Raw genomic sequence first — 50,775 nt, 5'->3', positions numbered from 1 at the left:
GTTCAGAAGTTCCCATGGAGCAAGTTCCAAGTCAGCAAACTCCTGTAGATCAAGTACCTGGTTCAGAAGTGCCTATGGAGCAAGTTCCAAGTCAGCAAACTCCTGTAGATCAAGTGCCTGGTTCAGAAGTTCCCATGGAGCAAGTTCCAAGTCAGCAAACTCCTGTAGATCAAGTGCCTGGTTCAGAAGTTCCCATGGAGCAAGTTCCAAGTCAGCACTCTCCTGTAGGTCAAGCACCTGGTTCAGAAGTGCCTATCGAGCAAGCTCCAAGTCAGCAAACTCCTATAGAATAGTTGTTAGAAATACCTGTGGAGCTGATGCGGCTGTATGAGATCCTCAGGTGGTGTTGCAAAGGTTCGTAGGAGGTGAAGAGGGGACTAAGTGTAAAATATCAGTGGAATAAATATCATGATTTTGAATCTACTTTTATTTTAACAAGACGATCCACTGAGTATTTAGGCAAGCTTTAATTTATTTTGAGATAAATAGCTATTTGTAGAATATACAAAGAATGGTGTTTATGCATTTCAATACAAAGATAGATAGCGTGAAAAACAAGTTTTTATGTTGTTTGAGATAAAGCTTAAGAAGAAGTAACGTTTTAGTTTTAAAGGATTTATGTTAAAGAGAGCATTGAAGTTATTTATTATAATAACCTGCAATTGAAATCAGCAATTGAGAGAATAATCAGAAAACGTAATGAAAACCGTTGCAATGACAGTTATTGGTGCTGGTTCTTTTGGTACTGCATTAGCGGTTGCTCTTGCACGTAATGGTCATAATATTTTACTTTGGGGGTATAATTCTCAACATATCAAAGAATTACAGGAAAAACGTTGTAATCAAGTATATTTACCTGATATTCGATTTCCTGAAAATTTATTCCTCGAAACTTCGCTTGAAGCGGCAATAACAGCAAGCCATAATATATTAATTGCTGTTCCAAGCCATGTATTTCATCAAGTTTTGTATAATATTCAGCCTTATTTGGATCAGTATTCACGGGTTATTTGGGCAACGAAGGGTTTAGAACATGGTACAGGACGTTTTTTACAAGAAGTTGCTCGTGAGATTTTGGGCGAAAAAATTCCTTTAGCTGTTTTTTCTGGGCCAACTTTTGCTAAAGAATTGGCTATTGGTTGGCCTACTGCAATGACGATAGCAGCTTCTGATAATGCATTTGGTAAAGAATTGCAGCAATTTTTTCATTGTGATAAAAGTCTTAGAGTTTATAAAAGTTCAGACATGATTGGTGTTCAATTAGGGGGAGCTGTCAAAAATGTTATTGCTATTGGTGCAGGCATATCAGATGGCATGGGATTTGGGGCAAATGCGCGAATAGCTCTGATCACACGAGGATTAACTGAAATCAGTCGTTTAGGGGAGGCAATGGGTGCTGAGCTTTCCACATTTATGGGAATGACAGGCTTAGGTGATTTGGTTTTGACATGTACTGATAATCAATCGCGTAATCGCCGTTTTGGAATACTTCTTGGTCAAGGAATAGAGATAAAAGAAGTGGAAAAACAAATTGGTCAGGTTGTAGAAGGATACTTAAATACTAAGGAAGTTCATACGTTAGCACAACGTATTGGAGTGGAAATGCCAATTGTAGAACAAATTTATCAAATTCTCTATTGTGGTAAAAACATAACTGAAGCGGCCAACACATTACTAAGCCGTGCTCTCAAGGATGAAACGCGTTAATATTCTGTGTTTTTAAATGATTCCAGTCGTAAAAAATAGAAGTATTCTATGATAGGAATATAAAATAGATTGTGTTGATGGTTGTATAAGACAATCATATTCTAACAAATTATAAATCCATAGAATTTGATTTTTTATAAAATATGGTTGAAATATAAAAATTTGGGCTGTTGTTTAGATCATTTCTTTGAAAATAAATTATTATTTCCACATGACACATATTTGTATAATGTTAATTAAAAAGATATTTTTATTTTTTCTTAAACACATCTCACAATAATACTTGCAAACAAAATAATAGAAGATTTCATTGGGGAGGATCAGCTTTTTGTTTATAGAAGGTATAAGCTAAAAATATCATTGCTATTATCCAATTTCCTATATTATTTTCCGCGTGTGATAGCTTTTATATGCTAGATAGGGAGAGGGGTATTCCATATCTCTATTTGTGTAATTTCTGGAAAAAGATGGCAACCTAATTTGGTAAGAATATAAAAGTGGAAACTATCTTGTGGGCTTTACACTCATCTTTTCATTCAGCTGTACGACTTTCAAAAGCATCTAAAGCAATATCTTTTAAATAACAGAGATTACCTCATGCTTTTATTTTTCTCATTTTTTTATGGGGCATGCCCCTCACAAAAACAAAACACTATGACTGTGGTTTATTCACGTCCTTTTTAAAAAAGGCATCGCCCATGCAACCCCATTCCAAAATGGTACTACAGTATAATTAGAATCCCTATGAAATATACAAAACCCATTATGTCTCCCGTCTTTACGTTTGTGAAGGAGAAGGCCAAACGCATACACTTTTCCAGCCCTCACAATGTTGAGGTAGCTTTTGGTATTTGAGACGTTTTAATAGAAGATATTTACGTCTTTTCTTTTTCTACATATCAAGGCTGTTTTTTATATGCAAAAACGATGTTTTGATTCAAATGTGAAGGTCTGAAATTGAAAGAATATTATTGTATTTGTGGCTGTCTTTTAAACTGAAAAATAATGTGGTCATAAAAATAAGATTGAGTTGTTTATATTGGAGTAGAATCTTAAATATCGTGAGATTTTCTCATTTCAAATCTCTCTATATTGAATCAATGAAAATTATTCTCTTGCACGTTAAAAGCGGGAAAAGTCGTGTGGCTAAAACGATTAAGAAATGACTAAAAACACCTTTTATGAACCGTTTCAAGTTCTAAAATATTGCTACATTGGGGAAAGTAAATATAACGGTGGAGTTTTTTTCTTCACAAGCGTAAAGATATGGGCACAGTGGCTTTATGGTTACTCACGTTGCAAAATGGGCTTGGGAGCGAGATGTTTTAAAAAAACACGTGAATTAGCAACAAAAGTGCCTTGGGCTTAGGGCATTCTGTTTTGCATGAGAGGCATGACCCCAAAGAGACATGTGATAAACAAAGGCATGAGGGAAGGCGTAATCTTCATTATTTAAAAGATATTGCTTTAGATGCTTTTGAAAAAGTCGTACAGCTGAATGAAAGGATGACGGTAAAGCCCACAAGATAGTTTCCACCTTTATATTCTTACCCAATTAGGTTATCATCTTTTTTCAGAGATAAATTAAACAAAGATACCCAATAAATTTTCTCCCATTTGGCATAGAAAAGCTGCAACAGTAGAGAAAGTACTAAACCGCCTTAATATTTGTCCTAAATATGCTGGGGCTTTTGGATGGGATATTGATTTACAAGCCGTGGAAAAAGTACGGGCTTTGTTAGGAAAATAACATGATAAAACACAAAACTTTCCAGCAGAATGGGTTGGAGAGGTAAACCGGCTTTTTATAAAACATTTTGCAAAACAATAACATAATATACTTTTTGTTTGCTTATTTTTATGGGGGCATACGCATCCTTTGCATTATATTCATAAAGACCAGATTGAAAGAAATATATAAATTATCCTTGGCTCGAAAATATGAAAGGAAAACAAATACTCAACAAAATTTTGTCTCCCTTTTCAACAGAGGCATGAAAAATCTTGAAACAAACCGTTTGCTATCTCGTAATGATTTCTTTTTTCTGCAACCGGTCATGTTCCCTTGGTGAAAGTTGTATGTCATCATATATGCAACAGATTAGATTTGAAGGCCGTCTCCATGAGGGTTCAGTAGAAAAAGAATTCGATACGCGACTAAAACGCTCTACAGATGATTGATTTTATTTTTTAAGTCGGATGTTTTTTATCCTTCTTGTGTATCGTCATTTTTTTTCAGTTCTTCAAGAATTGGCATAGACATGACGTTATAGCCTGAATCAACATAATGGATTTCACCTGTAACGCCTGATGACAAGTCTGAGAGCAGATAAAGAGCAGATTTTCCAATTTCATGAATATCCACGGTACGACGTAATGGAGCATTACGGCGTTGATGTGAAAATATTGCACGTGCTGCTGCAATACCATTACCTGCTAGGGTCCTAACAGGACCAGCTGAAATTGCATTAACACGGATATTTTGCGGGCCAAAATCTGCCGCTAAATAACGGACCATAGCTTCTAAAGCAGCTTTAGCAACCCCCATGATATTATAATTAGGGACAACTTGCTGTGAAGCGCCATAGGTAAGGGTTAAAAGTGCTCCTCCATGAGGCATAAGCTTTCCCGCGCGCTGAGCAATTTCAGTAAAGGAATAAGCTGAAATAACCATTGTACGTTGAAAGTTTTCACGCGTTGTAACATCAACGTAACGTCCTTTGAGCTGATTTTTATCTGAAAACCCAATGGCATGGACAATAAAATCAATCGCTTTCCATTCTTTTTCAAGTTTCTCAAAGACGTAGTCAACGTTTTCAATTTTTTCAACATCACACTCTAGAACTAATTTGCAGCCAAGCTTATTTGCTAGGGGCTGAACACGTTTTCCAAAAGCTTCTCCTTGATAAGTTAAAGCTAATTCAGCTCCTGCTTGTGCGAGTTGGCAGGCAATGCCCCAAGCAATTGAATGGTCATTGGCAATTCCCATAATAAGGCCACGTTTGCCCTCCATCAAACCTTTCATATTATTCTCCGTAAGACCGTATTTTTTTCAATTACTAAGAACTTTTATTTATCCATAGCGTTGAAAAACAAGTGTTGCATTGGTACCGCCAAAACCAAAAGTATTTGACAATACGGTATTCAGTTGTTGATGATCACGTCGTTCACGAACGATTGGCATATCAGCAAAAGCTGGATCAAGTTCTTCAATATGGGCACTTTCACAAATAAAATTATGATTCATCATTAACAATGTATAGATCGCTTCGTGAACACCTGCGGCTCCTAAGGAATGCCCTGTTAGAGATTTGGTAGCAGAAATGGGTGGGCATTGATCACCTGCTCCAAAAATACGGCGGATAGCTTCTATTTCAGGAGGGTCACCAACAGGGGTTGCTGTAGCATGGGGATTGATATAATCAATTTTATGATTGACTGTTGCAAGGGCCATGCGCATGCACCGTTCTGCTCCCTCTCCTGATGGAGAAACCATGTCATGCCCATCGGATGTTACACCATATCCAACGATTTCTCCGTAGATTTTTGCTCCGCGTGCTTTAGCAAGTTCTAGGTCTTCAAGGACTAAAACACCCGCACCCCCAGCAATAACAAATCCATCACGATTGACATCATAGGCACGTGAAGCTTTGTGAGGAATATCATTATATCTGCTAGACATAGCGCCCATAGCATCGAATAAAACAGAGAGTGTCCAATCCAAATCTTCGCAGCCACCGGCAAAAATGCGCTTCTGTTTACCATATTGGATCATTTCATAAGCATTCCCAATACAATGATTGGAGGTAGCACAAGCTGAAGAGATTGAATAGTTCACCCCTTTTATTTTAAAGAAAGTTGCTAATGTTGCAGATGCTGTAGAACTCATCGCTTTAGGGACAACAAAAGGCCCAACACGTTTTGGACCTTTTTGGCGTGTAATATCAGCGGCTTCTACGATTGATTGCGTTGAAGCACCTCCAGAACCCATAATAATACCTGTGTGTTCGTTTGATACTTCATGAGACTCTAGACCAGCATCAGCAATTGCTTGATCCATGGCGATATGATTCCAAGCTGTTCCACGTCCATGAAAGCGTAGGGCGCGTCGATCGACCAATTCTTCTATATTAATATCAGGTTTACCGTAAACTCTGCTACGAAAGCCTAACTCAGCATATTGAGGTGCGTAAGAAATTCCAGATTTTGCCTCACGTAAACTGGTTAAAACGGCCCCTGGATTATTTCCAATCGCTGAGACAATTCCCATTCCAGTTACAACAACTCGACGCATTCATACCTCCTTATTCCATACAGAATAGTAAAAAATTCTTCCTGATGAAAATAACATTCAAGCTTCTTTGAATAAAGCAACGCGCAAATCATTCGCTTTATAAATAGTCTCTCCATCTGCTTTTAGACACCCATCAGCTATTCCTAAGACTAAATTCCCACGTCGGATACGCTTAAAATCTATCTCATATTCAAGAAGTTTAGTTTGTGGCGTTACCATACCTGATAGTTTCACCTCACCTGTCGATATTGCTCTTCCTTTCCCTGGTTCTCCTAACCAACCAAGAAAAAAACCTGTTAATTGCCACATACCATCCAATCCCAGACACCCCGGCATGACGGGATCACCTATAAAGTGACAATTAAAGAACCACAGGTCTTCTGTAATGTCAAATTCAGCACGAACCATTCCTTTATCGTATTTACCACCAGTTTCACTGATTTGAGTGATTCGATGAATCATTAACATCGGCGGTGCTGGCAATTGCGCATTACCCCTCCCAAACATTTCGCCGCGAGCGCAGCTTAGAAGCTCTTCATAAGTGTAGCGAGACTTTTGTTCAGCCATTGTTACTCCATTTATCTGCATATATTTTTATTTCTGCGCTTTTTCCCAACCTACTTTTAGAGCAAATTTTAAAGAGAGGGAAATGATTTTATATCATTTTTAATGACAAAGGCCTTTTTTTATGTATCCTACGTAAATAATCATAAAAAAATGGAATACAAGATAACACCATACTATTCTCGTTTTTGTATTTTGATTTTATTGGAGTAGGAACATATTTTTTGGTTTATAATATGGCCATGAGCGCAGATAGTTTAGATCTGAATGAGGAGCAACAGCTCAGAAAAGAGTCTAGAGAGGATGTGCAGTGTTATTCCATTTCTATGTTAGAAAAACGTTTGCGTCAAAATGGTTTGCGTCCAACGCGTCAGCGGTTAGGGCTTGCACATATGATTTTTTCTCAAGGAAATCGTCATATTACTGCAGAAGAGCTTTATGAGGAGGTTGTAAGGGCAGGTGTGCCTGTATCTTTAGCAACGGTTTATAATACACTTCATCAATTTACAGAAGTGGGGTTGTTGCGGATTATTGCTGTGGAAGGTTCGAAAACTTGGTTTGATACCAACACTTCTGATCACTACCATTTTTATATAGAAGGCGAAAATCGTATTCTTGATATTCCATGCGATTTGGAAGAAGCTCTTATTATTAAAAATTTACCTACACCACCAAAAGATATGGAAATTTCACATGTTGATTTGATCGTGCGGTTGAAACCAAAAAATCAATCTCGTAATAGGGAGTGAGGGTGTTTAATGAGAAATAAAGATTAAACTTGATGCGTTTAAGCATTCATTATCTTTTTATTTTTTCATCAGGATAAATTCCCCATAAGTGAGATTGATGAAGCCAACCATGGACATTATGAAGAGTGATTTCACACCATTGTCCATCGCATTGGTGGATATTACCGATGACATTAGGCTCTACTTCTGCCACAAATTCTGCGTTGTCGTTGGGTGTTTTTCGGAGCATTAGTCTTTTTGTTTTATCTTTTTGCCATGGAAGAGTTATAGCAGTTCGCTTTCCTGATAAAAGCGATTGATACACCCACCCTTCATCGCCTTCTGCATCACGAATTTTGCGCCATTGATCATATTCTTGAATTATTTCAATAGGTAATCCCTTCTTTTTATAAGTAAAACTGATAGAATAGTTGCTTCCTGGTCCGACGCGTACATTAACACGGGTAGGCTTAATCGAAGCAAATCGAGGAAGGGGTAAACCACTAGGCCCTAAATTTTGATTAAATGTTTGTGCGTGCAACACATGAACTGAACCCAATACAATGACTTTTGCTATTAAAATATAGGATGCGAGCCTTGAAACGCGAAACCAATGAGAATTTTGCACACTTAACTCCTTTATTTTATCATAATACTGGAAATCTAACATCTGGAAGATAAGACTGGAAACGGATAAAAAGTATGGCATATTGCTCGTTAAAGAGATCTAAACGATAAAAAAATTGTTACAAAAACAGCAAAATAAGGAAAATAAAGGTTTGAATTTCTGAGTGCCTATCTTGTTTGTGAGGGTGTGGTTGTAAATAAATATTGGATTTTTATGGAGCCGTATGCGTGATAAAAGAGTAAAGCATATTGGGATCAGAACAGTTTTTGTACAGTAGATCAGGGCTAAAGTGTGGTATTTCTTTTCGGGATTTATTTCTCAAAATAGAAATATAAGAATACATCTTTATGAGCAAAAAACTGTTCAGTAAAGGGGGGATATGGGGTGTGAAAAGAAGTTTTGAATGGACAAAATAATGCGATGCATGAAACATTTAAGCGTAAAAATATAAGCAACATTATAGAGCAGATTGATATGTGAAAGACTCATTTTAACAAGACAATTTTACGCGTTTACGTGATAATCCATTTTATGAAATCTTTTATGCAATGATAACGCTTATCCGTGTGGCAGATAAGTTGATATCGTCATTTTACGGGTCAGCTTCCAATGTTATGTAATTCTTCATTATTTATAGCGCTCATAAGAAGCCTTTTTATTTTTTTCTTAAATAGCTTTTAATTTATTAGCATACTAACGCTGTCTGTGATGTACAAGAAAATAAATTTGATTGATTGAATAGGAGAAGGATATGATGAAAGACTTTACTGTAAAACAGAGCGCTATTTGGTTGCCAATTAACGGGCTTGTTTTAAAGAAACATCTCTCAAAGCGCATCCAAACCCATTTTACAGCATCGCCCATGAGGTAAATAAATCTATTGAGCCCTCCATCTTTACGTTTGTAAAGGAATAAGCTAACACCATCACACACTTATGCCAGCTCGTGTATGTTGTGACAAACTTGGCACTTAAGATAATTCATAAGGAGCATTTTTACTCCTTTCTTATACAAATTTTATCCAAATGCTAATCCCGTTTTTGTAACGTGCAGGCGAATGATTTCAAATGATGCAAGAGAGACAGATTTAAGAGAATCTTACGGTATTACCGGGTTCTAATTCAATATGAATAACGATAAATTATCATTATAAATCAATGTACTGTTGTGTTCAGAGCTATTACTTAATATGAATAACGATTACGTATGATGATAGATCAATGCGTTATAAATTTTTGGTTGTTATTTAAATTGTAAAATTATTTTCATAACAAATAGTAATATAAGGCAGATTCACACATATTAAAATACAGTGTTTTCTCTGTTTATTATCAATTTTTTCTTACTCAGTATAAAAAAGTTGAGTGAAATATTCAATTCAGTGGAGAGGCTGCTCGATACATCTATGAGGGAATTATATATGTGATTAGTAAGAAAAATTTATCAAGAAAAACTAATCTGTAATGCAGAGGTTAAAATTCTTCATTCTTTAGCAGGATAGAATCAAAAGATATAAAGACTTATATTGTTTCATTACGTAAGTGAAGAAAGTTATGTATTTTCATATTCTTACACACCCAATCGCATATCGCGGTAGTCATTTGTGTTTTGCAATCTGCTCTAAAATCTTCAAAAAATGCAGAATATTTAAGGACAAAAAAGAAAACCATCATGAGATCTATATATAAAAAACAGTTCTTTGAAAGATAACAAGAAGGAGAAAAATGATAGCGAAAAGTGATAATAAAACGTCTTACATTCGACTCACATTTCACATAGAAACAAATTGCTTAAATATTTCCAGTGTCGCTTGTTATCTATTTTTGAAAACCATAAGAGTGAAGTAAGCCCCATTTCTATGATAAAAAGTTTTATCACTTTCAGATCATTTATTCGTTTATACAGCTAAAACACGAGATAACATTGGACGCAAAACACCAAATACAAACATTCTACTACATTGCTATGAAGATAAAACTTTTCTGTAGCTTATTGTTTACTGCTTATGCGATTCTATGATGCATCAGATGCATATCACTTCACTGCAACAGTCCGTCCGTTACTCACAAAGCCCTCTCTTTGCGCACGCTTACGAGCAAGCTTACGTGTACGACGAATAGCCTCAGCTTTTTCACGAGCACGTTTTTCAGATGGCTTTTCATAATAACTACGCATTTTCATTTCACGGAAGATACCTTCACGCTGCATCTTTTTTTTCAACGCGCGGAGCGCTTGGTCAACATTATTATCACGAACGAGTACTTGCACTATTTATCCTGCTCTTTTCAGTGTCAAAAATGATAGGAAAAACCTACGTCCTTTTAAAGGCATACCCAAAAGGACAGAAATTTATATCATATAAATAAGACATTTGTCTATATCGCTTTTTCAAATTCTATCCTTTTTATAATAAAACGCATTTCATAATGAATGATAGAGCTTACGATTATAAACTTATGAAAGCCCTTGTATTTGATCATTTTCGTCAAGATAAATTTTTTCAGCGGTAGGATAATGCGGTAAACCGGGCATGGTCATAACGTCTCCACAAATGACAACAATAAAGCCGGCTCCGGCACAGAGACGAACTTCTCGCACAGGAATTTCAAAATCAACAGGAGCACCATATTGCTTGGGATCAGCAGAAAAAGAATAAGGTGTTTTTGCCATACAAATAGGGTAGGTGCCAAACCCTTCTTTTTCCCAAGATTTAAGTTGTTTAAGAATAGGAGTTGAGATGATAGCGCCACGCCCACCATATAGCTTTGTTATAATACAATTAATTTTTTGAACGAGGGGAATATCATCTTGATAGAGAACTTTAAAATGGGAATCTTGCTTTTCAATTAAGGAAACGAGTTCTTTCGCAAGTTCTATAGCGCCTTTTCCACCTTGTTCCCAATGCTTACAAATAAGTGCTTTGTGTCCAGTTGTTGCAACTATTTTTTGTAATGTTCTTATTTCGGCATCGCTATCGCTGTCAAAATGATTAATCGCGACAACACAAGGGATGCCGTAGAGCTCCATATTTTTGATATGCCGTAAAAGATTAGCTGCTCCCTTTTCTAAAGCGGTGATATTTTCTTCTGTCAGGTTATTTTTATCCACACCACCATTCATTTTTAATGCACGAATCGTTGCGACAATGACTGTAGCACTTGGTACAATACCTGCTTGTCGACATTTGATGTTGAAAAACTTTTCTGCTCCAAGATCGGCTCCAAATCCTGCTTCTGTGACCACATAATCAGTGAGTTTTAAAGCGGTTTTTGTTGCTATAACTGAGTTGCAACCATGAGCAATATTGGCAAAAGGTCCTCCGTGAACGAGAACAGGATTATTTTCAATGGTTTGTACAAGGTTGGGTTGTATGGCGTCTTTGAGAAGAACAGCCATTGCACCTTCCGCATTAAGATCAGCAACGGTGATGGGTGTTTTATCATAACGATAAGCAACAATAATTTTTTTGAGTCTTTGTGTAAGATTTTCTAAATTGTCAGAGAGACAAAGAAGTGCCATAATTTCTGATGCAACAGTGATATCAAAACCTGTTTGACGTGGAAAACCATTTGTTACGCCTCCCAATGAAATAACGATATCGCGCAATGCACGGTCATTCATATCAAGAACGCGTTTCCAAACGATGCGCCGTGGATCAATGTTTAGAGTGTTTCCCCAATAAAGATGATTATCGATCATTGCGGCAAGAAGATTATGAGCTGCTGTAATAGCATGAAAATCACCGGTAAAATGTAAATTAAGGTCATCCATTGGGACGACTTGCGCGTAACCACCACCAGCCGCACCACCTTTGACACCAAAACAGGGACCTAAAGACGGTTCTCTCAAAGTGGCTATAGTTTTTTTTCCAATGAGATTAAGAGCATCACTCAGTCCAACTGTTGTTGTTGTTTTTCCTTCTCCAGCAGGTGTAGGATTAATAGCCGTGACAAGGATAAGTTTACCATCTGGATTTTTATTAAGTGATTTTATGTAGGCAGAAGAAATTTTAGCTTTATCATGACCATAGGGAATGAGATTTTCATGTGAGATACCAATTTTTTGTGCAATTTCAGTAATATGCTTCTTTTTAGCAGTGCGAGCAATTTCAATATCTGTTTTATGCATGGAAAAATTCTCTAAAATAAGCTTTTATTAACGTTTGGGATCTGTACTCTATGGATTAATAAGAAGAATCCATAAAGACCAGAAACTATAAGATATCATAGAGATCAATGATATGGCACGCAAGAGATAAGCTAAAGGACTGCGAGAGGATTCTTATCGTTTTTGGGGAAAAAGAATCTCGATTTTTTAAGTTTCGATAAGTTTTTAGTTGATCAGCAATATCACTCTCAATATCAGCAAATGATGAACATCAGAAGAAAGTTTTTGGGTAATTAATTAAAGGACTTTTGATGCAGCGCTATTGATGTGAGTTTTATATCTCATATTTGTTGTTTTGAAGAGCATACTGAAAAAGTTTTAGAGAGCGGTAAACAGCAATTTTGGGTGGCATACTTAAAATCCCTCTGAAGATAGGGGAACAACAATGAAATATTCAGAAATATCCATCAATGGAAAAAAGAAATAAGCACGTAAAAAATTATCTAATTGACTAAAGGGTATAAACTTGAAGAGATCAAAAATAGGTGTATAGATTGAGAAAAGAAAACAACACACATCACGCATACAATCACTACGATTATTTCTAAAAAAGCACTTTGGAGCTGAATTAAAGGCCGCATAACAAATACCATTCTATCAAAATGGCTAAAGAAACGCCTCATAATAGAATGGAACAAAAAACATCAAAGATGAGAAAAAATGAATCACATAAAAGAAATTCAAGAGGTTTGAATTTACGAGTAAGATATTGAATTTGATAGATGGCGCACCCGAAGAGATTCGAACTCCTGACCCCCAGATTCGTAGTCTGGTGCTCTATCCAGCTGAGCTACGGGTGCACACGCTTTGTTTTTCTACCTTATCTAAGATACAAGGGTTCCTAATCGTTTCACCAAAGAAATGCAAGTGAAACTTGGGTTGTCATAAAAAAAATCTCTTTTTTTATGAGATATTTTAAAAATGATATAATAATATTACGGTTTAAATTGATTTTAATATGAGCATTTTCTTGTTGTGACCGTACAAAGCGATATGAACGATAGTTAACTTGACGTTTTAGTCTATGAAAGATAGTCAAGCAGAGATGAGGTATGTTTTTGCGGTGGGGGGTCAAGTATACACCTGCTGTTTGGTTTTTCTGTAAAACGCCGATATTACTGTTGAAAACTATTTCAGATAAACATGACACAGCAAGGGTGGATGTATGACGTTATTAAAAAAGATTTTTCCATTGGTGTTTTTAATTGTCGTTTTAATGGTTACTTATTGGGCTGGAAAACGGAGTGTAGATCACCCCATTTCTACGGTGGATAAAACAAGGGTATCGTATAAAGCTTCAAAGGGAAAAATGGAAAGGCCACCGACAAATGTTGTCGTTGATTTTGTAAAAATTCAAGATTTTTATGAACAACTTAACGTTCTAGGGAGTGGACAAGCTCTCGCAGAAGTTGAACTTACCCCTTTTTCTCCAGGTGTTATTGATAAGCTTTTTGTGTCAGCTGGTACAAAAGTACAAGTGGGGGATATGATTGCAAAGCTTGATTCTAAAAAGGAGGAAATAGCAGCCGCAAAAGCAAAAGTACAACGTGATAATAATGCATTAACGCTTTCACGCATTCTTAAATTACGTGCCAGCAATACTGCAACAGAAGTTCAAGAAATTACAGAACGCTTGGAATTGGATAATGCAAATTTAGTTTTACGTAACGCTGAATTAGATCTTGATCGGCGAACAATTCGTGCACCGATCTCTGGAGTTGTTGGTATTTTGCCCATTGATGCGGGGAATAACGTGACCCTTAATACTGTAATAGGCCGTATTGAGAATAGAGAACGTATTTTGGTCGATATATGGGCCCCTGAACGATATGTATCACAGATCCATAAGGGAGATAAGGTTACAGCAACATTAACGGCGCAGCCAGATAAATCATTTGTTGGTTATATTTATGCAATTGATAATGTCGTTGATCCAGAAAGTCGCACACTTCATGCTCAGGTTGAAATCAATAATGAAAAAGATACGCTCATGTCTGGTATGTCCTTTTCTGTTTCTTTGCAATTCCATGGTGGCTCTTTCCCTGTTGTTAATCCTCTTGCGATTCAATGGAACAGTAAAGGGTCATTCGTTTGGCGTGTGAGAGAAGGAAAAGTAGAGTCTATACCCGTATCGATTATTCAGCATAAAGCAGATCAAGTTTTTGTGAAAGCTCCTCTAGAAAATGGTGATCAAGTTGTTATTCAAGGGGTGCAAATGCTTTATCCAGGAAGTACAGTAATTATCGATGATCCAAAGTCCCATCAACAGCAAGTATCCGCAGTTTATGGAATGGATATATAATGAGCCAAGAATTGAGCACAAAACAGCCAATGTCGCAGGTGGAGCAAGGGGGGCTCATTGCCTTATTTATTCGCAGACCGGTTTTTACTTTTGTTTTAAATGCTATGATCATCATTGCAGGATTTGCAGCATGGTTGAATGTTGATGTAAGAGAATTACCCGATGTTGATACGCCAGTAACAACAATTGTAACGGTGTTTTCTGGTGCGTCAGCGGAAACAATTGATCGTGAAGTGACAAAAGTTATAGAAGATGCTGTTTCTCGTGTCTCAGGTGTTAAGACGATTTCTTCAACATCTTCTTTTGGACTCTCTCGTGTGCAAATTAATTTTAATGTCGGTGTTGATTTGAATATAGCGGCATCTGATCTTCGTGATGCTCTGTCTCGCATTACTTATTCTTTACCCAAAAATGCAGATTCTCCTTTGATTATTAAAGCAGATTCGAATGCTGCTGCCATGATGTATTTGGTTGTGACATCACCAACAATGAGTATTGATGATTTAACAACAGTTGTAGACGATCAGATTGTTGATGCAATTTCTGCTGTTGATGGTGTTGGTGATGTACAGATCGATAGTGCTCGTAAAAAGATTTTTCAGATTGATATAGATCAAGCAAAACTTGCAAGTTATGGATTAACTGTCGCAGATATTTCACGTGTTCTTGCTGATATGACAACGGATGTGCCGGTAGGGTCATTACGCAATTCTAAGCAAAGTTTAGTTGTCCGTGCTACAGCACGTTTAACAACACCAGAATCTTTTGAACAAGTTGTTTTAAAGCCTCATGTGCATCTTGGTGATGTTGCACATGTGACTTTATCACCGGATATAGAAACGGTTATTCTTCGTATCAACGGAAAGGCAGGGATTGGGTTAGGTATTGTGCGTAAAGCGCAATCCAACACCCTTAATATTTCTTCAGGTGTGAGGGCCGTTGTTGATAATCTCAAAAGTGTCATTCCTTCTTCTGTACATATAGAAGTTATTAATGACGATGCAATTTTTATTAAAAGCGCTCTTCACGAGGTTGAGGTTGCATTGGTCATTGCTATTTTAAGCGTTATCTTGGTCATTTTTCTTTTTCTCAGAGATATTCGCGTAACGTTAATACCTGCTTTATCTCTTCCAGTCGCTTTGATTGGTACGATTGCAGCTATTTATTTTGTAGGGTTTTCATTAAATATTCTCACATTTTTAGGACTTGTTTTGGCAACAGGGCTTGTTGTGGATGATGCTATTGTTGTTCTTGAGAATATTGTTCGCTGGCGCAATATGGGGCTAGGGTCTAGGGCCGCAGCGGTGTTAGGAACCCGTGAAGTCTTTTTTGCCGTTGTTGCAACAACATTGACTTTAGTGGCTGTATTTGTTCCTATTTCCTTTCTTCCAGGACAAGTTGGAGGACTTTTTAGAGAATTTGGTTTTGTTTTGGCAATTTCTATTTTGCTTTCTTCAATTGTTGCCTTAACGCTTTGTCCTATGTTGGCTTCACGTTTTCTCAAAGAACATGTTGAGGAGACAGAGGAAAAAGCCCATCATTTTAATTTTTTATATAAATTTGGCTCTTTGTTTCATAAGGCATATACTTATAGTTTGCATAAGTGTTTGGGAAAGCCTTGGACTGTTGTTTTTGTTTCACTTGTTTTTGCAGTTCTTTGCATTGGAGGCTATACGAAGTTGCAACAAGAATTAACGCCAGCAGAAGACAGAGCCCTTATCTTTTTGGTCATTAATGGACCACAAGGTATTTCAACACAATATTTGAACGAACAAGTAGAACAAATTGAAGCAAGTCTACAGCCATTACGTGATGCAGGAGAGATTGCTAACACTTACTCTATCACGGGTATTGGCGGTTCACCCAATACTGCTTTTTTGGTTTTATTGCTTTCATCTTGGGATAAACGTTTACGCAGTCAGCAGGAAATCGTAAAAGATGTTAATGCAAAGGTTAGACAATTTCCGGCAGTTTTTGTATTTGCAGCACAGGGAAACTCTCTGGGTGTGAGAGGAACAGGGCAAGGATTACAATTTGCAATTCTTGGCAATGATTATGCAACATTACAACCCATTGCTGATAAGTTGGTGAGTACTTTACAGGATGATCCGCGTTTTATTCGCCCACGTCTTACTGTTGATGCCACACAACCGCAATTTTTTATTGAAATCAATCGAAAAAAAGCCTCCGACTTAGGGATTGATATAACCAATTTTGGCGATACATTACAAGCAATGTTGGATGGTAAAAAGATTGGTTCCATTAACGTGGATAATCATTCTTACGATGTTAAATTGATATCACGTAAAAATTCTATGAAGAGTCCTAGTGATTTAGAAAGTATTTTTTTAAAAACTAAAGATAATCGATATGTTCCTTTATCGGTTATTGCACGTTTGCATGAAAAAGCTATCGCCCCCCAATTAAAGCGGGAAAAGCGTATGAGTGCTATTATTTTGAGCGCAAATCTTGCTCCAGGTACCGCTTTAGGGGAAGCTTACCAAACTGTACAGAAAATGGCTTCTCCTTTGTTATCGAAAGGGACTTACGTTGTCCCCTTAGGGGAAGCCGAAACGCTTAATGAAACATCTTCCAATTTTATGATTGTTTTTGGTATTGCCTTTTTGATTATTTTATTGATTTTGGCGGCTCAGTTTGAAAGTTTTATTTCAGGATTCATTATCATGGCCACTGTCCCGTTAGGGATTGGTTGTGCTGTAATTTCTATGCTATTAAGTGGTGTAAGTCTTAATATTTATAGCCAAATTGGATTAATTTTGTTAATTGGCGTTATGGCAAAAAATGGTATTCTCATTGTTGAATTTGCAGATCAATTACGTGATCAGGGAAGAAGTGTGCGTGAAGCTGTAGAAGAAGCGGCAAACATACGCCTTCGTCCAGTTTGTATGACAATGATTTGTGCCATTTTAGGGGGTATTCCTTTGGTTTTAGCCAAAGGCGCTGGCGCAGAGGCACGTATAGCTTTAGGTTGGGTTATCGTTGGTGGTTTAGGTTTAGCGACTATTTTTACGCTTTATGTTACACCGGTTGTTTATCTTTTTTTAGGGCGTTTTATAAGGTCAAAAGCAGAAGAAGATTTGCGCTTAATAAAAGAACTCAAGCAAGTTAAATGATGTATCGAGTAGAAAAGATTTTAAAATTTATTTTTGTAAGAATATCATTTTGAGATCTTATTTTTTACTTTTATATTCCCTTATTTCTATGTGAGCAGTGAAAAGAGTGAGCAATATTAAGGAGATGATTTCTACTTTGTTATTATTTAGGCGTAAATTTCATTATCAATAACTGTATAGGATAAGCTTATGGGAGATAGCTTTTCACTTCGAAATGAAAAGGCTTTTGAAGCCACATTAAAGGCTTTAAGAAGCCATGCTGCAAATGATGGGGTCTATGATATTCGTCGGCATTTTTTAGAAGATGAACAACGTTTTTCTCGTTTTTCTCTCAGACTTGATGATCTTCTTTTCGATTTTTCAAAATGTGGTGTAACATTTAAGACATTGCAACTTCTAGATGATTTAGCTGTCGCAGCAGATGTATTAGGCCGGCGTGATGCAATGTTTTCTGGTCAGGCGATTAATACAACGGAAAAACGCTCCGTTCTTCATATTACATTACGTTTACCTGCTGACGAAATTTTCATGTTGGATGGTCATAATCTTATTCGTGATATTCAAGATGTTCTTGAAGATATGGAAAGATTTTCTGAAAAAGTCCGTGATGGCAGCTATAAGGGCAGCAGTGGCGAGAAAATAAGTGATATTGTAAACATTGGTATCGGTGGTTCTGATCTAGGTCCTGCAATGGTTACATATGCTTTAAAACCTTATCATGATGGTCCACGTTGTCATTTTGTTTCTAACGCTGACAGTGCTCATATTTCTGATACTCTCTCTATTTTGAATCCAGCAACAACACTGTTTGTTATTGCTTCTAAAACTTTTACAACGGCTGAAACAATGGTAAATGCTCAAGTTGCACGTCAATGGATTTCTTTACATTTAGGGGAAGAAGCTATTCATACGCATTTTGTTGCTGTTTCAAGTGCGCTTGATAAAGTGGCAGAATTCGGCATAGATTCGACCAGAGTTTTTAAATTTTGGAATTGGGTTGGAGGACGTTATTCCATTTGGTCCGCCATTGGGCTTGTTGTTATGTTGGCAATAGGGGGACAAAATTTTCGCCAATTTCTCAATGGTGCTTTGCAAATGGACCAACATTTTAAAACCATGCCTTTGCATAACAATATTCCCATTCGTTTTGCTCTTTTAGGATTCTGGCATCGTGTTATTTGCGGTTATTCATCACGTTCTATCATTCCTTATGCACAGCATTTAATACATTTTCCAGCTTATTTACAACAGCTTGATATGGAATCAAACGGTAAGCAAGTTTCGCTGGATGGAAAACCACTAAGTTTTTCAAGTGGCCCGATTGTTTGGGGTGATTCAGGAACAAATAGTCAACATGCTTTTTTTCAGCTTCTGCATCAAGGAACAGATGTTATTCCTGTAGAATTTATTTTATTTATAAAAGGGCATGAAAAAAATTTACATTCTATGTATGAGATGCTGCTAGCAAATTGTTTAGCACAATCAAAAGCCTTGATGAAGGGGCGTAGTATTGAAGATGCTCGGCATATCTTGATAAAAAATGGCGTTGATGAGCGTGAGGCAGATCATTTAGCAATTCATAGAAGTTTTGAAGGAAACCGTCCCAGCATTACGCTGGTTCAGGATTTATTAACACCTTTTGCACTGGGGCGTCTCATTGCGCTTTATGAACATCGTATTTTTGTTGAAGGGATTTTAATGAATATTAATTCATTTGATCAATGGGGTGTTGAACTTGGTAAGGAATTAGCAAATGAGTTATTACCAATTCTTCGTGGAGAAAGCAAAGCGGATCATCGCGATAGTTCAACGTTAGGGTTGTTAGCACATATTCAAGCAAGACGCGCAAAATAAATATAATTTTATAAGAGATTTTCTATTAATTAAGCAAAGATAGAATAAGAGAAAAATATGAGATAATTTTTTTATTTTGCTCTATCCTCCCTTATTATTTGAATGGGGTTTTTGTGACAAAAAATCAAAAAAGTGCAAAAATTGTAAAAATGAGAATTTATGAACAACAATGATAAAGAGCTTTGAAAGGTTTTGAAGATCTTTTGTGAACTCCTTAAAAACTCTTCGAAAAAAATAAATTGGTGCAAAACCTGCTGTCAAATGGTGCAAAACCAGATGACAAGCGACAGTCAAAATATACAAAAGTCACCGGCAGACTATAATTAAAGATATTTTACTTATATCACTTTAAGTAAACTTGGCGGAGAGAGAGGGATTTGAACCCTCGATAGAGTTGCCCCTATGCCGCATTTCGAGTGCGGTGCTTTCAACCACTCAGCCATCTCTCCATATCAAAGTGAAACAAAAGTTTGAGTGTATGAAGGGTAGATAACCTTCAATTGTTTTTGGTACAACCTTTTTTTCTTTTTTATCGGATTTTATTGACAGAGAATAGAAATTCCTTCATATATGCAAAATGTAAAGCGTGGAGAAATCTGCGCTTATTTGTGTTGAAGAAGGTTTTTATCTCCTTCTTTAAAATTGATTACGACTGATAAAAAGCAGCCTATTTTCCCTTATTTTTAAGGCAGGAATTAAATAAGAGCTGGAGTGAACGGAAGGATAAAAAATGTTCGCAGTCATTAAAACCGGTGGGAAGCAATACCGTATTGTTGCTAACCAAGTGGTAAGAGTTGAAAAAGTTAGTGGAAATGCGGGTGATGTTGTTGAATTCAATGATATATTGATGGTTGGACAAGAAGGAAATGCGGTTATTGGTACACCTGTTGTTGCTGATGCATTGGTGACAGCTGAAATTGTAGAACAGGCACGTGGACGCAAGGTTATCGCATTTAAAAAGCGTCGTCGTCAAAACTCTAAACGCACGCGTGGACATCGTCAAGAATTTACAACACTTCGTATTTTAGAAATTTTAACGGGTGGTTCAAAACCTAAAAAAGCAGCTGCGAAACCCATAAAAGAGGAAGCGACTGCGCCAAAGGAAAAAAAAGCAGCAGCTTCTGTTGAGAAGACGGCTAAAAAAGCAACTGAAAAAAAGGCTGCATCGCAGAAGAAAGCGGCTGTAGCACCAAAAAGTAAAAAAGATTAAAGGAGAGCGTCTATGGCACATAAAAAAGCTGGGGGGTCCTCGCGTAATGGTCGCGATTCAGAATCGAAACGTCTAGGGGTTAAAAAGTTTGGTGGTGAAACCGTTATTGCTGGAAATATTATTATCCGTCAGCGCGGTACACGTTGGCATCCTGGCAATAATGTTGGCATTGGAAAAGACCATACGCTTTTTGCACTATCAAATGGAAAGGTTTCTTTTCAACGCAAAGCGGGTAACCGTTCCTATGTTTCAGTCATTCCTATGTTGGAGGCAGCAGAGTAATCCGTTGCACGCTCTAACAATCAATGGGAATTTCATTGAGTTATAGTTTTGGTTTTATAAGAATTAAAAAGGAAAGATGGAATGTCATCTTTCCTTTTTTGTGTTGGTACTATAATAAATGTAGAAGGTCTATGGAGAACGAAAAAGTAGAATTGGGCAAATTGTTTTTCTCAATGAGGAGAAGGGTTTGCACGGTGTTGTGTTTGTAGCGAAGATATGATGTTATGATGGAATTTCTTGATAAATTTTGATGTGATAATAGTGAGGAGAGTTGGCTTTCTTTTTATGCATGAAAAAGCGCCTAGCAGTTTTTTTACAATAGAGGACATTTGTTTTCCAGAAATTATGAGAAATTTAATGAAAGCATTATTTATACGATCATTTTGATAAAAATGAATCTTTTTATAGGCATGCGTGGTATCGATGAATTGTCATATTGTTTTTAGATGGTAACGTAGACAGGTATGGTTATTTGTTTGAAAGAACAGAGATAAGAAATTCATAAGATGGCATAAAAAACTACTTTGAAAGTGGTGTGCATTAAGGAGCTTTGCTAAATCGAGAATGAAATTATATTTTAAAGGAGGGCGCTGTTTAAAAAATATAAGATTGTAAAGGTGCAATCGGCGACTTTCGAAAATATTTTTTCTGATTTTAATATTATTGTGCATTATTGAAAATAAACCAGTATAAGAGCTAGGGGTAATTTTTTTCATTTTAGTGTTTTATTTATCTCATTTGTCGAACTGTCTAAAAAGTAAGATTATTTGTAGAGTTTTTCTTGATTTTAGTGGTTGAGGATAGCATTTGAAAGGTATGTGTGGTTTGCAAATATGTGATAGAGGACATTCTATGTTTGCGATATTGATTGAAGCAAAGGAATAGCTTAAAATATATCAATGTTATAATATCAAGGGATTTAGTGTTAGGATAAGGCGCTCAGAATTTTAAAGATCGTCAGTTACATAAAGTGATTTGTAATTATGGAACGAGCTTAGAAGAGGGATAGGAGAGTAAAATATTAGCTGAAGTTACAGATGATCGGGGAGGGCGCTTTCTTGTAGAGAAAAGAGTGGCAAGTTGTGCTGCATAACTTGGGAGAGTGGGGGTGTCTTAAAACATAGTTTCTTCGGTAATTTAGGCTTTAAAAATTGAGGTTTTTTCTTTGCAAAGTAAGAGTTAAGAGTCAAATTTTCTTATAATGATTTTAAGCAACTTACTGAATGAGAATGTCCAATTGTTTTATCGGATTATATTGAGGTACTTAAGCACTTCAGTTGGCTGTATTCTGCGGAATAAAAGAGAACAGTTATGTTGTTTATAGTTTGTATTTTGGGAAATGCAGCTTTTGAAAAGGAATTTACCAAAGATATTCGTGCTCAAATGTGAGGCAGTTTGAATTCATGGTGAGATGTGAGAAAGCAGAAGCAATGAATGTAGATTTTGTCGAGAGTGAAATCTTGTCTATAAGATCCGTACAACTTGCAGCTGCTTTTGATCATAAAAATGATGCGATCTATGCTGCTGCTGAATTACTTGTGCAGGTTGGTGCAGTTGACAAGTATTATCTGGAAAGCATGCTCGCACGTGAAGAAATAACCAATACTTGGTTGGGAAATGGTATAGCCATTCCTCATGGTATGGTTGAAAATCGTGATTTAATTATCAAAGATGCTGTTGCAGTTATACAGGTTCCTGCTGGTGTTGAGTGGCAGGATGGAAAGAAAGCGCATTTGATTGTTGCCATTGCAGCGTCTCCGGATCGCTATAGAGAAATTTGCAAAAAATTGACGTCGCTTTTATTTGATAAAAAACAGCTTGAAGTACTTGCAACAACTACAGATAAGCAGCAAATTGTTACAACTTTGTTTGATAAAGCAATGGAGATAGAAAAAACTTTTATTGGTGATCTTTCAGTTTGTCAGGAATGGATTGTAGATTATCCAAGTGGTCTTCATGCACGCCCAGCTTCTCTTTGGGTTGATTTTGCAAAAAAGGTTGAGAGCTCTATCAGAGTTCGCCATGGTCAATATGCCGTTGAAATGAAAAATTTGGTTGGTTTATTGCAATTAGGCGTAAAAAGCGGTGATGTTCTGATTTTTTCTACAGATGCTGCAGACGGAGCAAAACTTCTCAATGATGTTATTTCTATTGTAAAGAAGGTGAGCACTAGTGAAAAATGCGTAATGAGAGAAATGGAATCTCAAACAAAGACTTTTCATGGTTGGTATCCACGCTCCATGCAAAAAGGCATTTCTGGTGTTGGAGCAAATTCAGGATTAGCGTTTGGTAAGATTTTTGTTTTAAGGCAAAATGATATTTCTATAATAGATCAGCCAATTGATTTTGCTGCTGGTACAACATGTCTTGAAAATGCTCTTACAAAAACAAAACAAAAAATGGCATCAGTGATTTCTGATATTACGGTGCGTATGGGAGCAGATTCTGCTGCGATTTTTTCTGCGCAAATGATTTTGCTTGAAGATGAAAATTTAATAGCTCAAGCTTATCGTTTTATAGCGGAAGGTCATGGTGTAGCTTGGTCTTGGGATAGAGCGGTTCGGCAGTTTTCAGATATGTTTTCTAAGGTAGATAATCCTTTGTTAGCAGCACGTGCTGTTAATTTACTTGATATTGGTCGTCGTGTTTTAGGTGAAATAAATCCATCCTATAGATCATTTTTTTTCAATGATATTCCACACGGTGTAATTCTGGTTACAAATGATCTTTCTCCTTTTGATGTAGCACAACTTGATTATACAAAGGTAAAAGGATTAGCAACAGCATGGGGAGGTCCACTCTCTCATACAGCTATTTTGGCGCGTAGTTTTAATATTCCGATGGTTGTTGCAGCAGGTGCTGATATTTTAGAAGTTCAGTCTGATATTCAGGCTATTATTGATGGTGATAACGGGTTCATTTATATTGATCCTACGTTTGAAGATATTGAAGATGTTCAAAGGCACATTGATACTGTTGCGCAAAAGCGTATCAGTGAGATAAGTGCGTGTAGATTACCAGTGCAAACGACAGATGGTCAAAGAATTCGTATCATGGCTAATGTCAATTATGCCAATCAGGTTTCTGTTGCGTTTGATTTGGGGGCTGAAGGTATTGGACTCATGCGTACGGAATTTTTGTTTTTGGAGAATCCACATATTCCAGATGAAGAGGTACAATTTGAGATATATCGGTCGATGATTGCAGCTGTAGGAGATAAGCCATTAATTATTCGTGCACTTGATATTGGTGGGGATAAACAGGTTACACATTTGCATTTATCTAAAGAAGATAATCCTTTTTTAGGTGTTCGAGGAGCGCGGCTTTTGCTACGTCGCCGTGATCTTTTGGTTCCTCAATTACGTGCTTTATATCGAGCAGCAAAAGAGGGCGGAGATCTATGGATTGTGTTTCCAATGGTGATGTCTGTTTCAGAAATTGTTGCTATAAAAAAGATTGCAGAAGAAATCCGCAACGATATTGATGCACCAAAATTAAAACTTGGTATTATGATTGAAGTTCCAGCAGCGGCCATTATGGCAGATGTGTTGAGCGCCCATGTTGATTTTTTCTCAATAGGAACCAACGATTTAACACAATATACAATGGCTGTTGACCGGCAAAACCCGTACCTTGTATCTGAAGCTGATAGCCTTGATCCAGCAGTTTTGCGTATGATTTATCAGACTATTCAGGGAGCGGCACAACATAAGTGTTGGGTTAGTGTATGTGGTGGTATGGCTGGAGATCCTTTTGGTGCGATGATTTTAGCTGGGTTTGGAATTAACGAGCTTTCTATGATATCTTGCGATATTTTTCCCGTAAGAGCGTGTTTGCAGAGACATAGTTTTGAGGATATGAAAACTTTAGCGCAAAAAGCATTACAATGTGAAACTGCACGCGCTGTACGTGCTTTAAGCAAGGATATAAGGTGTTAAAGAACATTAAGGGGAAAGAATGAGCTCATTCTAAAAAATAATCGGATTTTTAGTTCTGTAAAACATTGTTTTTTAGAGCGATTATAGGCAACATATTAATTTATCATTTTGCATAATGATAATCCTAAATGTCATAAAATTTTCTCATTTTAAATTTTTTATATTAAATTGATAAAAATCATTTTCTTATACGTTAGAAGAAAAATTAACGTCTGGGTAAAGATACTTTAGAAAAAATAAAAGCCTCTTATGAATTCTCTTAAATAGCAAGGGGTGTTGCAATATTGGGGGCTTGAAGATACAATGATGGTTTCATCTTTCTCACCTACCCTCAATGTTTTATTCCAGTTTACACCTCTACACTTAGTTGATAGCAAAGAAAATAAATTTCAGACAAAAAAGACCGCTGTATTTTTAGTTTAATAATGCATGAATGTATTTTATTCTCTGAAATGAGAAAACAATTTAATTTTGGCAAAACATAAAATCATAAAGCCGCAAACCTGACTTTATAATATACTCTTAAATTCAACTGTACAGTTTTCAAAATACCTAAAGCAATCTTTTTAAAATAATAGAGATTACGTATTGCCTCATACTTTTGTTTATTGCCTTCTTTAAGTAGGATATATTCCTTGTAACAAAACAGAAGATTCTAAGAATACTATTATTTTTCTCGTCTACGCGTTTTTTAAAAAACATCTCTCAAAACTCGTCAGATCCATCTCAGAGTGGTGCTTATAAATGGTGTAAAATCTATTGAATAAAGGCATCTTTTTTAAATAAAAGCACAAACCAAGTATCATCATATTATTTACCAATTCCCAATATCGCAACGCTCCTTGCTATTTGAGAGAAATTGTAAGAGGCATTGATCTTTCTTAAAGTGTTTTTATCCAGATGCTAATCTTATTTGTAACCTATACATATTCATTCAATATGAAAGGGGGGGATGATGAGAAGGCTTGACGGTATTTGGGTTTTTCATTGCGTAAAATAGTAATTTATTATTATGAATCAATATATTAACATATGACATGAAACATAAAAGTGACGAGTAGGTAGATCTCATTTCAAGAGAGAGCAGTTTATAATCAAATTTATAACGGTTGAGGATCTTCATCCTTGGGGCAATGAGAAAATTTACAATGATTTTGATTGAAATGAACACTTAATTGTCTGGATGAAACAATTTTCATATTGGATATATGAAAAATTCATCTTATTCCTATTTGTTATTAGAATAATCAATGGTGATAGGCGAGAGAGATTTAAGACCCCATTGTGAAGAAAACATGGACCGTATGCCAATTTGTAAGAGCAGTTTTTTTATAAAGTAGAAGGTGTGTAAGTAAGCATGAAAGTTTATGGTTTGGGATAGGATTTTTATTCCCACGTTTGTATTATAGATAATTATCCACGGAAAAGTTTTTTCTTAAAAAGAAAGGATGTGCTTGTTATTCAACAGGTATTAGCTTTTATTTTAATTAATGAATTTGTTTTTTGAATTTTGAATGTAGAATTTAAGCTTGCACGTTATTTCTTTCTGGGTATAGTGTGCGAACCTCTGGAGAGGTGGCCGAGTGGTTGAAGGCGCACGCCTGGAACGCGTGTATATGGGAAACCATATCGAGGGTTCGAATCCCTCTCTCTCCGCCATTCATCATAAAATCAGTGGATGATATAAAAGTGAAGGAGTTTTAAGCTCTTTGATTTTTTTATTTATCTTGTAACCCTAAATGAGTTTTCACTATCTTGATGGCCTAGTTTTATACATTCAATATTTTTTGGCTTTTTTTGTTATTTTCAATTGACGTTTTCTCTATAAAAAATTGCTACGAATTATTCTTTCCAAAGTCGATAATTCATCATCACTTTCGCCCCAAATTGCTATAATGGCTGGACAGGTGTTTAAATCGATGGTCAGGGGTAGGGGTTCATTTTCTTTAAAAAAGAGCATAAAATGAACGACATTTTCGCAAGAATGAAGCTTTTGCTGCCATAGATTAACGTCTTTTATGATACGACCGTTAATTTTGTTGATAAGAAAGATAATACGCCCTTTTTTCTTAAAGCGACTTGGTGTTTGCGAAAACACTCCGGTAATAAGGTTAACGACGCTTTCAAGTAAATCATTTTCATAGCAATGTGCAAACAAAGTGGACGCGATCCCCCCGTGCAGGCGGGCTCCTACTTCGATCATCACTGGACCACGAGCAGTTTGCATGATTTCCATATGTGCAGGTCCATATTCAATTCCCACCGCGCGAATGCACTGTTTTGCATAAGAGATAAGAGCAGCATAAAGGGGATCTTGAGCATCAAGCACATCAAGCGATTCATAGACAAAAGCACTTTCATTATGGACACCCTTTTTATATCGCGATAAAGCGCATATCTTTATAGTTTCTCCCTTTACAATGGCATCTACGATGTATTCTTCTCTTTCCAATCTTTCTTGGAGCAAATAAGCCTCGTTAGGTGTGCCAAAAATGTTTTTTTGCGTCCAGTCGATTTCAGAAATCCACGTCGCCACTTCTTTACGATTAGAGAAAAACAAAACACCATCGCTTCCTGCAGAATCGTTTGGTTTTACCACATAGCCACTGAGGCTTTCAAAATCATCGAGAGCACAATCACCTTTTGTAAGAATTTTTGATCGAATATAGGATAAACCATTTTCACAAAGACGCTTTTGCATTGCGGTCTTTTTTCATCGCCAATCGGTGGTTAAGGGGTTATTTCCAGCACAACCATAATAAGCAGCCAATTGTTCTGCACAATAAATACCTATTTCGGAGCCTGCCACCACGGCTTTTATTGTGCCGACTGGAAAGCGCTGTTTTATTTCATCGACACTATGAAGTTTCGCTTCTACCATGCCCTCACCCTGATAAGAGAGCATAAAGCGTGAAAAAGAAGCTGGTTGAGAGATAACACCATAACAAGCATAGCCTAATTTTTGTAAAACAGGACTATAAAGAGCACCCGTAGAAAAAGGATCGACAATAAGAATGGATTTACTCATACTTTGGCCCGCTGTGATGAAAGGAAAAAAACATAAATAAAAATCACAGCCAAATAAGGTGATTGTGTGGTGCTAAAAATAAGATCAGCTAAACCCAACATAAGAGCTGGAAGGATGAATTCAAAGCGCGGGATCTTGATAAAAGCAGCTAAAAAAGCCCCTACACCTGCAACTGCGCTGCACAGCCCATAATATTCAGAGCCAAAATTTTTCACACTCTGAAAAAGGATCGTTGCTAGTGTATTATAAGAGCAAATGTGAAAGCCAATAAGGCCTATGCAAACGCATAAAAGTTTAAGCTCTAAGGAAAGCACATCTGCTTGCGGTATAAGCATTGGTTCTTTATCGGTGGCAGGCGGCAAGTTGTTTGTAGTGTTATCGGCACAATATTTATCGCGAAAGATGACATATCCGGCCACAAGGCTTATGATAATGTCAAACACACAAATAGCTGCAATCAAACCATTATAGCCGATTTCAGCTGCTGCTCCTCGTGGGCTGGTTGCTTCCAAGAGATAACCACTCAATGCTGCTCACAAAAAGGCACCAATCTGCACCACTGTTTGCATAATGCGGGAAGCTTTTTGAGCACTAATATGGCCACTAAGCGCGAGTTTAGTATTATAAGTCTCCAGCGTACTTAAGGTGATCAAAGAGAGATAACCAATAGAGATAGAGACTGCAATAAAACCAAAAGGGGAGTCGACATAATGAAAAAGAGCAATCAATAAAAGGAGGCTATAGATGATGATTCGTCTTTTGTATAAATCGACCAATCGCAACGAGGCTTTAATGTGCACAAAACCACTTTTTTTCAAAAGATAGGGCGTAAGAGTTCCCAAAGCCATGGTTATGCCTAGAAAAACCGATGAGGATGTTATGCTATAAGCATTCCAAAGGTTACTTAAGAAGAGCACCATATCAGAAAGATAGAGCAGAACAACAAGCCCATAAAACCGAAACACCAACTGTTTGCGCACATCACCCCCCATCTCCGCATCTTTAAATCAACACCTTTTAAAATATGCAGTATTGTAATCAGCGCATATTCTTACCCATACTTAGTGCATAATGTTACTAGATAGGTCAAGTTTTTTCGATAGGAGTATGATATAAATTTGAATGCTAACATTTACTGTAATGATAGTCCTTTTTCATGAAATTGAGTAGCGTGAGCAGCTGGTATTTTTGCTGCGTTTTTTATGCAACATCTTGCCGATAAAGAATTACTTTACTAAATGATGAGCACAGCTACGTTTGAGAGCCATATTGGGTATTTTTACGAGTGTCTCTGTTTAATTCAAGGTTGCGGGGTTATTCTTGATCATTGTCTAGATAAGCTTGGATCTTAGGGGGAAAAAATTCTTAATTATCGGACAGAAATTATTTATAGTACTAGTACAGCTTTAAGGGATTTTTATACAACAAATTTGGGTGGAACGACTTCATTTATTGGGAGATTATAATGCATTGAAAGGCAACAGAGATAACCATAGATGTAAGATTATTTTATATAGATGTAGAGTTCACTTTGATACAAAAGTTCCAAATTTCCTCGCACTTCATATTGTTTTATGAGGGCAACCAATTGCTGCAAATATTTTTCTCCATGGTTAGCAATGGCGCGTTGCGCTTGCGTTGAAGAGCGGCTCATGCCGATAAAAGCTTCGGATGGGATTGTCATCGTCCAATTGTGTGTATGTAAAGCAACCTTTTCAGGGTTTACTGCAAGACCATCACGCATCTCTTGTAAAAAATCAAAATGACGATAATAACGGGAATAGTTAGGGCTCATTTCCTCTAATAATGATTCATAAGCGGCTAGAAATTGACTATTTTGAAAATCACGATTGTTTTGAATGACAGCCATGACACCTCCAGGACGAAGTTGACTTGAAACAGCGCTAAGCAACAGAGGGCGATCCATCCACTGAAACGCTTGTGCTGCAACAACAAGATCGACCTTACCGATTTGAAGCAAGAGGCTTTCGGCTTTGCCGTGGTACCATTGCACAAAAGGAAAATTTCTTTGTCCTTTCTTAATCATATCTGTTGATACATCGATAGCATGATAGTGGTGTTCATTTCCTAGAAACTTGACAATTCCCTCTAATGCAATGCCTGTTCCCGCTCCCACATCCACGATAGACAAATGCTTTTTGTCTTTAAAAGGAAGCAGCATGGTTTTAAATAAAGTGAGGGGATAGCGTGGACGATAGCGATCATAATCGTCAGCCAATCCATCAAATTTTTCACTTTTTGGTTGAATGGTTTGTAACATATAGCATGGTCCTCCTCACAAATTGCGCTGTTGCAAAAAGAAGCTTTCCTTTATCCATTATGTCAAGTATAAATTTAAAAAGAAAGTTAAATGAGAGTTGCTCTTTGACCCATTCTATAGGGTTACATTTCTATCTCAAATGATGTATTTAAAAATCAATTGTTTTTTTTTTTTGCGCAAATCACTCTAAGATTCTATATATTCTTCTAGAAATTTGTCTCACTTCTTGTGCGATTACCACTTAGATGCCTTTTATGAGCGTCAAAATCTATAACCTGCTTGCGGAAATAACTAATTTCAAATACCCTATCTTAAAAATGAGAGGACCTATTTCCTTTGTAATTGTATAGCCAAAACAACGCATTTGTTTTACGCACTATGAGTGCTACTGGTGCCAATGTAGCGCGCAATAAGAATAGAAGTATTTATGAATCTTCAATATGTTAAGATTATCTCCTATGATGTTGAGAGCGTATTCTTTTCATAAAAAAATGAATTACGCTCTAACAAAATGAGGATATTTCTTTAAATTTAATCAATTAAAATAAGAGCTAAATATATATTTTTAAATGTGATTATACTGCATACCGAATGATATATGTATGAGGGAATGATTTATGTTCGTTGCAAATTTGAAAGAACGTGCTACTCTATTCGAGAATAGAGCTTTTCTCTATTTTACCCTAAGCGGTTTATTTGCTACGTTTGGAAACGGATTAAATTACATTGCATTGTCATGGCTTGCCTACCATCAGACGAATTCAATCCGGGGCGTAGCGTTGATGATGCTTTTTCTTTGGGCGCCTAGTATTATTTTTGCGCCTGTTTTTGGCATATTGGCAGATAAATATAATCGTAAAATGCAGATTATTATTTCAAATCTTGTAAGAGGTTTGGTAATTGTGGGCTGGGTAATGTTTGCGTATGGGGGCATAGAAATTGATTTGATGTTCTTATCTGCTCTTTTAGGTGTTTTTATCTCTTTTTATATGCCATCAGCTGTTCCTTTAATTCAAAGCATTGTTCCTAAAAAACAGTTCGTCAATGCAAATGCGACCATCGATATGGTTTATGAACTTGGCACGATCGTAGGTATGGGCTTAAGTGGATTTGTATTGTCCTACGCAGGGACAAAAGGAGCACTTCTAATAAGGGGCATGTTTTTGATTATTGCTGGTTTGTTTAACCTTGGAATGAAGGTTCCTAAAACTAAAAGATATGAAAGCCAAGATCAGCAAAATTGGTGGGAAAGTTATATAGCATCCCTTCATTATTTTAAACAGAATCCGGTTCTTTTTATGCCTTATATAAGCCAGATGATTATTATGACTCTTTTTATGACCATCCCTGTTATTCTTGTTCCTTATATACACGAGGTTTTGCATGCGGATAGTCGGACCTTTGCAATATTTGAAGTATTTTATTCTGTTGGTGTATTAACTGGTGCGTTTTTTTCACCACTTCTTTGTAAAGTTTTATCCATAAGAAAATTAGCTATTTTATTAGCTTTTATGGCGATTGGTCTTGCTATTTTGTCTGTTAACACACACACTTTTGTTGTTTTTCCTGTGTACTTTATGATTGGATTTGGACTTTCGAGTTGGGCTCTTTCGATTTCTTTATCACAACTGTCTTGTGATCCCCAATACCAAGGAAGATTGCAGGCAAGTTTTAATGGTATCTCTGGCTGCTTGATCCTCGGAGTCTACCTCATTATGGCAAGCGATAGCAGTCGCATATTATCCCAATCAATATATTTTCTTCAAAGTATCGTTGCGCTTGTTGGAGTACTCATCGTGCTATTTTATAAACGTGAAAAACAATAAATTCCATTTAAGTATGGTAAATATACGCTATTTTATAAACATTTACGCTGCGGAATATTTTATATTTTTCTTTTAAAGGGGTGGTTGATAAAATGTGAAAGTGTTGGTGCTTTTAATGAAAAAAGCATAAATTTATGTATACTGTAAAATACGCTTTATTTTTTGATGATGACCAAAGAGGATTAATGCGTTTTTTAATTTATCGGACTTTTGTAGGGAAGAAAAAATGCAATACTTTAAAGTTTCTCAGAAGTCTTTTTGGTTTCTGTATGGCAGAAAGCAAAGCAATGAGGTAATTTTTTATCATACGGGATGAGAGTATAATATCACGGGGAGAATGCTACATTATTTTTGTTTTTCAAAATCCATTTGAAAAAGTGTATCCATTTCATCTTCATTAGAATGGATATTTCTACGGCGATTCAAGGTTTGCACAATCTCTTTTTTTAAAAGTGCATCTGTCTCACTTAAACGGTGAATGCTGAGTTCTAATTCAAGAGATAAAGCTAAATCTACACATAATTTAAGCTCTTCTCCAATGTCGAGCCCCTGTTGATAGTCGTCATAAAGACCAACCAGTGTATCGGATAATTCTTTATCGTATAAAGAGGTCATGCTTAATTCTTCCACGTTGCGTTTTTTTGTGCAGCTTTGGTCTGTTTAAGTATCACTCCACTCTCATCACTCAAAATTGGCATGTATATGAACCTCATGGTTTGGTCAATTTTCTGAAAAATACGCGTTTTTAAATCAATGCCTATTAAAAACTTTATGACTCCAATATTTTAAAGAACTCAATTATAAATATAGATGGCAATGTATTGGCCTTAGAGCTTATAGCATTTAAAATACATTGCCAAAAGGCTTTTAATTTGCATAGAGGAGGAGTATTTGGGCGATAAATCAAACACCCTGAAATCTCTATTGCCAATTACAGCTAAATCGGTGCCATTAATATCTACAATAAGCAAGCATGGTTTGTAAACGCTCAGCTTTTTAAGAATGTATGATAATCTCATTTTTTGTAGAATATCAATTATTTTGCCTATTTTATATTGATTTTTAGACATTGATAAACCTTTCATCTTATAAAAAACGATGGGAAGTGTCTTTGCATATTTTGTAATAAGATTTCAGTGGCATATTGCATAGAACGCAATGAAAGAGAACCCACGTGATGCTGGAAAAGTAAATAATAAAATGAAGAAAACCATATTGGACTTTTACTGCTTTGAAACATATGGCTGCGCTTTTTGAGAGAGCAGTTGATAAAACTTTGCTCGACGAGTATATAATTGGCAATGGCAGGCGTTTTTTTCGTGAGAGGATGCCTAAATATTTTTGACACTGGTGGTCATTATTTGGTAGACTTCCACGCGTTTTTCCTAGGGTGTATGAGAGTGAGGTATCTTAGCAAAATACTATGGCGGTTGCCCTTTTTWTGTGATTGTCATAAATTTYGCTCCTGCAAACGGATGCTGCAACATCCATTTTTGTGGGGTTATATATGTAAATTTTTGCCCAATATTAAGGGGCAGTAATAAGGAACATAAATCAATATAATTATTTAGCCAACAATTATATTGATTTTGGAGTGATTTTTTGGCTCGTCCGGAAGTAAAACCTAAAACTGAGTTGGCAAAACGTTTTCGAAAAGTGCGTCACGCTCTTGGTTTCACAGAGCGTAAGCAATTTGCTGAACATATTGGTATCACTGCTGGCTCTATAGGAACTTATGAAATTGGTATAAGCGAGCCTACAGCTTCTGCGCTCTCCAAATATCAAGAAATTTGCGGTGTTTCATTAGATTGGCTTGTAACGGGCAATGACGAGATGTTTTCAGATATGGCAAAAGCGAAAGCCGCTGGTTTAAAACCGCAAGGGATTCCTGTTGGGTTGATGAAAAAGCTTGGACATTTAGCGTATACAACTTATCATGATGCAAAAATAGATATGCCTCCTGAAGATATAGCAGAACTTGCGGCAGAGCTTTACGGAAAACAGCAAGAACTTATTCAAAACCTCAACGATATGGAAGAAGTTGAAGCCACGATGCCACTTTTAAAACTTTATTTAAAGCGTAAAATCGAAGTTGAGAAAACGCATTGAGAAACGTTATAAGATACAAACCAACAGCCCTTTTAAAAAATGAAACTTTTTTGATTTTTCTACTGTATAAACAGGTTTGAAATGGGAAAATCTCACGATCTCAGAGTCTTTTATTCAACTTGAAAAACGATAAATTATCATTATAAATCAATATATTATTCTGATGCGGATAAAATGGTTTATAAAAAGCATTATGGTTGATCATACAAATAAAATTTCTTTAAAAAGAAGCGAAAACCATTCCTGAAATATTTGTTGGTTGAAGGAAAAGATATGGGCAACAGTGAAAATGTTATGGGTTATGTGAGAAGAAAGAGTTTAGAAAACAGCTTCTTTTCGGTTTTTGATATTTAAAAAAATTATATGACAGTGAAAAGACATTATGGCTTTAATTCCATTATGGTGTCGAGGCTATATTGGGTTCCTATGGAAGAGGTAACAGACATATACGAGAGAAAAACGAAAGACCATTTATAGCGCTCTTGTACAGACGATGCAATGAGCATATTGAAACTTTTTATAAAACGCCATTATATTAGGAAATATGTTTTCCAAAGATGCGTATCCTGACGAGAGTAGGTTATCGAATAGTAAAGAGTAAGGTTATCACGATAATCATGATCTATTACATTATACTATAGGTTAAAAAATTATAAATTTGTGCTGATAAGAATAGGCTCTCTTATTGCAAAATATTTTTAAAAATTGATAAAAAATTATTTTTTACACTCTTGCCATTTTGCTACTGCGCTTTATTTGAATGATAGATTTGCTCTTTAGTAAAACTATTTTTGTTAAGGGATAAATCGCAGTATTTTTGAATGGAGATAACGGTATATTTTCAAAATTTTGTGTTTTTATTTATTTTTTAGCTTGAATCCCTCTAGCTAAAAGGGTTGGGGGCTTTCCTAGATTCTATGTTGTTGCAAAGATTTTAGGGCGGTGCCGTAATAAATAGCGGTATCGTGAGGGGAGGGTTTTGTCTTGATTTATTGGTTTTTGAGGTACGCGAACTCAAGGGTTTTGCCATGAGTGTTTTTTGCGGGTTGTAATGATGTTGAACTCTGATTGGAGGAGGTTCTTATGAAGAAAAAATATTCCACACCAAATTTAATTAAAGCTGTCTCGCTCAGCGCGGCAATGGCTACACTCTTATCGAGTGTTTCCCCTGTTGTTGCTGCCAATCTTTCCATAAGAGGATCACTTGTCCAGAGTACGACTGGCACCGGCGTTTCATATACAAAAGGTAGTCATGGGAGTATTGTTTTAGCTGGGGATGATGATTACTGTGGTGTAGACAACGTTATTGGTCGTGGTGGAGAGCAACAACAAAAGGATGTCGCTGATAGTAGACGAATACCTGTAAAAGAGCAATACGAAAGATTTCTCCATGGCTACAATGCTCAAACGGGGGGGGACCCTTATGGAACGACTATTGAGCAGGTTACTTGGCTAAGTGATGGGAAGCTGAGTAAAGATAATAGTTATATGGGAAAAGCTAGTACTGATGGTAGTATGAATGTACTGCCTGAGGCTTATGGTGTTTATTCTTTTGCAACAGGTTGTGGTTCTTCTGCAACGGGGAATTATTCAACGGCATTTGGTGCTGGTGCAACTGCAAAAACTGGCGGATCACAAGCTTTCGGTGTTTCTGCACTTGCAAGTGGTAAAGCAACTGTTGCTATAGGCATAGGATCGGAAGCTTCCGGTGAAGCTGCTGTTGCTTTTGGTGGTCTCGCAACTGCTTCTGGTAAAAGTACCGTTGCTGTAGGGGCAGAGGCAAAAGCAGAAAAGAATTATGCGATTGCTATAGGTGCAGAGGCTGAAGCTAAAGCTGCAGGCTCTATTGCAATAGGGGGCAGGCGCTCTGACAGAACTGAAGAAAGTAATCCTAACAGAAAAGTTATAGCAAAGGGTGAAAATGCGATTGCTATAGGTTCGCATACTTATGCGGAGAAGGATGATACGGTTGCGATTGGAGCAAATGCACATGCACTTGTTGCGGATGGTGTTGCTATCGGTGGTGGATCTGTTTCTTCTACTGCAAAGGACGTTAAGGGGTATGACCCAGCAACAGGTAAAGAGACAACAAAAACCGATATGGCATGGAAAAGCACTGCAGGAGCTTTTAGTGTAGGGGAAGTTGGGGGTAAGGATAATGGTAAAATAACACGACAGATTACAGGGGTAGCAGCTGGTAAGGAAGATACTGATGCAGTGAACGTTGCACAGTTAAAAGCTATGAGAAATGTCATAGCAGGAGGAGGAGCTTGGAAACTTTCTGCTAACGATGAAAGTCCTACAGACGTGAATCCAGGCAATACAGTAGATTTTTCAGTAAAAAGTGAAAAAGACGAAAGAAAAGATAACTTAAAAATTGCAAAAAACACTGAAGGTACGAAGCATAAAATTGAATTTACTTTGAATGATAATCTTAAACTGACGAGCATCACCACAGGACAGAGCACAATGAGTGATGATGGCTTTATATTTAAAGATGGAGCAAAAATAACTATAGATGGTATTGATGCTGGCAATCAAAAGATCACGAAAGTCGCTGATGCGACTGAAGATACTGATGCAGTGAATTATAAGCAGTTGCAAGAAGTGAAAAATGCAACCAAAACAAGCTGGCAGCTTTCTGTTAATGGTGGAAATGCTACGGCTATTGGTCCAAACGGTACAGTAAATTTTCAATCAGTTGGCAATGAAGGTGCCAAGAATATCAATATTACAAAAGATGAAAGCCACAATGTCACATTTGATTTAGCTGATGATATTAATGTAATGTCTGTCACAGCAGGAGAGAGTGTTATGGATGCTGCTGGTTTTAGATTTAACGGTGGGCCGAGCATAACTGTTACAGGCATTCATGCTGGTGATAAAACGATTAAAGGAGTAGCAGATGGGGTTGATAATACCGATGCAGTGAATTTTGGGCAGCTGCAAAAATATGTAGCAAAGAACGGAGTCAGCTGGAAACTTTCTGTCAACGGTCAAAATGCTACAGATGTTAAAGCTGGAAATACAGTAGATCTTGTTGCTGGTGAAAATGAAGGCGGTAACAAGAATATTAAAATTGCAAAAAATAATAATAAAGTCATATTTTCTTTGAATGATGCTCTTAAGCTCACGAGTGTTACGGCAGGTAACAGCATTATGGATAATAGTGGCTTTGGGTTTATTGATAGTAATGGTCCAAAAATAACTTTGAATGGTATTGATGCCGGAAATAAAAAAATTACGAAAGTGGCAGATGGGGCTGATGATACTGATGCAGTGAATTATAAACAGCTGAAAGCACTAGAACAAGTTGCAACACAAGGTTGGAAACTTTCTGTCAACGGTGGAAATGCTACAGATGTGAAAGCTGGAAATACAGTAGATTTTGTTGCTGTTAAGCATCACGAGGGTGCTGAACTTACAAATATCAAAATTGTAAAGGGTGATAACAATGAAATAAAATTTGATTTAGAGGACTTTATTAAAGTTGGGAGCATAAAGGTAGGTGATAAGACTACTTTAACCGATAATGGCTTAAAAATTCTAGGTGGTCCAAGTGTAACATTTGGCGGTATTTTAGCTGGACATAAAACGATTTCAGCAGTAGCGGATGGCGTTTTAGATAAGGATGCAGTTAATGTTTCACAGTTGAAGACAGTAGAAAAGAAAATAAAAGAAGTAGCAGAAAATACCCTTGTTACATGGGAAGAAGATCAGAAGCTTATCACTATTGGTAAACAAAAAGGTGGTACGAAAATTGATATCACAGGTACTGATGGAGAGCGGATCGTTGCAGGTGTAAAAGATGGTGAAATTTCTGAAAGTTCAAAAGAAGCAATCAATGGTAGCCAGATTAATAAAATCTCAGGAGATATTGCAAAATCTTTTGGTGGAGATGCAGCATTTCAGAATGGTGCTTTTGTAGGTCCTAGATATAATTTATCTACAGTTTCCACAGATGGTAAAGTAGAACAGAAGGTTTTTGAAAATGTTGGCGATGCTTTAACAGGGCTAGATGCAAATGTCAAAAATGTGAATAGTCGTCTAACATATGTAGACAATAAATTTGATAAATTCTCTCAAGATGCTTTACTTTGGAATGATGGTAAACAAGCGTTTGTTGCACTTCATGGACCAAATGGAAAGAAGACAGAAAGTAAGATTACGTCTCTTTTAGATGGTGACATTAAAGAAGATTCAACAGATGCAATTAATGGTTCTCAAATTCATTCTATGGGCAGTGACATTGCAAAATTCTTTGGTGGTAATACTGAATTCAAAAATGGTATTTTTACAGAACCAAGGTACAATTTAACGACTATTGATTCAAATGGTGGAGTAGAACAAAAGGAATATAATAGTGTTGGTGATGCTTTGTCAGGGCTTGATACGAATATCAGGAATGTTAATCATCATTTTATAATTTCGATGAAAGATATTGCTTCTTATTTTGGCGGCGGCGCTGGATATGATGAAAAGGGAGAATGGCATGCTCCTACTTTCAATGTCTATACAATCAACGATGATGGTTCAACTTCTAAACAACCCTACCATAATGTTGCGGATGCTTTTGAAGGTGTGAACAATACTTTCACGAATATCCACAATCAAATCTCTGATATCAAAGAAAATAATTTGGTTCAGCAAGAAGAAAAGTCTGGTCCTATCACCATTGGTGCGAAAACAGGTGGGGGCATAATCAATATCGCAAATAATGAAGGCAGTGTTCGAATTATTTCTGGTGTTTCTGGTGGTAAAGTTACTGAAGATTCAACTGAAGCAGTGAATGGTGCCCAACTTTTTGAAACCAATGGTGCAATCCAAGAGCTCTACGATAATTTTGATGATATGAATACGAATATATCAAATTATTTTGGCGGTAATGCGGATGTGCTTAGTGGTGTTGCACCAACTTATGTTATTCAGGGCAATAAACATAATGATGTTGGTTCTGCTTTTAGTGCTGTTGATACTTCCATTACGAATATTCACAATCAAATTTCTGATATAACAAAAAATAGCCTTGTTAAATGGGACGAGACAAACAAGTTCATTACCATTGGTGCTGAAAAAGAGGGCGTAGAAATCAATATTTCAAATAAAGATGAGAAGCCTAGGGTAATTTCTGGTGTAAGAGAGGGGTTGTATGACGATGAGGCTGTAAACGTTGCACAGTTGAAAGAGGTCAAAGAGCTTGCAAAAAATGGCTGGAAACTTTCTGTTAATGGTAATGAAAACAATGTTACAGATGTTAAAGCAGGGAGTACAGTAGATTTTTCGGTGAAAGATACTTCTAAAAAAGGAGTAGGAAAAGATAACTTAAAGATTGAGAAAGACGACAAGAATAAAGTTACCTTTTCTTTGAATGATAATCTTAAGTTAACGAGTGTCACTACAGACAATAGCACGATGAGTGATGATGGCTTTATAATTAAGAACGGCCCTCATATGACTAAGGATGGCATTTTTGTGAGTAATAACAATGGTCCAAGTATGACTACGGAAGGTATTGATGCTGGCAAGAAAGTGATCACAAACGTAGCTGAGGGAAAAAACGACAATGATGCAGTTAATTTTTCACAGCTGCAAGGAATAAAAAATCAAATAGAAAATAATAGCCTTGTTAAATGGGAAGAAGATCAGAAGCTCATTACTATCGGTAAGGAAAAAGGTGGGACAGAAATCAGGATTGCAAATAAAGATGGTCAAGAAAGAACACTATCTGGTGTCAAAGATGGGATGATTTCTCAAGCATCAAAAGAAGCAATAAATGGTAGTCAGATCGATAAAATATCAAAAGATATTGCCAAGTTTTTTGGTGGTGGTGCAAAATTTGTTGATGGTGCCTTTAAGGGACTGAAATATACTTTATCTGCTATTGTAGATGGTGAGCTAGGAAAGGCTAATTTTTATGATGTTGGTTCAGCTTTAACAGGTCTTGATTCGAATGTGAAAGATGTGAATCAGCGCTTAACAAAGGTATCTAATGAGTTTAATCAGAAAATTGAAGGAATCTCTAAAGATGCTTTATTGTGGGATGATAAAGAACAGGCATTCGTTGCACGTCATGAAAAAGATGGTAAGAAGACAAACAGCAAATTGAAGTATCTTTTGGATGGTGACATTGCTAAAGGTTCAACCGATGCCATTACGGGTAACCAGCTTTATCTCATGAGCAACAAGCTTGCCAATTATTTCGGTGGTGGTGCTAAATATGAGAATGGCAAATGGGCAGATCCTACGTTTAAGATTGTTCAAGTTGATGCGAATGGTAAAACTGTTGAGACAGAGCACCATAATGTTGCTGATGCTTTTGGTGACGTCAATAAAAATATGTCAAATATTAACAACCGTATTAATGACGTCATCAACAAGGTTGATTCAGATGCTTTAAAGTGGAATGATAAAGAGAAAGCTTATGATGCTAATCATGATGGTAAGCCGAGTAAGATTATCAACGTAGCTGATGGCAAAATTGAAAAAGGCTCAAAAGATGCGGTTAATGGTGGACAACTTTGGAAAACCAATGAACGTGTTACGAATGTTGAAAATCGTGTCATTAGTGTTGAAAAAGATGTTAAGCATCTTAACAACAGAGTTGATAATATTTCAAACACAATTGAAGACATCGGTGGTGAAATTACCAATATTGATAATAAAATTAACACTATTGCTGAGGACGCTGTTCGTTATGACAGAGATGAAAACGGCAAAAAGACCAATAAAATCACATTAGTGGGTGGTGATGCCAGTGAACCTGTTGTGATTAATAATGTAGCTGATGGTAAAATTGAGAAAGGATCAAAAGAAGCTGTAAATGGTGGTCAGCTCCATGACTACACCAAAGAACAGATGAAAATTGTTCTCGATGAATCAAAGCACTACACAGATCAACGGATTCGTAATATTACGATTGATGCAATTGACGATGCTGTTGATCGGTCTAAACAATATACTGATATGAAGTTTGATGCTTTAAATTACAGCATAGAAAATGTACGCAAAGAAGCAAGACAAGCAGCAGCTATTGGTTTAGCAGTATCTAACTTACGCTATAATGACACACCTGGAAAATTAAGTGTTGGATTTGGTACTGGCTTATGGCGTAGTCAATCTGCGTTTGCATTTGGTGCTGGTTATACATCAGAGAAGGGAAATATTCGGTCGAATGTATCTGTCACCACTTCCGGCGGTCATTGGGGTGTAGGTGCGGGATTCAATATGACCCTGAACTAATAATCAACAAAATCCATAAAAAGTTCTTTTCACCCTTGTCTCATGAGGCAGGGGTGAATTGTTTTTATATCTATAAAAGCTATGTATACAGAGATTGATAAGGGATATGATGATAACTACATGTTTAAAAAACAGAAAAAACTTTTACGATCCCAGAAAGGTGTCTACTTATTTATCAAAATAAAAGAATGAATTTTTATAAATGATACGTTTTTCATTTTTGCTTTAAAAATTTTGCGACAGTTTAGAGAGAAAAGATGAAAGCCTTTACTCTTCAAAGTGATAAGCTCATCATTTTAACAAAAATTTTGCAAATGCAGAGCGATGCCTCCATATAAATTTAGTAGCGCGCACAATCGCACGATATTTTAAAGGCGTGCATTTTATAATTTTACTAATAGAAATATTCATTCAAGGATAAATTTGAAGAAATAAAAAATTTCATTTTTTACTTTTAATTATTTTTTCTGGATACAGCAATGGCAATGATTAAGTAAGAATCACTTTGGTCAAAATGGGAATATCTAAAATACAACGTCACATTAGTAGTTCTATAAAAACCTAAAGAACAAACAACGGGGCGATGAATTTAAAGAGCTATTCCATGAATAAAGACGGATTATAAAAAAATTCCATTTTTTTCTTGCTATTTTTCTGAACGGTCTATAAAAGGGCAAAGGATTCGTTAACAGAATCAATAAAAAATTCGCAAAGCGGGGTTAAGCGATCTATGAAAAAATCATACAATCACTGTTATCTTACTCAAAAGCGTTCTAAGAGACCGAACTCCAAAACGCAAAAGCATCCTATTTGTTTTTGCAACAAAAGCGCGATAACTCTACAAAAAATACCCTAGATTACTCAGCGAAAAATTCTAATCCCCATTTGCGATAATCATACTTTATCGCCACTTAAACACACAATAATCAACAACACGCAAACATATCTCTATGCTTATCTCACTTTTTTTACCTCTAAATTTAAAAGCTCTGTCGCAACAAAAAAACCCTCCTTAAAGGCAGAAAAACTAAAACCCCATTAACTGGATTATCAGTCAATGCCAACCACAATTTCATTGGCATTTATGGTGGTGCATTTTCCCATTACGACAACCCTAACCTTTTATAAAACAAGAAAAAACATCCCTTAGGATCTCCTAACACCAGAATATGTCTTTTTAATGTTTTTAATATGTTTTTATTACTTGGAGAAGTTATTATGAAAAAAATATATACTACATCAAAAATGCCAGCAGTGAGTAATTTAAAAAACTCTTGTTCGCCTTATGGATTATCTTTTATTAAAACGCTTTCATTAGTTTCAGTAGCTGCTTTTTTATCAAATGCTTCTCCTGTTTCTGCTTGTGATGTTTGGGGTAATGTAGACACCTATTTTGGTGGTGGTACAAAGGTACGTCAAAGTATTGCGCCAACCTATGTAATTGACGGTAAGGTGTATAGAGATGTTGGCTCAGCGTTTTCCGGTGTGGGAAGTGCTTTCGTGCGTTGGAAGAATGAAGTTAATACAAATATTGATAGTAAATTTAATAAATTCAGTCATGAAATGAATACGACTATCAATAATAAACTTAAGGAATTGTCTTTCGATCAGTTTGTTAAGCAAAATAGCGTAGGGACAATTACAATTGGTGCGAATAAAAACGGCTATGTGGTAGACTTTGCAAATAACTATCGTGAGGCGCGGTTTATTATTGGTGTTCGTGATGGTGGGATTAATCCAACGTCGGATCAAGCAGTCAATGGTTCTCAGCTTTATAGATTGGGCGCTGGGGTAGCGGAGTCTTTTGGTGGTGGTGCTGGATATGTTCAAAATGGGAAATGGATATCTCCTACTTTTATAATTAAGGCTTTTGATCAAAATGGTAATGGGGTTTACAAGGTGCATAATAGTGTCGCATCTGCATTTGCAGGTATAAGCGATTCTTTTATAAATATTGATAAAAAGATTGAAAATGTGGTTACCAATGTGACGGGTGATAGACTTGTTAAGCAAGATAATACGGGACTGATTACCATTGGTGGAAAAGTAGGTGGAACTAAGGTAAGTATTGCGAACAGTGATAGTATTGCGCGGACTTTTTCCGGTGTTCATGCTGGTTCGATTACAGCAACATCGACTGATGCGATAAATGGTTCTCAATTTTATGCAATGAGCAATGAAGTTGCTAGCTATTTTGGTGGTGGTGCTGGCTATAAAGATGGAAACTGGAGTGCTCCTACTTTTACAGTTAAGGTCTTTGATAAAGATGGTAAGGGAGCTGAAAAGAAGTATCAGAATGTTGCAGATGCATTTACTGGCGTGAATACTTCTTTTGCGAATCTTGATAAAAAGATTGAAAATGTAGTCATTAATGGGACAGGTGATAGCCTTATTAAGCAAGATACAGCAGGGCTTATTACCATTGGTGGAAAAGTAGGTGGAACTAAGGTAAGTATTGCAAACAGTGATAATGCGGCACGGACTCTTTCCGGTGTTAATGCTGGTTCGATTACAGCAATATCAACTGATGCGATAAATGGTTCTCAACTTTATTCGATGAGCAATTTAGTTGCTAGCTATTTTGGCGGTGGTGCTGGCTATAAAGATGGAAACTGGAGTGCTCCTACTTTTACAGTTAAAGTCTTTGATAAGGATGGTAATGGAGCTGAAAAGAAGTATCAGAATGTTGCAGATGCATTTACTGGCGTAAGTAGTTCTTTCACAAATCTTGATAAAAAGATTGAAAATATAGTCATTAATGGGACAGGTGATAGCCTTATTAAGCAAGATACAGCAGGGCTGATTACCATTGGTGGAAAAGTAGGTGGAACTAAGGTAAGTATTGCAAACAGTGATAATACGGCACGGACTCTTTCCGGTGTTAATGCTGGTTCGATTACAGCACTATCGACGGATGCAATCAATGGTTCTCAACTTTATTCGATGAGCAATGAAGTTGCTAGCTATTTTAGTCGTGATGCTGGATATAATGCAGATGGAAAATGGAATGCTCCTACTTTTACAGTTAAAGTTTTTGATAAGAATGGTAGTGGGACTGAAATGCGCTATGAAAATGTTGCGGATGCACTTTCTGGTGTAAGTAGTTCTTTTACAAATCTTAATCAAAAGATCGAAAATGTGACAGGCGACAGTTTTATTAAGCAAAATGGCGCTGGGCTCATTACGATTGGTGGAAGCAAAGGTGGTAGTAGAATAGATATTGCAAACAGCATGAATGCCCCACGAATTCTCTCTGGTGTTAAGGGGGGAGCATTTACAAAAGCATCGACTGAAGCAGTAAACGGTGGTCAGCTTTATTTTATGTCTCAGGCATTTGCAAGTTATTTTGGTGGTGGTGCTGGATATGATGAAAAGGGAAATTGGTCAGGTCCTACTTTTACAGTTAAAGCCTTTGATAAGGATGGTAATGAGATTGAAAACAAGTATACGAGTGTCGCGGATGCATTTGCTGGCGTTAATAGTGCTTTCACAAGTTTGCAACAGCAGATTGAGAACATTGACACTGGTATTGATGAAAAAAGACATAATTCTGAAGATGGTGATCCGAATGATATTATTTCAGAAGGCTTTCCTTTTATGAGAAGCTTATCTGTGGAAACCTTACCTCGTGCTCTAGGTGACTTGAAGGATGCAACTACGGTAACTGTTGCTGCTAAATCACCATTAAAACAAATAAGTTTTATGAATAGTAAAGGTGAAAGCCGGCGTCTTTTTGATATTGCTGCTGGTGAGATTTCAGAAATGTCGACTGATGCTGTAACTGGTTCTCAGATCTATTTGATGAACAACCAGATTGCTACTTATTTTGGTGGTGGTTCTGGTTATAAAAATGGAAAATGGATATCTCCTACTTTCACAGTTAAAGTCTTTGATAAGGATGGTAATGAGAGTGAGAAAAATTATACGAGTGTTGCGGATGCATTTGCTGGCGTGAATAGTACTTTCACAGCTTTGAATAAACAGATTGTTGATATAAAGGATAACGCTGGTATTGGTGAAACAGGGAAGGCATCTCAAAAAGATGGTGATTCGAATGATATTGTTACCGAAGGTTTTCCTTTTACGAGAATGTTACCTATGACGAGAATGTTACCTATAGCTCTAGACGAGATGGAGGATGAGGATGAGAATGAGAATGAGAATACAACATCTTTTTCTCCTGGTTTACCATCAAAACGAGTGAGTTTTATGAATAGTGAAAATGAAAGCCGGCGTTTGTTTGGTATTTCTGCTGGTGAGATTTCAGAAACGTCGACTGATGCTGTAACTGGTTCTCAGCTCTATTCGATGCGCTCCCAGATTACTAGGTCTTTTGGTGGTGGTGCAGGTTATAATGAAAAGGGAGAATGGAAAGCTCCTACATTCATGATAAGCCAATTAAAAGACGGTAGTCTTTCAGAGATGCCATACAATGATGTCGCATCTGCTTTTGCTGGTATGAATAAGACTTTGTCCAGTATTAACGATCGCGTTAGTAATGTTGAGCAGAAGGTAACTTCTAACGTAGCCTCTAATGGTTTGCCGTGGAATAAAGAAAAAGGAGCGTATGACGCTAGCCATAATGGAGCAGATAGTAAGATTACGCATGTAGCAGATGGTGAAATATCGAAAGGCTCAAAAGAAGTTGTGAATGGTGGACAGCTCTGGACGACGAATGACAATATAAAAAAAGTTGAAAAAAAGGTGGATGTTGCAGTTAGCTATGGTGTCGATAAAAACGGAAAGAAAACCAATAGTATCACGTTAGCAGGTGGAAATGAAAGTGAACCTGTTTTGATAAACAATGTAGCGAGAAGTGAAATTGTAGCAGATTCTAAGTACGCAGTGAATGGTGGTCAGTTACATGACTATACCAATGAGCAGATGAAGATTGTTCTTAAACAGGCGAATGAGTATACGAACGATCAAGTTGCTAATCTTATCAATGATAGCGTTAATCAGGCGAAGTCCTATACTAATTTGAAGTTTGAGGCGTTAAGTTATGATATTAATAATGTGCGCAAAGAGGCAAGACAAGCAGCTGCAATTGGTTTGGCAGTATCTAACCTACGTTACTTCGACGATCCAGGATCTTTGAGTATTTCATTTGGTGGTGGTTTGTGGCGTGGACAATCTGCCTTTGCTATTGGTGCCGGTTATACGTCTGAAGATGGCAAGATTCGTTCTAATCTATCAGCAACCACTGCTGAAGGTCAGTGGGGTGTAGGGGGTGGAATAACTCTAAAATTAAAATAACACCGAGATAATACGAAAGACTACAATTTAACCGAATTTTCACCCTTGTCTAATGAGGCAAGGGTGAAATTTTATATTATAGAGAAGGAGTATTTTACATAGAAGGCCATAGAGTAGTATCATTATAAAGTTTCATAATACTCTTAGTGAGATTGATTTTAGTGAGAAATAAAGCGCTTTAACAAAAATTTTACAAATGTAGAGTAATGCTCTTATATAAATTAATAGATTACATAATCACACGCTATTTTAAAAATGTACGTTCTACAGTTTCATTGGTAGAAAATATCCATTGGGGGGGATACGTTTTAAAAAATCAAAAATTCCATTTATTATTTCGTTTATTTGCTCTGTACACAACAGAAGAAATCATAAACTATATAGCAACTACAATTATTGGTAAGACTCATTTTGGTCAAAACAAGATACCTAAAACAAACGATGAAACAGGACCTCTATGTTAAATCTATAACGGATGAAACGAAACTATGAATTCTAAATTATAACGATATTCCACGATTGCCTAAATCGATAAGACTCATTCTGTAAAAATAATTAAATTCATTTTCTTCTTGCAATTTGTCCTAATAGTCTATAAAAGAATAAAAGAACCTGAAATAAGACTCGTTCTGTTAAAAATACGAAAATACCTATCGCAAAGGGAGGTGCGAAGAATTATGAAGAAATCACACAACCATCCTCATTTCATTATAAAATTCTTCAAGAGAGAGCTCTAAAGGTCAAGAGCAAACCGCACACCTCACGAGAAAAGCGCACCGATCCTGCCAAAATACTCTCAACAATCCATCCTTTCTAGCAATAAACACTTATTGCCTCTTAAGCACACAAAATGAACTATTTCACTTTAAAACTCACAACCCACACACACAACAAAAACATGAGAATATATCTATTTCATCTTTTTTCTCATGCTCAAATTGAAAAAACCTCTTCAGAAAGAACACCCTGCTTAAAGGTAAAAAACCTCACTAATCGAATTATCAATCACCATCAATCGCAACCTTAGCGAAGTCCTAACCATCCCTGTCTGCTTCTGCAAAAAAACCAAACTCTACAGAGAACAAGAAAAGTTCACATACACAAATCACCTCTAGCGCTGAAATGTGTCTTTTTAATGTTCTAAATATGTTTTTCTTACTTGGAGAATTTGTTATGAAAAAATTATATACCACACCAAAAGCGCAAGTGGTGAGTGATTTTAAAAATTCTTGCTCGCTTTATCGATTGCTTTTTATGAAAGCGCTTTCAGTGGCTTCAGTGATTATCTTTTTATCAAATATTTCTCCTGTTTCTGCTAATACTCAGATTTTTAATAACATATCAAATGATTTTAGTGGTGGTACAAATATGCTTAAAGCTATTCCACCAGCCTATATAATTGACAATAAATTGTATGCAGATAGTGGCTTTGCATTGATAGGAGGTGAGGAAGAGTCCTTCAATAACTTAAGATCTAATAAGTCTCAGACTAAAGCTGCTTTTGATATTGCATTTGCAGGGAGGGAAGGGTCTAATAATGTCATAGATGCATTTTCTGGTGTTGATAGTGCTTTCACAAGTTTGAATCGTCAGATTGTTGAGACAAAGGCCCTCCCTGTTATTGGAGAAAAACAAAATAATCTATCTCAAGGTGATGATCAGCATGAGAATACAGACAGCTTTCCTTTTATAAGAGGCTTAACCCGTGGATTAGTTCGGGAGAGTGAGGAAAGGATGGTAACTGTTGCTCCTAAGTCACCATTAACTATAGTAACTTTTCGGAGTAGTGAAGGTAAAGATCGAGTTCTCATGAATGTTGCTGCTGGTAAGATCACAGAAGACTCAACTGAGGTGATAAATGGTTCTCAACTTTATTCATTGGGCACTGCGGTTGCCACATCTTTCGGTGGTGGTGCTAGCTATGAGAATGGAAATTGGAGAGCTCCTACATTCACGGTCAAGACCTTCGATGTTGATGGGGGATCTAAAGATCAGGTTTATAATGATGTTTCTAGTGCTTTGACTAAGGTTGGTACTTCTATCTCGAATGTTCAGAATAAATTGACTGAACAGGTTAATAGTGCGGTTAACAAAGTGAAAGGCGATGCCTTATTGTGGAGCGAAGCTGATAAAGCCTTTATTGCTATGCACGGCGAAGGAAAAGATAGAAGGTCAAGTAGCATTAAATTTGTTGCAAGTGGATCTTTAGCACAAAACTCAACTGACGCTGTGAATGGCGGTCAGCTACATGTGCTTGGTACCAATGTGGCTAGGTATTTTGGTGGTGGTGCTGACTTTGGAGATGGAAATTCAGACGGTCCAACTTTTAAGTTTAAGATCTTTAAAGAAGATGGTGATGTTACTGACGGGATTTATGACAATGTCGCGGCTGCCTTTGCTGGTGTTGGTGATTCTATCGCGAATATTAAGGACGAAATCACTAAAGAAATTGCTGGTGAAAAGAGCGATTCTTTGAACTGGAGTGCTAAAGATAATGCCTTTGTAGCAACGCATGGGAAAGAAGATAGCAGAGTGAGCAGCAAGATTACGTCGCTTGCCAATGGTGAGATTAGTGCTAGTTCAAGCGATGCAGTAGCAGGTAATCAGCTTTATACTTTGGGGAGCGGTGTTGCGAAATCCTTAGGGGGTAATGCGGGTTATGAGAATGGTGCTTGGAAGGCTCCTACATTCATAGTTAAGAGTTTCAAAGAAGATGGCAGCGTTGCTGACACGTCTTATAGCGATGTCGCATCTGCCTTTACCGGTGTTGGTAATTCATTCGATAAGGTTAAAGACAAATTCGAGAACATTAAGAATGAATTTACCAAAGAAATTGCCGCCGCGAAAAATGATTCTTTGAACTGGAGCATTACGGATAATGCTTTTGTAGCAAGACATGGAGCAGAAGGAAGCAGCAAGATTACGTCACTTGCCAATGGAGAGATTAGTGCAAGCTCAAGTGATGCTGTAGCAGGTAATCAGCTTTATACTTTGGGGAGCGGTGTTGCGAAATCCTTAGGGGGTAATGCGGGTTATGAGAATGGAAATTGGAGGGCTCCTACATTCATAGTTAAGAGCTTTAAAGAAGATGGCAGCGTTGCTGACGGGATTTATGACAGTGTCGCGGCTGCCTTTTCTGGTGTTGGTGATTCTATCGCGAATATTAAGAATGAGATTACCAAAGAAATTGCTACTGAAAAGAGCGATTCTTTGAACTGGAGCATCACGGATAATGCCTTTGTAGCAGAGCATGGAGAAGAAGGAGCAAAAACGAAAAGTAAGATTACGTCACTTGCCAATGGCGACATTACTGCAACTTCAAGCGATGCTGTAGCAGGTAATCAGCTTCATGCTTTAGGGAGCGGTGTTGCAAAATCCTTAGGGGGTAATGCGAGTTATGAGAGTGGCGTATGGAATGGTCCAAGCTTCAAGTTTAATACAGTTAAGGATAATGGTGAATCTGAAGAGAAAGAATATAAGAATGTAGCGGACGCTTTGACTGGAGTTGGTAGTTCTTTCACGAATATAAAAAATGAAATTACCAAGCAGGTTAATAATCTTCAGTCGGATGATTCAGCAGTTGTTCATTATGATAAGAAGGACAATGATGAAACTGATTATACGAGTGTGACTTTAGGTAAAGGTAAGAATTCTACAGCTGTAGGTCTTCATAATGTTGCCGATGGTCAGATTACAGAGAATTCACGTGATGCTGTTACAGGTGGACAGCTTAATAAAATTGGCAGTGATGTTGCTAAGTTTTTAGGTGGAGGATCTTCCTTTAAAGGTGGAACTCTTACAGAGCCAAGCTATAAATTATCGTCGATTGCTAAAGATGGAAAAGTGACCAATCGCTCTTTTGAGGGTGTTGGAACGGCTTTTTCAGGACTTGATGAGAATATCAAGAATGTGAATCAGCGCATTAAAGAAGTCTCAGAAGGCGTTACCCAAGATGCTTTATTGTGGGACAAGGAGACAAAGGCGTTTGTAGCGCAACATGGTGAAGATAGCGGAAAAACGAATAGCAAGATTAAGTATCTTTCCAATGGCGATATTAGTGCAAATTCAAGCGATGCCGTAGCAGGTAATCAGCTTCATGCTCTAGGGAGTGGTGTTGCGAAGACTTTAGGGGGTGAAGCTAAGTATGAGAATGGCACTTGGACTTCTCCAAAGTTCACAGTTAAAACTGTGAAGAAAGAAGGTGATGCTGTTGAAGATGCAAGCTATG

Annotated in this window: 24 protein-coding genes, 3 tRNA genes and 2 pseudogenes; 15 read left to right on the top strand and 14 right to left on the bottom strand. The window is 36.8% G+C overall.

Going from position 1 to position 50,775, the window contains the following annotated elements:
• Nucleotides 1–293: pseudogene (locus CEV08_RS04155) on the top strand (cytochrome o ubiquinol oxidase subunit IV); the annotation flags it as partial.
• 406 nt (nucleotides 294–699) lie between these two features.
• A complete protein-coding gene (gene gpsA / locus CEV08_RS04150) occupies nucleotides 700–1,707 on the top strand; it encodes an NAD(P)H-dependent glycerol-3-phosphate dehydrogenase (protein ID WP_100130494.1) in 1,008 nt (335 codons plus the stop codon).
• A 2,206-nt stretch (nucleotides 1,708–3,913) separates the two neighbouring features.
• Here gpsA and fabI read toward each other — a convergent pair.
• Genes fabI through fabA form a run of 3 tightly spaced genes read right to left on the bottom strand, consistent with a single transcriptional unit; the run spans nucleotide 3,914 to nucleotide 6,568 of the window.
• Entirely contained in the window at nucleotides 3,914–4,732 is an 819-nt protein-coding gene (gene fabI, locus CEV08_RS04140) for an enoyl-ACP reductase FabI (RefSeq protein WP_100130493.1), read from the bottom strand.
• Nucleotides 4,733–4,780: 48 nt separating this feature from the next.
• Nucleotides 4,781–6,001, bottom strand: coding sequence for a beta-ketoacyl-ACP synthase I (gene fabB / locus CEV08_RS04135; RefSeq protein ID WP_100130492.1), 1,221 nt, complete (start codon nucleotides 5,999–6,001; stop codon nucleotides 4,781–4,783).
• 57 nt (nucleotides 6,002–6,058) lie between these two features.
• Entirely contained in the window at nucleotides 6,059–6,568 is a 510-nt protein-coding gene (gene fabA, locus CEV08_RS04130; RefSeq protein WP_100130491.1) for a 3-hydroxyacyl-[acyl-carrier-protein] dehydratase FabA, read from the bottom strand.
• Nucleotides 6,569–6,801: 233 nt separating this feature from the next.
• On the opposite strand from fabA, the gene irrA reads away from it, so the two are divergent.
• Complete coding sequence (gene irrA, locus CEV08_RS04125; RefSeq protein ID WP_100130495.1) at nucleotides 6,802–7,314, top strand: iron response transcriptional regulator IrrA; 513 nt, start codon at nucleotides 6,802–6,804, stop codon at nucleotides 7,312–7,314.
• A gap of 49 nt (nucleotides 7,315–7,363) precedes the next feature.
• Here irrA and CEV08_RS04120 read toward each other — a convergent pair whose 3' ends face one another.
• The 4 genes from CEV08_RS04120 to CEV08_RS04105 form a co-directional block, all read right to left on the bottom strand.
• Nucleotides 7,364–7,921: an SH3 domain-containing protein gene (locus CEV08_RS04120; protein WP_100130490.1), complete on the bottom strand. Its 558-nt coding sequence runs from the start codon at nucleotides 7,919–7,921 to the stop codon at nucleotides 7,364–7,366.
• A 2,034-nt stretch (nucleotides 7,922–9,955) separates the two neighbouring features.
• Entirely contained in the window at nucleotides 9,956–10,189 is a 234-nt protein-coding gene (gene rpsU, locus CEV08_RS04115; protein ID WP_012754552.1) for a 30S ribosomal protein S21, read from the bottom strand.
• 186 nt (nucleotides 10,190–10,375) lie between these two features.
• Nucleotides 10,376–12,049 carry a formate--tetrahydrofolate ligase gene (locus tag CEV08_RS04110; protein ID WP_100130489.1) on the bottom strand — a complete coding sequence of 558 codons (1,674 nt, stop codon included), beginning with the start codon at nucleotides 12,047–12,049 and terminating at the stop codon, nucleotides 10,376–10,378.
• 762 nt (nucleotides 12,050–12,811) lie between these two features.
• Nucleotides 12,812–12,888, bottom strand: a tRNA-Arg gene (locus CEV08_RS04105).
• A 365-nt stretch (nucleotides 12,889–13,253) separates the two neighbouring features.
• On the opposite strand from CEV08_RS04105, the gene CEV08_RS04100 reads away from it, so the two are divergent.
• From CEV08_RS04100 to pgi, 3 genes are all read left to right on the top strand, one after another.
• Nucleotides 13,254–14,390, top strand: a complete 1,137-nt coding sequence (locus tag CEV08_RS04100) for an efflux RND transporter periplasmic adaptor subunit (RefSeq protein ID WP_100130488.1) — start codon at nucleotides 13,254–13,256, stop codon at nucleotides 14,388–14,390.
• Complete coding sequence (locus tag CEV08_RS04095; protein WP_100130487.1) at nucleotides 14,390–17,524, top strand: efflux RND transporter permease subunit; 3,135 nt, start codon at nucleotides 14,390–14,392, stop codon at nucleotides 17,522–17,524. Before CEV08_RS04100 ends, CEV08_RS04095 begins: the two co-directional genes overlap by 1 nt.
• 189 nt (nucleotides 17,525–17,713) lie before the next feature.
• Nucleotides 17,714–19,378 (top strand): glucose-6-phosphate isomerase, encoded by a 1,665-nt coding sequence (gene pgi / locus CEV08_RS04090; RefSeq protein ID WP_100130486.1) that lies wholly within the window; start codon nucleotides 17,714–17,716, stop codon nucleotides 19,376–19,378.
• Nucleotides 19,379–19,737: 359 nt separating this feature from the next.
• Here the strand turns inward: pgi and CEV08_RS04080 are convergent.
• A tRNA-Ser gene (locus CEV08_RS04080) sits at nucleotides 19,738–19,827 on the bottom strand.
• 281 nt (nucleotides 19,828–20,108) lie between these two features.
• Between CEV08_RS04080 and rplU the strand changes: the two genes are divergently transcribed.
• The 4 genes from rplU (at nucleotide 20,109) to CEV08_RS04060 (ending at nucleotide 26,467) form a co-directional block, all read left to right on the top strand.
• Entirely contained in the window at nucleotides 20,109–20,588 is a 480-nt protein-coding gene (gene rplU, locus CEV08_RS04075) for a 50S ribosomal protein L21 (RefSeq protein ID WP_100130484.1), read from the top strand.
• Between the two features lie 12 nt (nucleotides 20,589–20,600).
• The gene (gene rpmA, locus CEV08_RS04070; RefSeq protein WP_100130483.1) at nucleotides 20,601–20,870 is read left to right on the top strand and encodes a 50S ribosomal protein L27; all 270 of its coding nucleotides are present in this window, start codon (nucleotides 20,601–20,603) and stop codon (nucleotides 20,868–20,870) included.
• 1,403 nt (nucleotides 20,871–22,273) lie between these two features.
• Nucleotides 22,274–24,808, top strand: a complete 2,535-nt coding sequence (ptsP, locus tag CEV08_RS04065) for a phosphoenolpyruvate--protein phosphotransferase (protein ID WP_100130482.1) — start codon at nucleotides 22,274–22,276, stop codon at nucleotides 24,806–24,808.
• Nucleotides 24,809–26,377: 1,569 nt separating this feature from the next.
• Nucleotides 26,378–26,467: transfer RNA gene (locus CEV08_RS04060), tRNA-Ser, on the top strand.
• Between the two features lie 163 nt (nucleotides 26,468–26,630).
• Here the strand turns inward: CEV08_RS04060 and CEV08_RS04055 are convergent.
• From CEV08_RS04055 to CEV08_RS04045, 5 genes are all read right to left on the bottom strand, one after another.
• Complete coding sequence (locus CEV08_RS04055) at nucleotides 26,631–27,509, bottom strand: ATP-grasp domain-containing protein (protein ID WP_245407031.1); 879 nt, start codon at nucleotides 27,507–27,509, stop codon at nucleotides 26,631–26,633.
• 12 nt (nucleotides 27,510–27,521) lie between these two features.
• Nucleotides 27,522–27,836 carry a hypothetical protein gene (locus CEV08_RS09885; protein WP_245407030.1) on the bottom strand — a complete coding sequence of 105 codons (315 nt, stop codon included), beginning with the start codon at nucleotides 27,834–27,836 and terminating at the stop codon, nucleotides 27,522–27,524.
• A complete protein-coding gene (locus CEV08_RS09880; protein ID WP_245407029.1) occupies nucleotides 27,833–28,348 on the bottom strand; it encodes a hypothetical protein in 516 nt (171 codons plus the stop codon). Before CEV08_RS09880 ends, CEV08_RS09885 begins: the two co-directional genes overlap by 4 nt.
• 21 nt (nucleotides 28,349–28,369) lie before the next feature.
• On the bottom strand, nucleotides 28,370–28,828 hold the full coding sequence (locus CEV08_RS09875; protein ID WP_245407028.1) for a hypothetical protein: 459 nt from the start codon (nucleotides 28,826–28,828) through the stop codon (nucleotides 28,370–28,372).
• Nucleotides 28,829–29,340: 512 nt separating this feature from the next.
• Nucleotides 29,341–30,117, bottom strand: a complete 777-nt coding sequence (locus tag CEV08_RS04045; protein ID WP_100130481.1) for a class I SAM-dependent methyltransferase — start codon at nucleotides 30,115–30,117, stop codon at nucleotides 29,341–29,343.
• A gap of 617 nt (nucleotides 30,118–30,734) precedes the next feature.
• Between CEV08_RS04045 and CEV08_RS04040 the strand changes: the two genes are divergently transcribed.
• Entirely contained in the window at nucleotides 30,735–31,943 is a 1,209-nt protein-coding gene (locus CEV08_RS04040; protein ID WP_100130480.1) for an MFS transporter, read from the top strand.
• 345 nt (nucleotides 31,944–32,288) lie between these two features.
• Here CEV08_RS04040 and CEV08_RS04035 read toward each other — a convergent pair whose 3' ends face one another.
• Nucleotides 32,289–32,558 carry a hypothetical protein gene (locus CEV08_RS04035; protein ID WP_100130479.1) on the bottom strand — a complete coding sequence of 90 codons (270 nt, stop codon included), beginning with the start codon at nucleotides 32,556–32,558 and terminating at the stop codon, nucleotides 32,289–32,291.
• Nucleotides 32,559–33,545: 987 nt separating this feature from the next.
• Here CEV08_RS04035 and CEV08_RS04025 point away from each other — a divergent pair.
• From CEV08_RS04025 to CEV08_RS04005, 4 genes and pseudogenes are all read left to right on the top strand, one after another.
• Entirely contained in the window at nucleotides 33,546–34,052 is a 507-nt protein-coding gene (locus CEV08_RS04025) for a helix-turn-helix domain-containing protein (protein ID WP_100130478.1), read from the top strand.
• Between the two features lie 1,083 nt (nucleotides 34,053–35,135).
• Entirely contained in the window at nucleotides 35,136–41,291 is a 6,156-nt protein-coding gene (locus tag CEV08_RS04020; protein ID WP_100130477.1) for a Vomp family autotransporter, read from the top strand.
• 1,218 nt (nucleotides 41,292–42,509) lie between these two features.
• Complete coding sequence (locus CEV08_RS04015) at nucleotides 42,510–46,547, top strand: YadA-like family protein (RefSeq protein ID WP_180753547.1); 4,038 nt, start codon at nucleotides 42,510–42,512, stop codon at nucleotides 46,545–46,547.
• A 1,173-nt stretch (nucleotides 46,548–47,720) separates the two neighbouring features.
• Nucleotides 47,721–50,775 (top strand): annotated as a pseudogene (locus CEV08_RS04005) (hypothetical protein); the annotation flags it as partial.

The organism is Bartonella tribocorum, from assembly GCF_002778015.1.
GTDB lineage: Bacteria > Pseudomonadota > Alphaproteobacteria > Rhizobiales > Rhizobiaceae > Bartonella > Bartonella tribocorum_B.
This window is presented reverse-complemented; position numbering and strand designations above follow the sequence as displayed.

Bases quoted from the DNA above. Each gene is read 5' to 3' on its own strand.
- CEV08_RS04035 (WP_100130479.1), bottom strand. From the start codon at position 32,558: ATGACCTCTTTATACGATAAAGAATTATCCGATACACTGGTTGGTCTT.
- fabA (WP_100130491.1), bottom strand. From the start codon at position 6,568: ATGGCTGAACAAAAGTCTCGCTACACTTATGAAGAGCTTCTAAGCTGC.
- CEV08_RS04110 (WP_100130489.1), bottom strand. From the start codon at position 12,049: ATGCATAAAACAGATATTGAAATTGCTCGCACTGCTAAAAAGAAGCAT.
- CEV08_RS09885 (WP_245407030.1), bottom strand. From the start codon at position 27,836: ATGAGTAAATCCATTCTTATTGTCGATCCTTTTTCTACGGGTGCTCTT.
- ptsP (WP_100130482.1), top strand. From the start codon at position 22,274: ATGGTGAGATGTGAGAAAGCAGAAGCAATGAATGTAGATTTTGTCGAG.
- CEV08_RS04020 (WP_100130477.1), top strand. From the start codon at position 35,136: ATGAAGAAAAAATATTCCACACCAAATTTAATTAAAGCTGTCTCGCTC.
- pgi (WP_100130486.1), top strand. From the start codon at position 17,714: ATGGGAGATAGCTTTTCACTTCGAAATGAAAAGGCTTTTGAAGCCACA.
- fabB (WP_100130492.1), bottom strand. From the start codon at position 6,001: ATGCGTCGAGTTGTTGTAACTGGAATGGGAATTGTCTCAGCGATTGGA.
- fabI (WP_100130493.1), bottom strand. From the start codon at position 4,732: ATGAAAGGTTTGATGGAGGGCAAACGTGGCCTTATTATGGGAATTGCC.
- rplU (WP_100130484.1), top strand. From the start codon at position 20,109: ATGTTCGCAGTCATTAAAACCGGTGGGAAGCAATACCGTATTGTTGCT.
- gpsA (WP_100130494.1), top strand. From the start codon at position 700: ATGAAAACCGTTGCAATGACAGTTATTGGTGCTGGTTCTTTTGGTACT.
- CEV08_RS09875 (WP_245407028.1), bottom strand. From the start codon at position 28,828: ATGGGGGGTGATGTGCGCAAACAGTTGGTGTTTCGGTTTTATGGGCTT.
- irrA (WP_100130495.1), top strand. From the start codon at position 6,802: ATGGCCATGAGCGCAGATAGTTTAGATCTGAATGAGGAGCAACAGCTC.
- CEV08_RS04055 (WP_245407031.1), bottom strand. From the start codon at position 27,509: ATGCAAAAGCGTCTTTGTGAAAATGGTTTATCCTATATTCGATCAAAA.
- CEV08_RS04100 (WP_100130488.1), top strand. From the start codon at position 13,254: ATGACGTTATTAAAAAAGATTTTTCCATTGGTGTTTTTAATTGTCGTT.
- CEV08_RS04040 (WP_100130480.1), top strand. From the start codon at position 30,735: ATGTTCGTTGCAAATTTGAAAGAACGTGCTACTCTATTCGAGAATAGA.
- CEV08_RS04095 (WP_100130487.1), top strand. From the start codon at position 14,390: ATGAGCCAAGAATTGAGCACAAAACAGCCAATGTCGCAGGTGGAGCAA.
- CEV08_RS04015 (WP_180753547.1), top strand. From the start codon at position 42,510: ATGAAAAAAATATATACTACATCAAAAATGCCAGCAGTGAGTAATTTA.
- CEV08_RS04045 (WP_100130481.1), bottom strand. From the start codon at position 30,117: ATGTTACAAACCATTCAACCAAAAAGTGAAAAATTTGATGGATTGGCT.
- rpmA (WP_100130483.1), top strand. From the start codon at position 20,601: ATGGCACATAAAAAAGCTGGGGGGTCCTCGCGTAATGGTCGCGATTCA.